Source organism: Rhizorhabdus dicambivorans (assembly GCF_002355275.1).
Lineage (GTDB): Bacteria > Pseudomonadota > Alphaproteobacteria > Sphingomonadales > Sphingomonadaceae > Rhizorhabdus > Rhizorhabdus dicambivorans.
Map to the genome: position 1 here is coordinate 3,972,662 of NZ_CP023449.1, position 57,671 is coordinate 4,030,332.

At 63.4% G+C, this 57,671-nt stretch carries 52 protein-coding genes and 1 tRNA gene (2 of these 53 running past the window's edge); 17 read left to right on the forward strand and 36 right to left on the reverse strand.

All coding sequences use genetic code 11. The features are described from left to right. The 15 genes from CMV14_RS18705 to CMV14_RS18770 all read right to left on the reverse strand — a co-directional run. Positions 1–325 carry the 5' portion of a bi-domain-containing oxidoreductase gene (locus tag CMV14_RS18705; protein ID WP_066969923.1) on the reverse strand. 1,778 nt of this gene lie to the left of the window's left edge, so 325 of the gene's 2,103 nt are visible here — the first part of the coding sequence; its start codon is at positions 323–325; its stop codon lies off the left edge, out of view. A 33-nt stretch (positions 326–358) separates the two neighbouring features. Next, positions 359–1,474, reverse strand: a complete 1,116-nt coding sequence (locus CMV14_RS18710) for a glycosyltransferase (protein WP_066969921.1) — start codon at positions 1,472–1,474, stop codon at positions 359–361. Then, a complete protein-coding gene (locus CMV14_RS18715; protein ID WP_083216176.1) occupies positions 1,471–2,481 on the reverse strand; it encodes a glycosyltransferase family 4 protein in 1,011 nt (336 codons plus the stop codon). The genes CMV14_RS18710 and CMV14_RS18715 overlap by 4 nt, the downstream gene beginning before the upstream one ends. After that, on the reverse strand, positions 2,478–3,917 hold the full coding sequence (locus CMV14_RS18720; protein ID WP_139114820.1) for a hypothetical protein: 1,440 nt from the start codon (positions 3,915–3,917) through the stop codon (positions 2,478–2,480). The genes CMV14_RS18715 and CMV14_RS18720 overlap by 4 nt, the downstream gene beginning before the upstream one ends. A 332-nt stretch (positions 3,918–4,249) precedes the next feature. After that, a complete protein-coding gene (locus CMV14_RS18725) occupies positions 4,250–5,326 on the reverse strand; it encodes a CgeB family protein (RefSeq protein WP_066969915.1) in 1,077 nt (358 codons plus the stop codon). 3 nt (positions 5,327–5,329) lie between these two features. Further along, the gene (locus CMV14_RS18730) at positions 5,330–6,232 is read right to left on the reverse strand and encodes an FkbM family methyltransferase (protein ID WP_066969913.1); all 903 of its coding nucleotides are present in this window, start codon (positions 6,230–6,232) and stop codon (positions 5,330–5,332) included. Between the two features lie 64 nt (positions 6,233–6,296). Next, positions 6,297–7,388 (reverse strand): alpha-1,2-fucosyltransferase, encoded by a 1,092-nt coding sequence (locus tag CMV14_RS27225; protein WP_238147088.1) that lies wholly within the window; start codon positions 7,386–7,388, stop codon positions 6,297–6,299. Then, complete coding sequence (locus tag CMV14_RS26870; RefSeq protein ID WP_192876295.1) at positions 7,306–8,061, reverse strand: lipopolysaccharide biosynthesis protein; 756 nt, start codon at positions 8,059–8,061, stop codon at positions 7,306–7,308. The genes CMV14_RS27225 and CMV14_RS26870 overlap by 83 nt, the downstream gene beginning before the upstream one ends. An 11-nt stretch (positions 8,062–8,072) precedes the next feature. Next, a complete protein-coding gene (locus CMV14_RS18740; RefSeq protein ID WP_153046167.1) occupies positions 8,073–8,615 on the reverse strand; it encodes a hypothetical protein in 543 nt (180 codons plus the stop codon). Beyond that, positions 8,612–9,835 (reverse strand): glycosyltransferase family 4 protein, encoded by a 1,224-nt coding sequence (locus CMV14_RS18745; protein WP_066969907.1) that lies wholly within the window; start codon positions 9,833–9,835, stop codon positions 8,612–8,614. Before CMV14_RS18745 ends, CMV14_RS18740 begins: the two co-directional genes overlap by 4 nt. 84 nt (positions 9,836–9,919) lie before the next feature. Further along, positions 9,920–10,744 (reverse strand): O-fucosyltransferase family protein, encoded by an 825-nt coding sequence (locus CMV14_RS18750; protein ID WP_192876296.1) that lies wholly within the window; start codon positions 10,742–10,744, stop codon positions 9,920–9,922. A gap of 94 nt (positions 10,745–10,838) precedes the next feature. Further along, positions 10,839–12,257, reverse strand: coding sequence for an O-antigen ligase family protein (locus CMV14_RS18755; protein WP_066969904.1), 1,419 nt, complete (start codon positions 12,255–12,257; stop codon positions 10,839–10,841). Then, positions 12,254–12,964, reverse strand: coding sequence for a hypothetical protein (locus tag CMV14_RS18760; protein ID WP_096367788.1), 711 nt, complete (start codon positions 12,962–12,964; stop codon positions 12,254–12,256). The genes CMV14_RS18755 and CMV14_RS18760 overlap by 4 nt, the downstream gene beginning before the upstream one ends. Then, complete coding sequence (locus tag CMV14_RS18765; protein ID WP_083216173.1) at positions 12,948–15,197, reverse strand: polysaccharide biosynthesis tyrosine autokinase; 2,250 nt, start codon at positions 15,195–15,197, stop codon at positions 12,948–12,950. The genes CMV14_RS18760 and CMV14_RS18765 overlap by 17 nt, the downstream gene beginning before the upstream one ends. A 24-nt stretch (positions 15,198–15,221) precedes the next feature. Further along, positions 15,222–15,512 (reverse strand): outer membrane beta-barrel protein, encoded by a 291-nt coding sequence (locus CMV14_RS18770; RefSeq protein WP_096367789.1) that lies wholly within the window; start codon positions 15,510–15,512, stop codon positions 15,222–15,224. 94 nt (positions 15,513–15,606) lie between these two features. Here CMV14_RS18770 and istA point away from each other — a divergent pair, with 94 nt between their 5' ends. The 5 genes from istA to CMV14_RS18795 all read left to right on the forward strand — a co-directional run bounded on the left by istA (position 15,607) and on the right by CMV14_RS18795 (position 23,121). Further along, positions 15,607–17,103 (forward strand): IS21 family transposase, encoded by a 1,497-nt coding sequence (gene istA, locus CMV14_RS18775; RefSeq protein WP_066970373.1) that lies wholly within the window; start codon positions 15,607–15,609, stop codon positions 17,101–17,103. Beyond that, positions 17,100–17,858: an IS21-like element helper ATPase IstB gene (istB, locus tag CMV14_RS18780; RefSeq protein ID WP_066970376.1), complete on the forward strand. Its 759-nt coding sequence runs from the start codon at positions 17,100–17,102 to the stop codon at positions 17,856–17,858. The genes istA and istB overlap by 4 nt, the downstream gene beginning before the upstream one ends. A gap of 204 nt (positions 17,859–18,062) precedes the next feature. Continuing rightward, positions 18,063–20,438, forward strand: a complete 2,376-nt coding sequence (locus CMV14_RS18785; RefSeq protein WP_066961097.1) for a hydrolase — start codon at positions 18,063–18,065, stop codon at positions 20,436–20,438. A 611-nt stretch (positions 20,439–21,049) separates the two neighbouring features. After that, positions 21,050–21,298 carry a terminase family protein gene (locus tag CMV14_RS18790; RefSeq protein ID WP_066961100.1) on the forward strand — a complete coding sequence of 83 codons (249 nt, stop codon included), beginning with the start codon at positions 21,050–21,052 and terminating at the stop codon, positions 21,296–21,298. Between the two features lie 203 nt (positions 21,299–21,501). Continuing rightward, complete coding sequence (locus CMV14_RS18795) at positions 21,502–23,121, forward strand: recombinase family protein (protein ID WP_083215747.1); 1,620 nt, start codon at positions 21,502–21,504, stop codon at positions 23,119–23,121. On the opposite strand, the gene CMV14_RS18800 is transcribed toward CMV14_RS18795, so the two are convergent. From CMV14_RS18800 to CMV14_RS18820, 6 genes are all read right to left on the reverse strand, one after another. After that, positions 23,002–23,559 carry a TspO/MBR family protein gene (locus CMV14_RS18800; protein ID WP_066961107.1) on the reverse strand — a complete coding sequence of 186 codons (558 nt, stop codon included), beginning with the start codon at positions 23,557–23,559 and terminating at the stop codon, positions 23,002–23,004. The genes CMV14_RS18795 and CMV14_RS18800 overlap by 120 nt on opposite strands. After that, entirely contained in the window at positions 23,552–24,310 is a 759-nt protein-coding gene (locus tag CMV14_RS18805) for a TlyA family RNA methyltransferase (protein ID WP_083215748.1), read from the reverse strand. Before CMV14_RS18805 ends, CMV14_RS18800 begins: the two co-directional genes overlap by 8 nt. A gap of 17 nt (positions 24,311–24,327) precedes the next feature. Beyond that, a tRNA-Val gene (locus tag CMV14_RS18810) sits at positions 24,328–24,402 on the reverse strand. 192 nt (positions 24,403–24,594) lie between these two features. Beyond that, positions 24,595–26,097 (reverse strand): phage terminase large subunit, encoded by a 1,503-nt coding sequence (gene terL / locus CMV14_RS18815; RefSeq protein ID WP_083215749.1) that lies wholly within the window; start codon positions 26,095–26,097, stop codon positions 24,595–24,597. Beyond that, positions 26,094–26,666: a DUF5681 domain-containing protein gene (locus tag CMV14_RS27620; RefSeq protein ID WP_408014341.1), complete on the reverse strand. Its 573-nt coding sequence runs from the start codon at positions 26,664–26,666 to the stop codon at positions 26,094–26,096. Before CMV14_RS27620 ends, terL begins: the two co-directional genes overlap by 4 nt. 52 nt (positions 26,667–26,718) lie before the next feature. Beyond that, complete coding sequence (locus CMV14_RS18820) at positions 26,719–28,128, reverse strand: DNA modification methylase (protein WP_083215750.1); 1,410 nt, start codon at positions 28,126–28,128, stop codon at positions 26,719–26,721. A 528-nt stretch (positions 28,129–28,656) separates the two neighbouring features. Between CMV14_RS18820 and CMV14_RS18825 the strand changes: the two genes are divergently transcribed. The 4 genes from CMV14_RS18825 (at position 28,657) to CMV14_RS18840 (ending at position 32,739) form a co-directional block, all read left to right on the forward strand. Continuing rightward, positions 28,657–29,304 carry a hypothetical protein gene (locus tag CMV14_RS18825; RefSeq protein WP_066961119.1) on the forward strand — a complete coding sequence of 216 codons (648 nt, stop codon included), beginning with the start codon at positions 28,657–28,659 and terminating at the stop codon, positions 29,302–29,304. A gap of 101 nt (positions 29,305–29,405) precedes the next feature. Then, positions 29,406–29,660 carry a hypothetical protein gene (locus CMV14_RS18830; RefSeq protein ID WP_066961122.1) on the forward strand — a complete coding sequence of 85 codons (255 nt, stop codon included), beginning with the start codon at positions 29,406–29,408 and terminating at the stop codon, positions 29,658–29,660. A gap of 512 nt (positions 29,661–30,172) precedes the next feature. Further along, positions 30,173–31,363, forward strand: coding sequence for a CoA transferase (locus CMV14_RS18835; RefSeq protein WP_238147089.1), 1,191 nt, complete (start codon positions 30,173–30,175; stop codon positions 31,361–31,363). Beyond that, a complete protein-coding gene (locus CMV14_RS18840; protein WP_066961125.1) occupies positions 31,357–32,739 on the forward strand; it encodes an amidohydrolase family protein in 1,383 nt (460 codons plus the stop codon). Before CMV14_RS18835 ends, CMV14_RS18840 begins: the two co-directional genes overlap by 7 nt. Here the strand turns inward: CMV14_RS18840 and CMV14_RS18845 are convergent. The 3 genes from CMV14_RS18845 to CMV14_RS18855 form a co-directional block, all read right to left on the reverse strand. Then, positions 32,734–33,588 (reverse strand): LLM class F420-dependent oxidoreductase, encoded by an 855-nt coding sequence (locus tag CMV14_RS18845; protein WP_066961129.1) that lies wholly within the window; start codon positions 33,586–33,588, stop codon positions 32,734–32,736. The genes CMV14_RS18840 and CMV14_RS18845 overlap by 6 nt on opposite strands. 31 nt (positions 33,589–33,619) lie before the next feature. After that, entirely contained in the window at positions 33,620–34,801 is a 1,182-nt protein-coding gene (locus tag CMV14_RS18850) for a hypothetical protein (protein WP_066961132.1), read from the reverse strand. Positions 34,802–34,886: 85 nt separating this feature from the next. After that, positions 34,887–35,732 (reverse strand): MaoC/PaaZ C-terminal domain-containing protein, encoded by an 846-nt coding sequence (locus CMV14_RS18855; protein ID WP_066961136.1) that lies wholly within the window; start codon positions 35,730–35,732, stop codon positions 34,887–34,889. Between the two features lie 134 nt (positions 35,733–35,866). Between CMV14_RS18855 and CMV14_RS18860 the strand changes: the two genes are divergently transcribed. The 3 genes from CMV14_RS18860 to CMV14_RS18870 are packed head-to-tail and all read left to right on the forward strand — an operon-like array spanning position 35,867 to position 38,685. Continuing rightward, positions 35,867–36,694 (forward strand): SDR family NAD(P)-dependent oxidoreductase, encoded by an 828-nt coding sequence (locus CMV14_RS18860; RefSeq protein WP_096367867.1) that lies wholly within the window; start codon positions 35,867–35,869, stop codon positions 36,692–36,694. A gap of 13 nt (positions 36,695–36,707) precedes the next feature. Next, the gene (locus CMV14_RS18865; RefSeq protein ID WP_066961515.1) at positions 36,708–37,916 is read left to right on the forward strand and encodes an acetyl-CoA C-acyltransferase; all 1,209 of its coding nucleotides are present in this window, start codon (positions 36,708–36,710) and stop codon (positions 37,914–37,916) included. Then, positions 37,909–38,685: a glucose 1-dehydrogenase gene (locus CMV14_RS18870; protein ID WP_066961139.1), complete on the forward strand. Its 777-nt coding sequence runs from the start codon at positions 37,909–37,911 to the stop codon at positions 38,683–38,685. The genes CMV14_RS18865 and CMV14_RS18870 overlap by 8 nt, the downstream gene beginning before the upstream one ends. Positions 38,686–38,738: 53 nt before the next feature. Here the strand turns inward: CMV14_RS18870 and CMV14_RS18875 are convergent, their stop codons facing one another. From CMV14_RS18875 to CMV14_RS18890, 4 genes are read right to left on the reverse strand one after another with little or no spacing between them, the layout of a single operon-like run. Continuing rightward, a complete protein-coding gene (locus CMV14_RS18875; RefSeq protein ID WP_066961142.1) occupies positions 38,739–39,479 on the reverse strand; it encodes a glucose 1-dehydrogenase in 741 nt (246 codons plus the stop codon). Between the two features lie 11 nt (positions 39,480–39,490). Beyond that, positions 39,491–41,728, reverse strand: a complete 2,238-nt coding sequence (locus CMV14_RS18880) for a TonB-dependent receptor (protein ID WP_066961145.1) — start codon at positions 41,726–41,728, stop codon at positions 39,491–39,493. A 55-nt stretch (positions 41,729–41,783) separates the two neighbouring features. Continuing rightward, a complete protein-coding gene (locus CMV14_RS18885; protein WP_066961517.1) occupies positions 41,784–42,194 on the reverse strand; it encodes a YybH family protein in 411 nt (136 codons plus the stop codon). Positions 42,195–42,216: 22 nt separating this feature from the next. Continuing rightward, positions 42,217–43,458, reverse strand: a complete 1,242-nt coding sequence (locus tag CMV14_RS18890; protein ID WP_066961149.1) for a cytochrome P450 — start codon at positions 43,456–43,458, stop codon at positions 42,217–42,219. Between the two features lie 212 nt (positions 43,459–43,670). On the opposite strand from CMV14_RS18890, the gene CMV14_RS18895 reads away from it, so the two are divergent. Continuing rightward, positions 43,671–44,285 carry a TetR/AcrR family transcriptional regulator gene (locus tag CMV14_RS18895; protein WP_176489049.1) on the forward strand — a complete coding sequence of 205 codons (615 nt, stop codon included), beginning with the start codon at positions 43,671–43,673 and terminating at the stop codon, positions 44,283–44,285. Between the two features lie 64 nt (positions 44,286–44,349). Here CMV14_RS18895 and CMV14_RS18900 read toward each other — a convergent pair whose 3' ends face one another. Further along, complete coding sequence (locus CMV14_RS18900) at positions 44,350–46,587, reverse strand: TonB-dependent receptor (RefSeq protein ID WP_066961153.1); 2,238 nt, start codon at positions 46,585–46,587, stop codon at positions 44,350–44,352. Positions 46,588–46,893: 306 nt separating this feature from the next. On the opposite strand from CMV14_RS18900, the gene CMV14_RS18905 reads away from it, so the two are divergent. Further along, on the forward strand, positions 46,894–48,195 hold the full coding sequence (locus CMV14_RS18905) for a spinster family MFS transporter (RefSeq protein WP_066961156.1): 1,302 nt from the start codon (positions 46,894–46,896) through the stop codon (positions 48,193–48,195). 170 nt (positions 48,196–48,365) lie between these two features. On the opposite strand, the gene CMV14_RS18910 is transcribed toward CMV14_RS18905, so the two are convergent. From CMV14_RS18910 to CMV14_RS18935, 6 genes are all read right to left on the reverse strand, one after another. Continuing rightward, complete coding sequence (locus tag CMV14_RS18910; RefSeq protein WP_176489050.1) at positions 48,366–49,265, reverse strand: TIGR03619 family F420-dependent LLM class oxidoreductase; 900 nt, start codon at positions 49,263–49,265, stop codon at positions 48,366–48,368. Between the two features lie 25 nt (positions 49,266–49,290). Then, a complete protein-coding gene (locus CMV14_RS18915; protein WP_066961159.1) occupies positions 49,291–49,686 on the reverse strand; it encodes a Zn-ribbon domain-containing OB-fold protein in 396 nt (131 codons plus the stop codon). After that, the gene (locus CMV14_RS18920; protein ID WP_238147090.1) at positions 49,683–50,876 is read right to left on the reverse strand and encodes a thiolase C-terminal domain-containing protein; all 1,194 of its coding nucleotides are present in this window, start codon (positions 50,874–50,876) and stop codon (positions 49,683–49,685) included. The genes CMV14_RS18915 and CMV14_RS18920 overlap by 4 nt, the downstream gene beginning before the upstream one ends. 25 nt (positions 50,877–50,901) lie before the next feature. Further along, positions 50,902–52,194 carry an acyl-CoA dehydrogenase family protein gene (locus CMV14_RS18925; protein WP_066961162.1) on the reverse strand — a complete coding sequence of 431 codons (1,293 nt, stop codon included), beginning with the start codon at positions 52,192–52,194 and terminating at the stop codon, positions 50,902–50,904. Between the two features lie 35 nt (positions 52,195–52,229). Then, positions 52,230–53,000, reverse strand: coding sequence for a helix-turn-helix transcriptional regulator (locus CMV14_RS18930; RefSeq protein WP_238147091.1), 771 nt, complete (start codon positions 52,998–53,000; stop codon positions 52,230–52,232). Positions 53,001–53,130: 130 nt separating this feature from the next. Beyond that, positions 53,131–53,910, reverse strand: a complete 780-nt coding sequence (locus tag CMV14_RS18935; RefSeq protein WP_066961167.1) for a helix-turn-helix transcriptional regulator — start codon at positions 53,908–53,910, stop codon at positions 53,131–53,133. Between the two features lie 126 nt (positions 53,911–54,036). On the opposite strand from CMV14_RS18935, the gene CMV14_RS18940 reads away from it, so the two are divergent. After that, the gene (locus tag CMV14_RS18940; RefSeq protein WP_066961524.1) at positions 54,037–55,194 is read left to right on the forward strand and encodes an iron-containing alcohol dehydrogenase; all 1,158 of its coding nucleotides are present in this window, start codon (positions 54,037–54,039) and stop codon (positions 55,192–55,194) included. Here CMV14_RS18940 and CMV14_RS18945 read toward each other — a convergent pair. After that, positions 55,173–55,994: a sugar phosphate isomerase/epimerase family protein gene (locus CMV14_RS18945; protein ID WP_066961170.1), complete on the reverse strand. Its 822-nt coding sequence runs from the start codon at positions 55,992–55,994 to the stop codon at positions 55,173–55,175. The two genes, CMV14_RS18940 and CMV14_RS18945, sit on opposite strands and share 22 nt — an antisense overlap. 189 nt (positions 55,995–56,183) lie before the next feature. Between CMV14_RS18945 and CMV14_RS18950 the strand changes: the two genes are divergently transcribed. Continuing rightward, entirely contained in the window at positions 56,184–57,356 is a 1,173-nt protein-coding gene (locus CMV14_RS18950) for an amidohydrolase family protein (RefSeq protein WP_066961174.1), read from the forward strand. 147 nt (positions 57,357–57,503) lie between these two features. After that, positions 57,504–57,671, forward strand: the start of a protein-coding gene (locus CMV14_RS18955) for a CaiB/BaiF CoA transferase family protein (RefSeq protein WP_066961177.1). Its footprint extends 1,167 nt past the window's final position; 168 of the gene's 1,335 nt are visible here — the first part of the coding sequence; it begins with the start codon at positions 57,504–57,506; its stop codon lies beyond the right edge, outside the window.

Here is a 57,671-nt window from a genome sequence, read left to right on the forward strand (position 1 = left end):
GACCTTCGGCTTGGCTTTCGATCACGCGCCCGACATTGCAGTAGCCGGGAGCCAGCGGCTGATCGAGCTTCGCCCGCACGGCGTCGACAGTCGCCGATATGCCGTCGGTCCTGGCCTTTTCGAGCACCATGCGCACCTTGTCGGGCTGCTGGCGAACCTTGGACAACAGGCTGCCGCGCCCAAATTCGACCATCATGCGCTCGGTGCCTGCCGACACCAGACTGAGCGACGATCGAATCAATAGCTGGCCCGCCCCGGCACCCGGCGCCGGAACGTCAGCGATCGTCGTCGTGCCGTCCCGCAGTGACTGGAGGAGTTGTTTCATGGATGCGTCCTTAGAAATGATCGAGCGAGCGCATCAGGGCAGTTTGATGAAATCCGGCCTGTCTCCCCGGCCGAGAATCCAGTCATAGGCGCGCTCCAGCCGCTCCGCGACGGATGCCCAGGAAAAGTCCTTTTCGATCCAGGCCCGGCCACGCACGCCCATCACACTGCGCTCAGCCACCGAAAGCGACATCGCGGCCGCCAGCGTCGCCGCGAGCGGCTCGGGCCCGGCATCGGTCCACCATCCGCACCCCTCGGACTCTACGTCGGCCCATGGAGCGGCCTTGCTGACGACCACCGGACATTCATGACCTAGCGCTTCGGCCACGACCATCGCGAAATTTTCCGATTTCGACGGCAGTACGAAAAGATCGGCGCGACGATAGAGCGCCGATTTTTCTGCACCGTAGACCGGGCCGATCAGCTTCGCACGCGGTAGTCCGCTGGCCTGATCGGCAAGCGCAGCGACATAGCTCGCCTCGCCGGGGCCCGCGATCATCAGTTCCCAATTGGGATTGTCCGGCGCGACGCGCGACCAGGCTTCCAGCAGCGCCTCGATCCCTTTGACCGGATGAATGCGCGACAGGAACAGGAGAAGCCGCCCGTGGCCATCGGGACGCGGCGGCAGCTGCGGCAGATCGATACCGTTTGCGATCACGGCCACAGGCGCGTCGAAGCCATTGGCGCGAATATCGTCATGCTCGGGATCGGCGGTAGCATGGAGAAGATCAGCCCGGGCAAGAACCTGGCGCTGAAGCGGCCAGACGAGCTGCTTCCTTCCGCGGCTATGCGACAATGCCCAGGCGGACAATGTTCCGTGCGGTGAACAGATCAGCTTCGCGTGCGCGCCCGGCACGATCAGGCCCGGCGCGATGTTCATCAGCATCCACAGGCTGTGGCTGTGGACGATGTCGTCCGTCAATCGTTGCCGGCGCAATGCCTCGAAGTGGCTGGGTGCGACGCCCAACCGCTGCAGCAGGGGAAGCTTCGCATGCAGATCGAGCTTCACACCTTCGACGCGCGCGCCGGAGTGGCAACTCATCGTCACGTCGTGGCCCCGCATCGCCAAGGAGCGGCAAATCGAAGGAACCGTCGCCGACAATCCGGAGGCTTCGCTTGTCGTGTCTGGAACGATGTGCGTTAGCTTCATGCTTCGGCTCTACACAAATTACGATAAACCGAGGCATAGCGCGCGGCGATCTCCGCCGGCGCGAAGCGCGCCGCGTTTTCCAGCCCTCCGGCGCGCAGGCGCTGCCTCTGCTGAGAGTCTCCGATGATGGAGAGCACGGCGGTTCTGATATCATCGATATTTTCCGGATCGACCAGCAGAGCGTGCGCGCCGGCGATCTCCGGCATCGACCAGCGGTTCGACGTGACCACCGGAATTCCGCTCGCCTGCGCTTCAAGGATCGGCATTCCGAAGCCTTCATAGGTCGACGCAAAAAGGAGCATGTCGCTGCCCCGGTATAGCGATGCTACGTCCTCGGGCACCATATCGGCATGCGTCTCATAGTCGATCCGCTGCGCCGAAAGGCACGCGCGCTGGGCGTCGCTAAGATGACCGAGGATTACGAACTTGCACGCAATCCCGGCCAACGCCTCCGCATGTCGCTCCAAATTCTTGTTCGCACTGGTCCCCACCTGCAGAATGCGGGGATATTGAACGTCAAACGCCCGCTCGGTCGGACAAAAATCCGCCCGGACGGGATTGGGTATCACATGAACACGCTCGGGCTGGATCCGTAATTGCCGGTGCAGTTGCGCCTCGGTCGAATGCGAGATGACGACGATCGCATCGGCGCGACGCACGGGCAGCCAGTACCACAGGAACCACAGAAGCGCTCGCTTCAGGCCGCGCAGCCTTTCCATGCTGACGAAATCATGGATCGTCAGAACGGTCCGGCGACGCGAAAGGAAATAGGTGAGATAATGCACATCGCCGGTAACATGATTGATGTCGCCCTGGCGCAATGCGGCACGAAAGGCATCCGCCAGACGCGGCAGAAACCCCCGCGACGGCCGGCGGTTTTCAATCCATTCCACCTCGAAGTCGCGTTCGAAATAGGGGATCAGCGAGCGATAGAGCATCTCGATGCTGAACAGCCCCGACGCCGGCCGACGTAAAAAGAGATGTAGACGGGGCAGGGCTGCGGTCATCGGGAAAGATCAGGGGTTCCAGGCATCACCGCTCGACGCGAGGAATCGGATGTAAGCCGGCTGGCCGCGATCAGGCTGAGGAATAACACGATGATAATGCCGAACGAGCCGACCACGTCGACGCTCATGCGGCCATCCACCCGCGTGCCGAACTGCACGCCGGCAAAAACGACCGGCACGAATATCCAAATTTCTCGACGCATGACAACGAGGGAGAGCTGGGTCAGGAAAGAAATCAGAATGCCATAGAAGGCCATTCCCAGCATGAGGCCCATCCAGCCGTAATTCCAATAGGCCTCGGAGAATACGCCCGAACCGGTGGAGGACGTATCGAACCCGTAGATCAGTTGGGTAAGCTCGATGCCCTGGTTGCTGATGTTGGGCTTATCGCGCCAGATGATCCGCGGGACCAAAACGGTCACTGCCGCGCCATAGGTTTCCCCCGGTACGCCGCCATCATAGGCGTTGATGAGATAGGTCGACACATTGGCATAGGATAGCCGGTTGAGCGTGCGATCCATGCGCGGCGCGGTGTCCACGGCAGCTGCCGGCGCCGGATTGGTGAAGAAGTCCGTCACGAAACCCAGGCGCGTCCCGAGATTGGCTCCGTTGAGGCTACCGTAGATGGTGAGCATCTGGACGCGGCCATAATCTACCAGCGGGATCATGCTGATATAGACCAGGACGAGCGATATCGACCCGATGACCAGCCGACGCAGGCTCATACGGTCGTGGAGGAAGGCAAGCCACACGATCATGCTGGTGAGCAGCAAGTGGGTCTTCGCGAAGGAGCAGAGGCAAATCACGATCTCAAAGGCGACGAGGGAGATCGACAGTGCCGCTTTTCGACCACCGGTGCGCAGCGAATAGAGCAGAAGCAGGAACAGGCCCGCGTAGAAGAGATAGCCGAGATAGCCGAAAACGCCCGGAACGATCGCGGTCTGCGCGCCGACGAGCTGGGGCAGGATCACCAGATAACGGAACAATCCACCCAATATCAGCAGGGCAAGGCAAGTCGACCATAGCCCCTGCCCGCGCGCAGGCGGACGAAGCGACGGCATTCTTTCGAACATGCTCTGGAAACTGCGCGCAAATGCGACCTCCAGACTGAGGACCGAGAGAATGCCGACAAGGATGATGAGGTTGAGCTTGAGAAGCTCGTGATCCGTGAAATCGAACACATATCGAAGATAGGCCTCGACTTCCCAGCCGACGATATAAGGCACGATATTGCCAAACCCAAAATAGACCAGGGTTGCCGCTCTGAACCATAGGGCTGGCGTAAAGATATAGGCGGCATCTTCGCGAACAAGCGTGAACGCACGCCAACCGAGGGCCGCCATGATCGCCAGCGAGATGACGATATTGAACGGCTTCAATATGCCCGCTTCATCCAGCGTGGTCAGATGGACTGCCGTGGCGATGAAGGCAATCACGGCGAGACTTGCTATCTCGATCCGGCTTGCGACGGGGATCACAAGGCGATTCATTGCGGAAACCCACGTGCGTGATGCAGCGGCATATGGCTATCGCGCATCGCAGCCTGCCCCTCACATGTCGTCAATGATGAATATCGAACGGCCAATTGAATGGCGACCTCCCGCGCTGCAATGACTGTCAAATTGGAATCCACGCTTCCTGCAGCGCGCATTGTTATCCCCGCGCCCCGAAGGGGACGATAGCCCGCGACGAAGCCGATCTCAAGCAAGACAGGACCCTCGAGATTCGCCCGTGATCAGAAAAAATGGGCCTGTGCATCATGGCGCCCTCATGCGACAGGAGGGCTCTCGGCCGGCGCCGACGGCAGGCGGATTTCCAGAGCGGCCAGAATCCTGGCGATCTGTGTGGCGGAATCATAACCTGCTTCAACACATCGCCGGCGCCCCGCCATCGCGATCCGGTCGCGCAGATCCTTGTGGTCGAGATAGAAACGGGCCTTGTCGACCAGTTCCTCCTGTGAGGACCAGAACACAGCTTCGCTGTCTTCCTCGAACAGCGCCATATGATCGTCGGTACGTTCCGCCAGCAGGAAAGTACCGCTCGCCGGTATCTCGAAACTGCGCGTCGTGGTCGTTTCCGGAATATGCTTTCCCAGAAGGCCGATGCCGATGGTGGAGGCGGCCAGGGCTGCGGCATATTCGCTCCCCCAGATACCATCGGATCGGATATAGCCGCCGAGCCAGGGATGCCGACGGGCATGACGCTGCCACCCCCCACCATGGATCGCCACGTCGATTCCGGACTTTGCCAGAGCATGCAGGCTGCGGATGTAATGCGGCTGGGTGTGACCGACGAAAATCACTTCCCCTGCCGATTTCGCCGCTTGCGGGCGTGAGGCCAGAGCCGGATCGAAAAAGCGACTATAGCCTTGAAGCACCAGGATGGTTTGCCGGGCGCCGCTCGCCGCATAGCTCGACACTTCGAACGGCTTGGTGGTGGCGCAGATATCGTAGAGCGGTATTCCCTGAAACAGGAACCGCGAGCGCTGCGAAAAGAATTGGGCGTCCGGGGTGAAGTGTATCGCTATCCGCGCGGATGCCCGCTCGCGCAGCTCCGACAGGGTCGAAGGCAGCACCCACACCCCCTTGTCGATCCAGACCGCATCATAGTCGCTGGCGCGCGCCAGTTCGAGCAGCCGGGCGTTGAACGCCCGTATCAGCGGACCGCGCTGCAGCCTTCCCGCCAGTGATTGGACGATCCGATTGGCCGCCGCGACCAGCGGATCGACATTGAAGGCGATGATATCGAACCCGAAGGACGAAAGGACCTCCATCCTGTCCCGGCAGGTTCCGCCATAACGCAGCTGCCCGACATAAAGGATACGCCTGACCGACGGAGCCGGCATCGTTCAGAACTGCTCCCATATGTTCGACGGGCCGAACGCGCCCCGCCGCGTGCGGAACCAGCTCAGCGCCCGATCATGGATCAGCAGATAGTTGCACTGGAAAAAGCGATCCAGTTCGAAGTGCCATTCATCATGAAGCTCAACACAGGAAGGCCGGATGCGCCCCAGGACATAGGGTGTGCCTGCTATCATCTCGAACACGTCGTGCAACGAGCGTCGGGCAAAGAGCCAACGGTGGTTATATTCGAACTGCAGCACATCGATCATGCCCGCCTGGAGCAGCGGAAGCGCGCCTTCGATGACTCGGGCGTCATGCCCCTCCGCATCGATTTTCACCATATGGATATGGGATTTTCCGGCCGCCTCATTCCAGGCAGAAAGCGTCATGAAATCCACCTCTTCAAAACCGATCGCGGCGTCTTCCATCGCCTTGTCGATTTCCAGCGAATTGGTGCCGCCGCTTTCGGACATCCGTGCCATGCGCGCGCGTCCAACCCGATAGGAAAGCGCCGAGCTCGAAACCGTGATGCCGCCGCGCGCTATTTCCGAAGCGAGTGCGGCCTCGAGCCTTTGGCGACTGGACGTGACAGGCTCAAACGCCGTCAGGCAGAGATGCGGGCGCAACGCAGGGCGATCGCGCAGCCGATCGAGGACCGACTGACTCCAGGCGCCATGATTGGCGCCGACATCCAGCAGAACCACCGCTTCACCGTCACGAGAGGCCCGGATCAAATCCGCGATGACGCGGGCTTCCCCGTTGTGGAGGAAACCGTCCTCCGTCTCTTCGCCCCGTGCATGCATGTACAGGATACGCGAGACGCGCCAGACCAGCTTTCGCAACGCCCTCCGAACGCCCGACAGAAAAGGGACGGCCGGGCGGTGTTCATGGGCGGCATCAAGCGTCATTCGGAAAGTCCCGAATCGCTTTTGCAGAGGCTTGGACGGCGGCTCCGGAAATCGCACGGCACGGTTATAACCTTTTCCAACGATGGGGAATAAGCTTTTCCGAAGACCAGCCCATTTCGGGATAATTACGCGGATCAGGCGCGACCACCAGCCTGACAGAATCTCCGGACTCGCCGAGCCAGGCGCCCCACCAGCTGAAGGTGCTGTTGGCAATGATCGCATGACGGCAGTGGCTCATTAGCCGGAGGTCGCGATGCATCGATGACGCAGAGGAGGCGTGGTCGACGACGGTGAACTTCCTGCCGTGCAGTGCGAGCGCTTGCGCCGCTTCCGCCGGCCGGTCCGAAAAGATGAAATAATGTGGAGCGTCTATCCTGGATTCTACATAAGCGAATGCCTTTTCATAATAGCCGAGGTCGAGATTGGTCGCATTGTCGGTTTCGCTGGTCTTGAACCATCTGAAATGCACCGCCACCGATGGGACGCCGGCAATCAATTGCAGAAGCGGCTCGTCCGCCGGTTCGGGCGGTGTCGCGAAAGCATATTCCTGGCGAATAAGGTCTTCGATGTCCTTGAAATAATCCTCGCTGGCCCGGATGCCCTCGATGAAGGTCACGCCCTTCAGCCTGCGGTCGAGGAGCTGGCTTTCGAAGGCACCGGCCTTCTGGATGAGAATATATTTCGCCTTGTCGAACGCGGCTTTCCTGGCGAGGCGCTTCTTGATGTAGCGCCTCAGACGCTCGAACGGAAATAATCGCTCTGACCGGTTAGCCATTCTCGCACTGATGCTGAAAGGCGCCAGCGCATATTTCGAGCCATAGACGACATCGCGCGCAAAACCGCTCCAATCGTCGACGACCAGCTCCGCATCATTTACCGCCGCCAGGCGTCGGGCGACGGCGTAAATGAACATCTGGTTGCCCAGCCCCCCGCTCAGCCTGACGACGAGGGTCGCTTTCTTCGGGCTTCGAATGATCAGGGGCATGTCGTGGGCTTTTCCGAAAATGCTTTTTGCCGGGGCGTTTGATCGCATCGAGTCCGCGCAGCCGCGCCCATGCTTATCGAATGTTCGATCATACACCTCCGGCCTCTCCCACGCCCTTTGACGGCAACGCGCGGAGCAGGAGCCACAAGGCGCCGGACGCAAGACCCACATGGCCCGCGACGCTCGCGATCGAAGCGCCGACGATGCCATGCGCCGGTACGAGAAACAAGGCGACGGAGAGCATCAGGCCCGCACCCAGGAAGCGCGAAAACAGCATCTTGGCGGGAACGCCATGGCTCAGATAGGCCATCTCGAACATCTGCGCGAGCGCCAGAAAGGAATAGCTGAGGCCGACCAGCGCCATCACCACCCTGGCGCCATGGCGATATTCCGCGGCGAGCAATATCCCGGCGATGAAATCCGCGAACAGCCACACGAAGCCGAGCGCTCCGACCCCGAGCAGAATGACCGTCGTAAGCCAGATCCTTACGAGCTTCCGCCACTTCGCCAGATCCCCGACCGTGGCCGCATCGTACAGAACGGGCCGCAGGACCGACGACAACATCCCCGAGGGCATCAGCACGAGCCTGCTCGCGATCGCGGCGACCGCTGCATATTGGCCCACGGCCGCGGCGTCGAGATAGGCCGCGAGCAGATAGCGATCGAACAGCGTCATCACCCAGCCGAGCAATGCGAACAATATATAGGCCCAGGCATAACGCCTTATGCTGTGCAGAACGAGCATCGCTTCGACGCGTGACGGGCGGGCATGCGCCACTACCTTGACCAGCGCATCGCGCCCCCAGAATGAAAAGAGGATCGCGGTGCTGGCGGTGGCGAGCATGTTCGCCGCGATCAGCGAAAGAGGATGCGGCGAAATCCATAGCAGCGCCCCCCCCAGATGATCAGCGCGATGGACTCGCACGTTTCCCAAGCGGTCTGCTGAAACTGCTTCCGCTCGGTATTCAGATAGTTCAGGCCGACCGATCGCAAAGCCGTGAACAGCGCATAGCCGGCGAGGATGAGCGCGAGACCGGCCCCTTCGCTGACGAGCCCTTTCCCCGCTCCGAGCAGCTGCGCGCCGGCTGCACAGAAGGCGAGCACCAGCCCCCCGCCTAGCGCTAGTTGCGTCACGACACGCAGGAAATCGGCGCCTCTGCCGGCGTCCCGCTCGGCAGGATAGAGTCGCAGCTGGGCCTCGGTCACCGGCGCGATGAACAGATGCGTGCCGAGCAGCATGACGCCGAGAACCAGCGTCGCCTCGCCATAGACCTCCGGAGGCGCCAGTTCGGTGAAAAGCCGAATGCCGACGACGCCGGCGAGCCCCGCGAACACCCTGCCCGCAGCCACCACCCCAAGATGGCGGACGGCCCGCAGACGGATGAACCTGGCGATCAAGGGCGCTCGCTCCGGTCCGTTGCGGACAGAGCCCCCGACCAGCAATAATCCAGTGCGCGCCGCAGGCCGGACAGGCTGGTCTGCATGTCATTCTGGTCGAATATACGCAGCGACGCCGCCGCCATCGCTTCGACGCGCTGCCGGTCGCCCGACAGATCGAGCATCAACTGCGACAAGGCATCGATATCGCCACAAGGGTAGACGAGCGCACTCTCCCCCTCCCGCGCGATATCGGTGGGGCCGACCGCCCCCACCTTGTCGCTGACGATCAACGGAAGCCCCACAGCAGCGGCTTCGGAGAGCGCCAGCGGGTGGGGGTCCCGACCCGAAGGATGCACCAGAAGATCGGCCGCGGCGTAATAATATGGCAGCTCGTCGACATTCACGAACCCCGCGAACGACATCGGCAGCTTCTCGTCGCGGGCCTCGTTCGACAGGCGCTCATACTCTTCGCCGTTGCCCGCACAAAGCACGCGCAACGGCACATCGCCTTGTGCCGCCTTTATCCGCCTCAGCGCATCCGACAGATCGGACGTACGCTTCCGCTGCGAAACCTTGCCCACGCACAGCGCGACGAACTCTTCTTCCCCTATGCTATGCCGGCGCCGGATTTCCGATCGATGCGCCGCCTTGTTCGCGCGCACGTCCCGGTACAGCGTCTCATCGATAGTGAAGGGGCTTCGAAAGAGCCGGCGGCGGGATACCCCATAGTGGGAATAATAATCCTCGTTGCAGTCGCCGACGGTTAAGAATGCGCGAAAAGCCTTAAATATTATCGGCAATATCAGCCGCTTTACGGTTTGCGCCAATGCCGACCGATCCGATTTGAGCTCACTATCCGCGATCAAAAGCGCGGGCACGCGATGCATGAGGCACCAGAACAGAGCCTTGACCATCGTCGCCTGGCTATAGCCATAGATCAGCACGGCATCCGGCGCGAATTCCCGAAGCGCCTTCCATGTGTTCGGATTATTAACCTCGAAGAAGCTGGTGCCGTTGATGCCATCTGCACCCGGAAGAAATATCTTCCTATAATCGCTGAGCAGATCCATCTGCCATTTCACGTCCTGCTTCATATCCTTGTCGAAATAGCTGCTCAGACCTATTTTCGATGCGAAAAATACACAGCTGTCCAGATCGGATTGAGACGCCAGGCACCGATAGAATGGCACGAAATGCTGAATGGGATGCGACACGATTATTGCCAGCTTTTTTCGCATTTCGTTCGCCCTTATCGAATATTTTCATTCGCATCGATCACACCACGCTCCATCAACCATCTCCGTAAAGAGCGGCCTCGAAGATCATAGAAAAATATCTTTGTCGGGACGGACAGGCCAATATGGCGAAATGTCGTAAGCCGCATCCCAGATCGCAACGCTCCCGCCCAGGAACACGGCCCATTTCGAGAATGTCGATCGCGAACCAACGATCACCCTGGCACGCGACAGGTTGAGGATCGACGACAGCGCATCGTCGGCGGCATCGACTTCGACATTCTCGATATTCAATTCGCTCGCCAGCCTGGCGGGATCGCCGTCGGTGAACAGAACCACCCTCGGCCTGTCGATCTTCAACAGATCGCGGGCATGGAGAAAGGCCTGCCGATACCAATGAGTGGGTATCTGCATCGACTGCCCGGCCGAGCCCGTCTTGTTCTCCGTGAAATCGCCCCGGCGGATATGCAAGCCGATGTCGATGGGCATCCGATCGCCGGCTTTGTCGATCCTGTTTGTGGAGATCCAATTAGATATGAGGGCTTCGTAGCCCACCAGATCGTGGAAGAATTTCTTCAATCCTGTATAGGTGATCGTCACATCATCCGCGGCGACGGCATCCTCGTCGACCTGCCGCCGGGCCATGCTCTCGATCCATATCCGCCAGTCCGCCATCGAGCGGCCGCGAACTATGCCGCCATAGGTGCGCTTGTCGGGTTCGCGCCGAAGATAGGTTCCGATCTTGATCTGGCGCATCGTCGGATAGACCAGCGTTCCGCCCATCGTCGCCTGACCGATGAGGCTTCGCGCGATCGGGAAAAGAAGATTGCCGAAGTCCGAACCCGGCGATCGGACCACGCCAAAGTCAAGCGCGCTGAGCACCGCTTTGTGCAGAGGCCCTTCTATCGCCATCCTGTCGCCCACCGACAGCCGCTCTCGGACGCTCGAACCGGCCGACATCCTGTATTCGGGCTTTGGAAAGAGGAGCGGAGGCCCCGTTCCCCGCTCACAAAGCCCGACGCGCCTCGGGCGCGCGGCCAGACGCGTCATTGGTCGACCAGCTTTGCGCGACGCCCATCCCGAGCAACGCCGCGTAGAGCGCGGCCACCGCGGGTATCTGGGCACTGAAGTCGACAAGGGCATGGACGCCGACGACGACCGTCGCGGCGACCGCGACAATCGGATAAATCTGCGAGCGCGCACGACGGAAAGCCCCGCTGAGGCATAATCCCGCGCACCAGCCGATCGCCAGCAGCAGCAGCAGCGTCATCGGCACACCGAGTTCGGCCGCGAGTTCGAGATAGCTGTTATGGGCTTGGTAGAACATTGTCGTCCCAGGAAGGCGCAGATCCCGATAGATCAGAAAGGACTGCGCGAAACTCCCATAGCCGCTGCCGGCATAGGGCGCGTCCAGTATCTGGTCGATGACGATCGAATAGAGCGGTCCGCGCTCGGCCTCACCTGTGGTCGCACCGAGACGTTCAAGGGTCACGCCTCCGGAAACCTGGAACAAGAATAGGAGCATGAGCACCGCAACCGCCCAGGCGAAGCGTTGTCTCCGGATGATCTTCACTCCCATCATCAACGCGATCATAACCACGACACCGACAAGCACCGCAGCGACGCCCATGCGCGAATGGGACTGGAGCCATGCCATGGCGATGATCAGCGTGATGACGAAATAGACCAGCGGACGACCGATCAAACATTCGAGGGTACGGGGAAAGGGCCGCTGGCTGCGATCGGAAACTTGCCAAGCTGATCGGAAAGCCGCAATTCCGAGTGCGGCTGCGCACAACAACCCCAAGCCCGCATAGGTCGCGTAATGATTGCGGTTGACGAAGGTCGATGTCACGTCAGCCTGCCCGATCCAACGCGCATACCAGAGCGAATAGGCGTTACCGGCGAAATAGTTGATCAGCCCATAAGCCGCGAGCAGCAGGCCACACCAGCTTACCCATTTGAGCATCATGTCCGCACGGCCCCGATCCCGGCAATATTGCAGGCTCAACCAGAAGATCGACATATAGGCGAGCAGGCGCATCAGGCCTACCAGCGCAGCCTCGGCCGAGAGCGCCATCCTGTCCGTTACCGCACGGCCAAACGCCTCGGAGGTCATCGCCCACACAGGATGTGCGAAACCGGCCGACGGCACCGTCGATAGAAGAACCCAGCCGATAACCGCCACCGCGCAGAGAAGGGGCACCGCCAGCGCCGGGCGCCAGACGAGCCGCCGGTATCCGCAGCCCAGAGAGACTGTCCAGCCGGCGAGAAGCAGCGAGGTGCAGAGCGCCATCACGCTCCACGCCAAGGGACGGTTGCTGCCGAACGGAACGGGGAGAACCGCCAGCATCAGCAGCAGGCCAATCCAGACGGGCGCGAGACGATCGCCGCCGTCGTGTGCGGATAGGGCAACCCTACTCATCGAGCGCCTGGCTTCTGCTCGGATTTCTCGATCGAACGGACATATAGAAGATCCTTCATATATGCCTGATAAAGCACGAAATCATTTGCGAGCACACGTTGCGTTATTCCTTCAGCGGCGCCTCGATTGGCGAACCGCGCCAACGCCCCGGGCTCACTTCGGGCAGCGATGCGGATCTGCTCGGCCATGACGGCGTCGAGATCGGATTGGGGGTAGCGCTGCTTGAGTTGCAGCATGATCCTAAGCCTGGGCACCGTCAGTCGAGGCACAACACGCCCGAGCAACAACGATGTCTCCAACGAAGCTCGGGCACGCGGCAGGTCCCCGGCCGCAAGCTGGAGCGCGCTGCGGCGCGCCCAATTCCACGGCGACGCCGGCGTATTGAGCAGCGCCCGGTCCACCATTGCTGCCATGGATGCGCCATGCAGCGCCTGGCGCTGTTCACGAGGGGACAGGTCGGTAGCCGCTAACGCGGCATCACTGAGATACCGGCCGGGCTCGAAGATTTCGCCTGCGCGGAAAGAGACCTCGGCTGCCCTAAAGCGATCCGCTTGCGATACCGTCTCGCCCCGCCGCAGTGCCTCGATCACCGATGTCGCGGGCATGGCGACCCACGCCGCCCGCACCGACTCAAAAGCTATCCATCCACAGAGCAGAGCAACGCAAAGCCCCAAAGAAATGGCGGCAAGCTTAACCTTCAGAGCCATAGTTGTAGGAACCATAGCGATGATAATAATAACCGTAGTCGCCATAACCATAGGTCGCATAGCGCTGCATATCGACCTGCGTGAGCACGGTTCCCGCCAGCGGCACCTGAAGCCGTTTGAACTGGGTCAGCACGTTGCGGATCACCGGCACCGGGGTCTCTCCCCAACGAACCGCCAGCACGATCTTGTCGACAAGCTTGGCGACGATCTGCGCATCTGCAAGCGGCGCGAACGGCGGCGTATCGATAATGATCAGGTCATAAGTCTGGCGCAGGCGTTCAATGAACTGAGCCATATTCCGTGAGCGCAGAAGATCCATCGGACTAGGTGAACGGCGCCCTGCAGTAAGAATTTCCACCCGCGTCCGGGGATCGCGCTGCACGACATCTTCCAGTCGCACCGCACCGCTTACGACTTCGGCAAGACCAGCGCTGTTCTCGAGGCCGAATACCTTGTGGACGCGAGGGCGCCTCAGATCGGCGTCGACGAGCAATACCCGACCATAGCCGTCGAGCGCTGATCGCGCGAGCGTGCTGGACAGGAAGGTCTTTCCTTCGCTGGGAAGCGACGAGGTGATCATCACGACACGCGGCGGCTTATCCACATCGATCAGCGAGATGGCATTCCGAAGCGTTCGCAAACTTTCCGCCGTCTGGGACAGCGGGCGATCCAGGACGACATCCTCGGGCGTGGCGGATACATGTTCTTCCGTCGGAACGAGCGACAACACCACATTGTCGGACATTTTTTCCAACGCATCCGGGCTACGAATAGCGTTTTCGAGCCGCTCCAGAAGCAGAATAAGGCTGATACCCAGGATAATCGACACGAGCATGCCCGCCGCGATTGTCGACATCTTCTTAGGATAGGCTGCCGAAAGCGGAAGATTGGCCTGCGAGACGATGCGCGCGTCCGGAGTCTGGATACCGACCTGCTCGCGCGTTTCCTTCGCGCGGTTCAGGAAGGATTCGTAGAGCGTCTTCGCCGCGTCGGCCTGCCGCTCGAGCTCGCGAAGCCTGACTTCCGCCATGCTCGACGCGCCGGTACGGCCGCGAGCGGAAGCAAGGCTGCCCGCGAGCGCCGATTCACGAGCAGAAGCTACCGCGAGCTCGTTCGCGGTCGACTGGCCGATCTTGCGAACCTCGACACCGATCTTTTCGCGAAGATCGCGAAGCTCGGCATTCGCGTTGATGATCTTGGGATGCTGCGGCGCGTAGGTCGTCTTGAGTTCCGAAAGCTTGCGCAGGACCTCGGCTTCCTGCTGGCGCAGGTTCTGGATCAGCGGAGATTCGAGCGTGCCGGACGACGCATCGAGACCAGCGCCGCTTTCGGTGAGCCTACGGATCTGGCCCAGCTGGGCCGCTTTCTCCGCACGCGCCACACGCGCCAGAATCAGGGCGGAATTTATTTCGCTCAGTTGCTGGCTATCGACCGATCCACCACTTCCGCCCACCAGGCCGGTGGCGGCGCGATAGGATGCGGCCGCTTGATCGGCGGCGACAGCGGAGCTCTTCAGCTCCGCGACGCGCGATTCAAGCCAGGAGCTTGCCCTACGAGTCGCGTCATATTTGGTTTCAATCTGATCTGAAATAAACAGCTCGGCGAGGGTATTCGCGAGTACCGCCGCTTTTGCAGGATCGACCGACGTCGCCGTTATCGTCAAGACATAGGAGCGCGGACGAATCTTGATCTCCATCGCTCCGCTCACCGCATTGATCAGCCGCGATCTTTCCCGGGCGTCCTCAAGCTTCGAGCGCTTCGGCTGATTGATCACCAGCGAAACTTCGCTCCCGGGTGAGGCGAACCAGCTAGCAGGTCGCAGGATATCAAAGGAAGGCCTGGCCGCTTCCTGCGCAGCCTTGGCCGGGCCCGAAAATTCGGGATCCCGGTCCAGGTTGAGCTTGTCGATCAGCTTACTCATCAACGTCGGCGAGCGCAGAATGGCGGCCTGGGTCTCCATTGCGGAGACATCTGCCGTTACATCGCTCATCACCTGTGTGGCATCGACGATCTGCGTTTTCTGGGTGTTGATCGCGACGGACGACGTTGCGGAAAAACGCGGCGTCAACTGGAAGACGACGAGTGCTGTCAGCAGCGTGACCGTGATCACCGACGCCGCCAGAACCTTCCATCTACGGTAAAGAACCGCAAGCCACGCACGAACGTCCAGACCTGCGTCATCGCCAGTTACCACTGGCGTGACGACGGTCGGCTTAGCGATAACAGAATCCACCCAACTCTCCTTAAGGACGCTCGCTTAAAGCGTAACCTTCAGGAACGCAGCGGCCTTGTTCCGCGTGTAGTCTGCGGTTGGCGCGTTCGAGGTGCGCTTCGAATAATCCCATGCGGCACCGAAAGAGATTTGGCGGCTGAGCAAGTAGCTTACGCCCAGATTGGCCGTGACGATGTCGTCGTCGCGCGAGATCGGGAGGGGCACGGGCGCGGCCAGCGGCGTGACGAGATACTTGTTCTTGTCGTAACGCAGACCCGCACGGAGCTGGACGAAGCGGGTCAGGTCATTGAGAGCGGCGGTGCAAAAGTCGGCCACGGTAGCGGCGGAATAAACCAGCCGCGGGCGGAGTAAAATCCGGCCACCTATTTCCTTTCTGCAATGACGGCAGGAGGGACAGGGGATCTACACCGTGGAACTATATCTGAAGGTTCGCCTGGCTGTCTCCGAAGGGATGACGCAGCGCCAGGCAGCAAAGCATTTCAACATATCTCGCGACAGCGTCGCCAAGATGGTGTCGTATTCGATACCGCCCGGCTATCAGCGGCGATCACCGATCCGGCGGCCGAAGCTGGATGCGTTCGTTTCGACGATCGAGCATTGGCTCGACGAGGATATGAAGGTGCCGCGCAAGCAGCGGCATACTGCCAAGCGGGTGTTCGACCGGCTGCGCGACGAATGCGGGTTCACCGGCGGCTACACGATCATCAAGGACTACATGCGCGAGCGGGATCAGCGCCGCCGGGAGGTGTTCGTGCCGCTGTCGCATCCTCCCGGCCATGCGCAGGCCGACTTTGGCGAGGCGACTGTGGTGATCGGCGGCGTCGAGCAGAAGGCGCGCTTCTTCGTGCTCGATCTTCCGCATAGCGACGGCTGCTACGTGCGGGCCTATCCGGCGGCGGTGGCCGAGGCCTGGGTCGACGGCCACATCCATGCGTTTGCCTTCTTCGGAGGCGTGCCGCAGTCGATCGTATACGACAACGACCGTTGCCTTGTGGCGAAGATCCTGCCCGACGGCACGCGCAAGCGGGCAGCGCTGTTCAGCGGTTTTTTGTCCCACTACCTGATCCGCGATCGCTATGGCCGTCCGGGAAAGGGTAATGACAAGGGGAATGTGGAGGGTCTTGTCGGATATGCCCGGCGCAACTTTATGGTGCCGATCCCGCAGTTTGCGACATGGGATGCGTTCAACGATTTTCTGGAGGAGCAGTGCCGAAAGCGCCAGCGCGATAAGCTACGCGGCGAGAACGAGACGATCGGCGAACGGCTGCAGCGCGATCTTGCCGCCATGCGTCCCTTGCCGGCGTCGCCGTTTGATGCCTGCGACCAGACCAGCGCTGTTGTGACAGCCCAATCGCTGGTGCGCTACAAAACGAACGACTATTCCGTGCCGGTTGCCTACGGTCATCAAGACGTCTGGGTCCGGGGCTATGTCGATCAGGTGGTGATCGGTTGCCGTGGTGAGATCATCGCCCGCCATCCCCGGAGCTGGGAACGGGAAGACATCGTCTTCGACCCCGTCCATTACCTGCCGCTGATCGAGCAGAAGATCAATGCGCTGGATCAGGCAGCTCCATTGCAGGGCTGGGATCTGCCGGACGAGTTCGCCACGCTGCGCCGTTTGATGGAAGGCCGCATGGCAAAGCATGGCCGGCGGGAATACGTCCAGGTTCTCCGTCTGCTGGAAAGCTTCGAGCTTGCCGACCTGCATGCGGCGGTAAGGCAGGCCCTTCAGCTCGGCGCGATCGGCTTCGATGCGGTCAAGCATCTGATCCTGTGCCGCGTAGAACGCCGACCGCCGCGATTGGACCTGTCGATCTATCCGTACCTTCCGAGGGCGACGGTCGAGAAGACCTCGGCGAAGGCGTATATGCGCCTCCTGTCGTCTGATGCGGGAGAGGCGGCATGAGCACCGAAGCACCTGACATCCTGCTCGCCCACTATCTCAAGACCCTCAAGCTGCCGACCTTCCAGCGCGAGCACCAAAAGCTGGCCCGACTCTGCGCAACCGAGGACGTCGATCACGTCGGCTACCTCTTCCGGCTTGCCGAGCGGGAGATGATCGAGCGCGATCGCCGCAAGGTCGAACGGCGGATCAAGGCGGCCAAATTCCCGGTCGTCAAAAGCCTCGACAGCTTCGACTTTGCCGCCATCCCCAAGCTCAACAAGATACAGGTGCTGGAACTGGCCAGATGTGAATGGATCGAGCGCCGCGAGAACGTCATCGCTCTCGGTCCCAGCGGCACGGGCAAGACGCATGTCGCGCTCGGCCTCGGCCTGGTCGCCTGCCAGAAAGGCTTATCCGTCGGCTTCACCACGGCGGCGGCCCTGGTCAGCGAGATGATGGAGGCTCGAGACGAGCGGCGTCTGCTCCGCTTCCAGAAGCAGATGGCCGCCTACAAGCTGCTGATCATCGACGAACTGGGCTTCGTGCCGCTCTCCAAGACCGGTGCGGAATTGCTGTTCGAGCTGATCTCCCAGCGTTACGAGCGCGGTGCCACCCTGATCACCAGCAATCTGCCTTTCGATGAATGGACCGAAACCTTGGGATCAGAACGACTGACCGGCGCACTGCTCGATCGCATCACCCACCACGTCAACATTCTCGAAATGAACGGCGACAGCTATCGTCTCGCCCAAAGCCGCGCCCGAAAGGCTGGCTGAAACCTTTCAAAAAAATCGCCGCGCCCGGCTGAGACCCCGCTCGGGCTACGCCCTCACGGCGGTCTCAGCCGGGCGCAAGGGTGGCCGACTTTTGCTCCGCCCGGTGGCCGGAAATTGCTCCGCCGTTGACATGCCAAATCTATGGTTAACGCGATCTTAGGACCCATCGGCGATAGCGGGGCAAACCCGCGAGATGGAAGACCGATGAAGACCAGCGTCACGGCCCGGAAAATTCCAAACCTGCTCGATCAGGCGCCCGCCGATGTAGCGGTGCTGTCGCTCGACTGTTTTGACACATTGTTGTGGCGCAACGCGCAGGCGCCTTCGGACGTGTTCGCCGAACTGGGGATCGAAGGCGGTTCGATCGAGCCGCGTTTCATTGCCGAGCGCGACGCGCGCAAGGCCGAAGCCTTCCGGTCCGGGCGGCGCGAGGTGAGTATCGAGGCGATCCATGCCCGGCTGCTGCCCGGCGCGGACGAAGCGGCCATCGCGGCATCGGTGTGCCGCGAGCTGGAGCTGGAGGCGCGGCACTGCTTCGGCTTCGGCCCGGTGATTGCGCTGATCGAGGCGGCGAAGGCGAAGGGGCTGACGGTGATCATCGTCAGCGACAGCTATCTGAACGCCGACCAGCTCCGTACCCTGATCGCGCGCGCAGCGGGCGAACCGGTGGCGGCGATGATCGACCGGGTGTTCACATCATCCGAGCATGGCATGAGCAAGAGCGAGGGGCTGTTCGGCCCCGTGCTGGCCGCGCTGGGCGTAGCGCCCAGCAAGGTAATGCACCTGGGCGACAACCAGGTGGCGGACCAGGAGGCGCCGGCGGCCCTGGGCATCCATGGCGTGCATTTCGAGCAGTTCGACAGCGAAGCCGAAACCCGGTTGCGGCATGAGGCGATGGCGGCGGTGGTGCTGGACTCCGCGACCCGCCAGACCGTGCCGGCGACGCAGCCGCACCGGCCGCTGCTGTCGCTACGCGACGAGCAGGACCCGGCCTTCGTGCTGGGCCATGACGTGATCGGGCCGATTTTCCACGGCTTCGCCGAATGGGTGAAGGCCGAGGTGGAGGCGCTGGCGGCGCGCTGTGGCCGGCCGGTGAAGACATTGTTTCTGATGCGCGACGGCTATCTGCCGATGAAGCTGTTCGAGACGCTGGGCAATGCGATCCCGGCGGGCGAGGTGGCGATCAGCCGGCTGACCGCAGGGCGGGCGAGCCTGATCGACGAGGCCGCGATCGGCCAGCTGGTGGAGCGCGAGGCGGGCAAGCAGCGTTTCGACGTGCTGGCCGGCATGCTGCTGCTGGAGCCGCACGAGGCGCGCAAGCTGGGTGCGCCGACGGGCGACGTCGCCGAACTGGAGAAGATCGTATGCGACGGCGAGGCGGCGCAGAAGGTGATCCGCCGATCCGCGCGTTATGCCGAGCGGCTGATCGCGCATGTGCGGCGCGCGGGCGTGAACGATGGCGACATGGTGACGGTGGTGGACCTGGGCTATCACGGAACGGTGCAGGACCGGATCGTGCCGCTGCTGAAGGCGCGTATGGATGTCGAGGTGGCCGGCCGCTATCTGCTGCTGCGCGAGAATGCGCCGACGGGGCTGGACAAGAAGGGCTGGTTCGACAAGCGCCATTATGGACGCGAGGCGCTGACCGCCCTCGGCTCCTCGATCGCGGTGATCGAGCAGATCTGCACCCAGGCCAAGGGTTCGGTGGTGGATTATCACCCGAACGGCAAGCCGATCCACGAGAAGCCGGGCGAGAAGGGATCGCAGAGCGCGACGCGGGACCGCATCCAGGCCGGCGCGATCGCCTATGGCGTGGCGGCGACGGCGCTGGGGCGGACGGCGATATCCGACGACGCCGATTGCCGGCGCCGGGCGGCGGCGGCGGCGATGGCGCGCTTCATGTACCTGCCATCTTCGGAGGAAGTGGCGGTGATTGGCGACTTCACCCATGATGCCAATCTGGGATCGTCCAGCCATTTGAAGCTGCTGGACGGATCGAGCTCCACCCGCGGGCTGAGGCGGCGGGGGCTGCATTATGTGCAGAGCACGGCGCGGATGTTCCTGCCCGGCGAATTGCAGGACCAGGGGCTGGCCCTGAACCTGGCGCTGTTCGGGATCGTGCGCGGCGCGCTGGACGTGCGCGAGAGCGATTTCCAGGCGGGTGGAACCAAGCTGCCCGTTATCCTGGCCAATGCGCGCGAGGATTGCATGGTGGAGATGGACGCCTATCCCACCCATGACGGCTATCACCGGCTGACCATACCGGCGCGCCGCGACCTGACCATCGCCGTGCTGCTGGGTGGGCTGTATGAGGCGGTGCAGATCGAGGACATCAGCTTCCAGCCGATGGACGCGCCGAGCGCCGAGCGCGGCGGGCCGAGCGAGCGGCCCGATATCGACGCGCCCTATGTGCAGGAGGGCATGGAGCCGATCGCGGGCGACCTGTTCCGCTGCAGTGAGGGCGCTGCATTGCTGGTGCCGGCGCTGCCTTCGCTGGGCGAAGGGGATTACAAGCTGTGCATCGCCTTCCGCCCCGTGGTGGTGCGCGCGACGGCAAACGAGGCGCGCAAGGCGGCGTAACTCGCGGCCTTATCTCCAAGTTCTGCGCAGCTTGCCTTTGAGGCTGTCAGTACGCAGGCAGCTGGTATCTGGGTGAGCGGTACTCCGCGATTGAAGGCACGATCATCCTTCCCGAGGTACAGCTCTAAGCGGCATTAACTATGCTTGCCATCGTCACGGCTTTGCTGAGAGCGACTCGCCGCGCTTACGCCGATCTGGGATCTGTTATTCGGCACCTATCATCATCCCCGGCCCGGAGAATTCCCGCCTACCGGCGTCGATGGCGAGACTCCTGTCCATTCGCTCTGGGAGGCGCACATATTCCCGTTTCGGGAATGGGCGCGGATGCTGAAAATCAGGCGCGATGGAGAGCCCTTGCCCCTTTCTCCGCGAGAGACCCTCAGCCAGGGTACGCTCCCTATTCCGGTCTCTCGGGATTGAAAGGTGGCCCCTTGGCCTGCCCCCCCCCGAAAGCACCTGCATCGGTACCCCTTAGAACCCGTGATCCGGTTGCATCGGCTTACCGCCCCCAAGCCATTGTTCTACCGCGATTTCCGAGCCGGCAGATCGTTCCATCTACCAAGAAATTGCTCCCGCCGGATTGCCGCTTCCCGGACCAGTGAGGACTATCGATGACCCGTCACGGCACCCGCATGACAATCGACGATGCCGAGCACTATACCCGCGAGCAGCGCGCGGCGATCGGCGCTTCCTATCCGGCGCATGAACGCGAGGTGCGGGCCGAGTGGATTCCGATGCTGGGATCGAGCCGGGTGTTTCCGGTCGACGAGGACGCGATCAAGATGCCGGCTTTCGAGATCCGGACGGGCTGCGTCCAACCGCAGCGCCGGGGTTGGCGTAAAACCGGGACGCCAGCGTGATCTATCACCGGCTGACCATATCTGCGCGCCGCGACCTGACTATCGCGGTATTGCTAGCCGGCTGTATGCGGCGGTGCAGATCGAGGATGTCGGCTTCCAGCCGACAGACACGCCGGACCCGGAGCGCGGCGGCCCGATATCGACGCGCCCTATCTCTGCCCTCGCCATATGACGACTCCGCCCCGCGCTGATAAAAGGTGTTGATGAAATCAGTCAGCGAGCCGATCAGGGCCGCACAATATGTGCGGATGTCCCGAGAGAAGCAGGTCTATTCGCCAGTCAATCAGAAGGCGGCCATCGCTGCCTATGCGGCGGCACATAATTTTGAGATCGTCAAAACCTATGCCGATGAAGGCCGCAGCGGCCTCCGACTGAAAGGACGAATAGCCCTCCAGGAAATGCTCCGGGACGTGCTTTCGGGGGAAGCCGGCTTTCAGGCCATATTGGTGTTCGACGTGAGCAGGTGGGGCCGCTTCCAGGACACCGATGAAAGCGCCCATTATGAGTTCCTGTGTCGTAGCGCAGGTGTGAGAGTCCATTATTGCGCCGAGATGTTTGCTAATGACGGGAGCTTGACCAGCACCGTCATGAAGAATGTTCGGCGCGCCATGGCCGGTGAGTTCAGCCGCGATCTGTCGGCCAAAGTATGGGCTGCTCAATGTCGCTTGGTGATGCTTGGCTATAAGATGGGCGGGAAAGCGGCCTTCGGCCTCGATCGCCTGCTTGTCGATCAGCACGGCACGCCGAAACAGATTCTCGCCCCTGGAGAGCATAAAAGTATCGCGACCGATCGAGTGATCTTGGTGCCAGGCAAGGCCAAGGAGGTGGCGACGGTAAGACGCATTTTCCGTCTCGCGGCCAAGGGCGCCACAAATCCGGAAATCGCCAAAACGCTCAACGACAATAGGATAGCCGGCCCGGGAGGGCGGCCCTGGTCAAAACATATGGTTCGTCAGGTTCTCATCGCCGAGCGCTACGTCGGGACCAACGTGTATAATCGCAGTTCGACCAAGCTTGGTACCACAAAGGTCTACAACCCGCGCAAGGAATGGATACGTCGCGAAGAGGCGTTCGAACCCATCGTTTCGGCTCGCATCTTCAATGCCGCCCAGCGAATAAAGCGATCGGCACGAAACGAATATAGCGATGAGCAGCTTCTCGCGCATCTTCGACGGGTTCTAGCCGAGCACGGACGCCTGTCCAGTGCGCTGCTCGACGCCGCAGCACCGCCCGCCTCCAAAACCTTCACCAATCGATTTGGCAGCCTCAAAAATGCCTATTCACGAATCGACTATGATGTCCGAGATCGAGCCGATCCGGTCAGCCATTCAGCGGTGGCCTTCGCTAAAGAAGCTATCGAAGCCGTAACATCCATCGGCGGTCGCGCATCGCTGTCTCCCGAGGGCAAATTGTTGAGAGTGGACTACGGCATCATCGTCGCTCCGCGCGTGGCCAATTTGCGGGATGGAAAAGACCATCGTTACTGGAGGGTGAAGCTTCCACCAGCCGATGATGTCGACATGGTGCTAGCCTCGCTTCAGCGCAACGGGCAACGTGAGCATCTTTATCTATTTCCCGCCAGCCGGTTCGGTCGATCACGGAAGATCGACGTCCGCGAGGGCCGTAATCTTATGGAAAATTATCGGCTGTGGAGCATGGAGTTCCTTTATGAGATGATCCTTCGAACGGCGGCCAGCCCTATCTCACTGAACCACGAGACGCGTTCCGCCTTGCTGCTCCAGGACAAAAATGCCGTTAGGATTGAGTTCATGGATCTGCCAGTTGAGCACCGACGCGAAGATAAGCCAGGCGAGATAGGGTAGCATGAGTGCGCCTGCGATCGGGCGTATCTTCCAGAACACTGCCGCGGTCACGGCAGCCCAAGCAAGTACCGCTAGGATCAGGCCGAAAGCCAGCATGATTCGATGCATCCCGAAGAATACCGGCGACCAAGCCAGATTCATAACCAGCTGAACCATGAACAGCGTGATCGCTACGCCGCGTCCCTTCGCTTCCCGTGCATCAAGAACAAACGCCAGCGCAGCGCCCATCAATACATATAGGACTGACCAGGCCATGCCAAACACCCAGCCCGGCGGCGTGATGGCCGGCTTTGCCAGCAGGTCGAACCATTGATTGCCATAGCCCGAGTTGGACAGCCGACCCGACGCGATACCGAGAACGAGGATGATCGGGATCGTAATCGAAGCCCAACGGATATAGCTCCCCTTCATCCTCAAGCGGAACACCTCATCACGCATCCCTGGCTCCACTCCGCCGCTTGATGGCGCCGATCAGGAACTCGACATTACCTTCAGGCCCGGTGATTGGACTCTGTGTGATACCTTGACTTTCCCAGCCCTGGGTTTCGATCCAGCTTTCCGCCTCAGCGCAGACGCGCGCATGGACGGAAGAGTCACGGACTACGCCCCCCTTCCCTACCTCGTCCCGCCCCGCCTCGAACTGCGGCTTTATCAAGGCGAGGAGTTTAGCATCAGGCTTTGCGAGACGGAGGGCTGCAACGAGCACCTTGGCCAACGAGATGAAGCTGGCATCGCAAACGATCAAATCGACAGACTCAGGAATCTCGGCCGACGTGAGATGACGCGCATTGGTCTGTTCCAGCACGACGACCCGCGGATCGCTGCGCAGCTTCCACGCCAGCTGGTTGGTACCCGAGTCCACCGCGTAAACCCGCTTAGCACCATTGGTCAGCATCACGTCGGTAAATCCGCCGGTCGAGGAGCCTACGTCGACTGCAACCGCGTCAGCGATATTCCAACCGAAATGCTCGAGCCCATGCGCCAGCTTAATTCCACCACGCGACACCCAGGGATGATCCCGCCCGCGTACCTCCAGGGGTGCATCGATCTTCAGAGTCTGGCCCGCTTTGTCGATCTTGCGCTGACCTGAAAAGATCAGGCCGGCAAGAATCAGAGCCTGCGCCTTGCTGCGGCTCTCGACCAGCCCTCGGTCGACCAGCATCTGATCGGCTCGAATCCCCGCCGCCACGGTTTCCTCACTATAGCTGGTGGGCAGTGAGGGGATCGAACCCCCGACCCTCTCGGTGTAAACGAGACGCTCTACCGCTGAGCTAACTGCCCGGTGCCCAGCGCTTTACAATATGCCGTCCGCTACGCAAGAGGGAGACGACTCTATAGGCATTTAACGCCACCTCGACCGTTGCTTTGAATTTGGTTGAGCGCCGAGATGGGGCAACCACGTCGATCCCAGGCAATTTCGGCGCACCGCCTCTCGGCGCCCGCATGTCGAAAGGGGTTAGGCTTTACCTTCGGTCAATAACTCCGCCTTCGCAGTGACGAGCGGATAATAGGGTCGGTCCTCCGGCCATCAGGCCCGTAGGTGGCTCGTACCCAGCTAGGACGGTCGTAGACGAACTCGAGAAACTGGACCATTGCATCAACCTGATCGTCATGGCGGCCATCAGGAAAGGCCAGCAGCTCGCGTCGAAAATCGGCGAGCCAAGGCGCCGCTTCCGGTAGAAGATAATCACCCGTCTCCAGCTGCGCCGACCTGCTCGCTAAGCGATCCTGTTTAGACCCCCTAGGCGTTTCGGAGACAATCTTGCCCGGAAGCATCTCTCGCCTCATATCCTGCGCGAGCGAGAGGCCGATTGATACCCCTTCGATCAGGAGAGCATCAGCCCTCCACTGTCTATGCCACTCCAACACCCGTTCGCGAAGTCGCGGATATTCGAGCTTGGCTCGAATGAGATCCAGCAGATACCATTTTCCATCTCGATAACCCCATGTCTGTCCCACCGAATAATCGGAATGGATGCGCTCGGTTATCGCCGGATCCCAACTCTGGACGATCTTCAAATAGTAGGAGCGGTTTTTGACCCGGGAATATTGCCCGAACCACGCCCATTTGATGAGCGAGCCATCGGACGCAATCGGATCCTGCTGATATTGGGCTGCATAAAAGCGATTGCCCATTAGCAGGCGCTGATGGTCTAGATAGGATTGGGGAAAACGTATCGGATCTAGCAAATCGCCCTTACGGCGATACCATTCCCGACCTCCGCTCAGCGGTATGACCTCATCGAACTCGGCCATCGCGGGTAGATTGAGGTGGTAAAAGCCACCAACATCCAGCAGGAAACCAACGAGGTCCTCCTCATGAAGCCGCTGCTGGATGACGATAACCCGACCATCGGCTGGATTATCGAAGCGCGACGGCAGCGAGTTGCGATAGAAAGTAATAGCCTTTTCTCGCCCGGCAAAGGTGAGCGCTTCGTCCGCCTTACTTAGATCGTCGACAATAAGAATATCTGCGCCGAAGCCAGTTGCCGCGCCGCCCTGCGAAACAGCTCTGAACTCCCCTCCCGCTGTTGTCCCGAACACATCTGCGCGGTTCATGCCGCGCTTTATCCTTGTCCGGGGAAAAATCCGCCTAAACCGATCGCTTGCGATGATGGCCTTGGCATTGGCGACCTGTGGCCCCGATAGTTCGATGCCGTAACTCGCCAGCATAATCTTGAGACTGGGGTCCTGCCCGAACATCCAGCTGCCGAAGGAAGCGGCCGTTATCTCCGATTTACCATGACGCGGGGGCACGGTGATGATGAGGCGCTTGATGCGGCCTTCGGCCAACTCTTGAAGCACATAGCAGATCGCCTCGATATAGGGCGCCATCACCGGTGGCTGACCTCCATGAAGGACCGGAAAGCCCAAATTTTTATGATAGTAAAGCAGCGACCGCCGATTAAGCTCATCCGCTATGGCTCGAACTACCCTCGGCGATATGACGGGAGGAATATGGGAGGGGATCTTCATGCTGCGTCTCCCTCTGCAACAGAGGCGCCTGGAATTGCCCGACCTTTAATATTCGGGGCCTCTCCCAACTGCGCGAGTAGGCTCGAGAGCATCGCCTCCTCGTTTGCCGACAGCGGCGGCTCGCTAACGTCGACATCTGGCGCAGGATCGGGGACGACCCTCTGCCAAATCGCGACTACCGCAGCGATAGCTTTGAGATCCCCTTTAGCGACCAACTCGCGCAATTTATAATAAGCGAGCGCCACTGTATTCATACGCTTCGGCCCGGCAGGTGTTTGGACGGTTAACACTTCGCCGAAAATTTCGAGAGCAATTGTAGTGCTGTTGCGTGTGCCAGATTTTCTACCGGCTGGATTACCGGACTGCCCCTTCTTCCAGCGCGTGTGCACGGGTGGTTTGCCACGGCCGACTTTATATTGAGCCGCGATCGACCTATCGGCATGCTCTGTATGGACTACCGGCTCAGCAGCCCGCTGCGGCTTATCATCAGAGGCTGGTGGAAGAGACTCCCGCACCGGAGAGGATGGAACGACGGGCGTGGCGACCCTAGCGATACGACGAAAACCCATGAGATACCTCACAAGGAAAGAAAAATGGCAGCGGGCCAAAGCCCGCTACCATTCAGATCGCGCGCGAGCGCGGCCGTGGACTGATGATCGCCTTAGGCGATATCTCAGCAGAGGCGGGTTGCAGGCGCCCGAGCTCTAGCTCCCTGAATGTCTGACCGGTAGCCGCCAACACCGCATCTTGGTCGGTCATCGCTTGCCACCGCCGAATCGCTACATCGACATAAAGCGGATCAAGCTCCATGCCGCGACACAGACGGCCCGTCCGCTCCGCAGCAATCAAAGTCGTGCCCGACCCCAGGAAGCAATCGAGTACGATTTCGCCCTTGTCGGTGACATCCAAGATACATTCGGCAACCAGCGGTACCGGTTTGCAGGTGCTATGCAGAGCCAACTGATCGTCGCGACCCTTGCCGAACCGGCTCATTCCGGGAAAGTCAAATATGTTGGAACGGTTGCGGCCGTTAGCGCCCAGCCTCACATTGTTACGGTGTGGTGCCTTCCCCTTCTTCACGATGAAGATCAGTTCGTGCTGTGACCTTAAGAAGGATCCCATCGCGCCCGAAAGCTTGTTCCAGATCGCTAGATTCACATGGGCCAGACCATTGGCACGGATCCCCGACTGGATTTCCCACATGTGCCGATGGTCCATGCATAGATAAAGCAAGGACCCATCCTCGCAAAAATCAGCGAGATTCCGAATGTAGCTGGTCTGGAACTCGATGAAGCCGTCCTCATCGAACTCACCAACGCCTTGAACGAAATCGCGATGGGTCTTCTTACCTAAACCGCTGACATTTCCTGCAATTTTTACATTATATGGGCTATCGGTAAACACCATTTGGGCACGTTCATTGCCCATCAGGATTTCAAAGCTTTCCCGTTCGAGGGAAGATCCACAAAAAATCCGCTGTCCACCAAGCAGCCACAAATCGCCGAGGCGAGCAACGTCGGGACCTCCAGGAATTTCAGGCTCCTGCTTCCCCACCGCCGCCTTCCCGAAAACGATGCCATCGATTTGGGCTAGCGAGAAACCCGATTCTGCTACTGAGACAGGCAACTCGACTTTGAGCAATTCGCCAAACTCGACACTTAGCTGTTCGAGATCCCACTCCCCCTGCGTTTGAAGCTGGTTAAGGTTGAGCCTCAGCAGCCTGACTTCCTCAGGACTCAAATGCTCCAGGCGCACCACAGGGATCTCGGCGATACCAAGCCGTTTGGCCGCTTCCGCCACCTTCTCGCCATCGACAACGACATCATTGGCGTCGATGAGCAATGGGCTCACGCAGCCGAACGTTCCCAGTGACCGCATTATATCAGCGACCAGTCGCTCGTCCGCCTTTCTCAATCGACGATGATATGTCTTGAGGTCAACGGGCGATCGATATTCGATCTGGAGACGTAGGTTGGCCCATGAAGCCGGGCTGTTCTGCGATACTTCGTTCGTCGGTCGAATACTCTTCATAACAACACACTCCGATGGCCCGAAGGCCGACTACGAGGTGCAGTTGCAATGAGGCACGTCGAAACAGCCCCATCGCAACCACGATGAGTACCTTCTCGACCCGAACATCCTAAAGCTGTTGGATTGGGCGGACAACAATGATTTTTGCGAATTCACTGCTCAAGGGAGTTCGCCATGGCGATTTTCCCTGCAAAGCCAAATAATTTCCCTGCTACTGAAACTAGGGAAATGAGAGAAAAAGCAACATAAATTCAGAGTTTTAATAAATAAAATTCCACGTCCCATCCCTGTTGGAAACTCGTTTTCCCTGCAGAAACGCCGTTGGCAGGGAAAAGCCCACCGTCTTCCTCCTTAGGGTCAGGCAAGTCCTCCAGTGGGAGCCCGTTATGCGGCGGCCGCGGAAGACCCCCTCGATCGTTCCTCGATGCGCTGCTTCCTATCAGCCAAGGTTCGGGATGATGTTCACGTCATCGGCCCGTCATTATAGCTTGTCCGCGACGCTGCCCGACGAGGGAGGACGACAATACCATGATTTCAGCGATCGGCCTGGGCCTGCGCGCGCAGAAGGGTGGTGCTGCAGTAGTTGCTATGGGAGTGCGTGCGGGGGCGCCCAAACTCATCCTCTCCACCCTGCTCCCGACCCACAGGGAAGGCGACCGTCTGTCGCTCGAGCCCTACCGGGTCGCGTACGAGACGGCGCAGGCCCCGCATCCTGGCGCGGTCGCCGATCCCGCAACTGCCGTCGCCGAAGGGCGCAGACGGCAGGACATGCTGGCCGAGGCCGGACTGCGAAATATCCTGCACGCACTGGAGCGAGCCGAAGGCACTCTCGTCCGGGCGGGCCTATTGGTCAACCGGGCGGGATGGGTCACCGACCTCCTCGACTATAGCCTGTCCTGGCCGGAGCATGTGCCCGTGGCCGAAGCGCTGGCGGTACGGGAAGCCTTGCGATCCGGGCTCTCCCGATGCGGGATCGGCACGGTGGAGCTGGACGAGAAGTCGCTGGCCGATCGCGCCGCGCAGGCGCTCGCGCTCTCCCCGGTCGAAATCGACGCACAGTTGAAGGCCTTTGGCGCAACCGCGGGGAAGCCATGGCGGAAGGAGCAGAAGCTGGCCTGCCTAGCCGCGTGGCTCCTGGCGGTGGATGCCCCGATTACAGGCTCCTCTGCTTCCTAGCCGTCCCGGCCTCCCCGCCGGCAGCCCCTCCCAGGGAACGATTCGCATCGACGGGCGTCCTTTGCCCGAGCGGGGAATATTTGTTGCTTAGCAGACAACCCGTGTCGTTCAAAACCACCGCCACCGCTATCGGCGTGACGATTGCTCTCGGTGGGCTGGCTCAGCCCGCAGCCGCAGTCGACATGTGGCCATCCACGCCGACAACCACCAACGCCCGCGTCAGCACGATGATGAACCGTCTCGACCGGTTCGAACAGCGCCGCGATGCGATCGAATCGTCCCGCTACTATGTGATGCGCCAGAAGGACGACGTAAAAGTCGCGCTTAGCGCCGATCGCAGGGGCCTTTCGCGCTAGAGTTCTGGTTTGGGCCGGATCAGCCGACGGAGAAGCGGTCGAGGCTCGACATCCACACGGCAAAGGGGGCGGCGTCCTGGTGGCGACCGCCTCCCTTTTTATGTGATTGTCCAAACATAGGACGTAGGACAATGCCGTGCCTCAAATCGTCCACCCGGCGGAACCGGGCTACGAGGCCGAATAAATCCCGATTTGAACCAGCGCCCGGTTCGTGCGGGATTGCGCGTTAACCATAATTACCCCACAGTTCGAATCACTGGAGTCACATCCTCAAGGGCAGAGGAATGGCGACGCGATCGGGGCTCATACAAAGGCTGCAATGCCTGCTCGGCCATCACAAGCGGTCGCGCGGACGGATTCAGGAATCCGCCACGACCGTCACGAGCGTTTGCCGCCATTGCGGCGTCAAGATGATCCGGGTCGACGGCAAATGGGAAAAGGCCAAATAGGCCCATAAATCTGGCCATGCCCGAAAGCGGCTTTCCACGGCGGCAGCAGGCCAATAAGCCGGGATGATGGAAGCGCGCGACGATATCGCCTTGCCGCTGCATCACTGGGCGGAAACCGAGTTGCGCCGGTTGGCGTGCGCAACCGGCTCGGCCGCGATTGAAGCGCTCGATGGGGCGACCCTGCTGGGCGAACGCGCGGCACTCAATGGATTGCGCATTCCCGGCACGGTCTCGGCGGGCGGTGGCTGCCGGCTCGTCACCGCGCTCGACGGCTGGATCGCTTTCAATCTCGCTCGTCCCGACGACCGCGAACTGCTCCCGGCGCTGTTTGGCGACGGGACGCTCGATCCGAACGACGACGGGGCCATCGAGCGCGCCGTGGCAGAACGACGCCGCTCCGAGTTGCTGCCCCTCGGGCGCGAGCTAGGGCTGGCCATGGCGGCGCTGGACGAAAGCCGCCCCGGGCCTGCCGCCTTGGTGATGACCGATGGTCGCCCGCGCGCAACCCCGCTTCCAGCCTCGCCGCTGGTGATAGACTTGTCCGCGCTCTGGGCGGGTCCGCTCGCGGGCCATCTGCTCGGCCTGGCCGGGGCGACCGTCGTGAAGGTCGAGAGCCCGCGTCGGCCCGATGCGATGCGCGACGGCGACCCCGGCCTGTTCGCCCGCCTCAACCAGGGCAAGGCGAATGTGGCGATAGACCTGCATGGCCGCGGTGGCCGGGCGGCACTGCTGGGTCTGATCGACCGCGCCGACATCGTCATCGAAGCAGCCCGCCCGCGCGCGCTGGCCCAGCTCGGCATCGACGCGGAGCGGATCGTGGGGCAGCGCCAGGGCCTCGTCTGGCTCACCATCACCGCGCACGGCGTCGCCGGGGACGCGGCCAACTGGGTCGGATTTGGCGACGATGCCGGCGTGGCGGGCGGGCTGAGTGCCGCGCTCCTCGCCGCATCGGGCAGGATCGGCTTCGTCGGGGACGCCATCGCCGATCCGCTGACCGGCATCGCTGCCGCCCGGATTGGCTGGGAACGCTGGGCCTCGGGCACGGGTGCGCGGATAGCGCTGTCGATGCGCGACGTCGTGGCCGAGGCGCTGCGGTCGGAACGGGCGCGCGACGCGGATGCGCTCGATGCGAACCTGCGGCAATGGGCGGCGGCGGCGGGCCGCCCCTTCCCCGTCCCGCGGATGCGGGCGACTGGCCCGGTACAGCCGCTTGGCGCCGACACCGGCGCCTGGCTGGGAAGCGCGCCATGTTGATCCGGAACGCCAGCCTGCTGGATGGCAGCCCAGCCGATGTGCGGATCGCCCATGGCCGCATCGCCGCGATCGGCAGGCTCGACCGTGCAGGGGAAGAAGCGTTGCTGGACGCGGAGGGCGGCCTGCTGATCCCCGGCCTGCACGATCATCATATCCACCTGCCCGCGCTGGCCGCGAAACGCGCCTCGATCCTGTGCGGCCCGCCGGAGGTGGAGGATGAGCCGGCCCTGCGCGAGCGGCTGAGACAGCCGGGCACCGGCTGGCTGCGCGGCATCGGCTATCATGAGTCGATCGCCGGAATGCTGGACGCCCGCACGCTCGACGACATGCTGCCCGATCGCCCGGTGCGCATCCAGCACCGCTCGGGCCGGATGTGGTTCCTCAACTCCTCCGCGCTCGATATCCTGCTGGGCGCATCCACCCCGCCGCCGGGCCTCGAACAGGTCGACGGCCGCTATACCGGCCGCCTGTTCGATGCCGACCGCTGGCTGCGCGAGGCGCTGGGCGGCACCCCGCCGCCGCTCGCCGACACCAGCGCCTTGCTCGCCTCCTACGGTATTACCGGCGTCACCGAGATGTCGCCGGCCAACGACGCGACGGCCGCCGCCTGGTTCGCCACGGAACAGGCCGAAGGCAGGCTCCGCCAGCGCTGCCTGCTCTCCGGAACGCTGGCATTGGCCGATGCTCGGTTCACGGCGATGCTGCGGCCCGGCTGCGCCAAGCTTCATCTGCACGAACATGATCTGCCGCCGCTCGACGAGGCGACCGCCTTCATCGCCACCGCGCATGACAACGGATGGCCGGTCGCAGTCCATTGCACCACCGAGACCGAGCTGGCCTATACGCTTGCCGCCTTCGATGCCGCGGGATCGCGGCAAGGCGACCGCATCGAACATGCCTCGATCGCGCCCGATCCACTGGTAGCGGAGATGGTCAGGCTGGAACTGCGCGTCGTCACCCAGCCGAACTTCGTCGCCGAGCGCGGCGACCGCTATCTGGCGGATGTCGAGCCCGAGCTTGTCCCCGTTCTCTACAGGCTGCGGTCGCTGGCGAGCACGGGACTGGTGCTGGCCGGAGGCAGCGACGCGCCGTTCGGCGAGCCCGATCCCTGGGCGGCGATGCGCGCGGCCGTCTCCCGCCGGACCTACAAGGGTCGGATCGTCGGTGCGGAGGAAGCCCTTAGTCCCGAGGAGGCGCTGGCCTTGTTCCTCGCCGATCCTGCGGACCTGTCACGCCAGCGCCGGATCGCGCCCGGCGCCGATGCCGATCTCTGCCTGCTCGACCGCCCCTGGTCGCTGGCGCGCACGCGGCTACAGGCGCGCGACGTGCGCGCGACGCTGATCGACGGCGCTGTCGCCTGGGGGAGCGATCTATAGCAGCGCCGCCGCCAGCTGACGCCACTCCTCGCGCGGCAGATCCTTGGATGCGAAGGCATCGCCCCGGATCACCTGCAGGCAGACATGATCGGCACCCGCATCGAGATGCGCCTGCACCCCCGCGCGGATCCGCTCCATCCCGCCCCACAGGAAGAGCGCATCGACCAGCCGGTCGCTGCCCTTCACATCCTCTTCGTCATAGCCAAGCCGCAGCCAGCTGTTCACATAGTTGGGCAGGCGCCGATAGCGTTCCAGCGCGGCGCGACCGATGGCGCGGGCCTTGTCCGGGTCGGTTTCGAGGATGACGCCCTGCTCGGGCGCCAGCAGCGCACCGGGCCCCAGCCGCTCGCGGGCGATCCTGCTGTGCGCAGGCGTCGTCAGATAGGGATGCGCGCCCGCCGCCCGGTCGCGCGCAAGATCCAGCATCTTGGGGCCCAATGCCGCGAGGCAGCGGCGTTCCGGCCCCATGCCGGCGGCGTCGAGCCCGTCGAGATAGGCGGCCATCGTCGCCACCGGCTTGGCATAGCCCTCTATCAGCGGGCCATGGCTGATCCCGAGGCCCAGCATCGTGCGGGCCTGCCGCTCGGCCGATTGCCCCGCCCACCAGGCAGCGACATCTGCCGCCGGCTGTTTCCAGATATTGATGATACCCGTGGCGATCACCGCCCGGCTGGTGGCATTGAGCAGCCGGCCGACATCGTGCAGCACGCCATCGTCTATGCCGCCCGGCATCCAGATCGCGCCATAGCCGAGCGCGTCCAGCTCGGCCGCGGCCTCAGCCGTCTCGCCCGGGTCGCCCAGGCGCAGCTCGATCGTCCAGATTCCGATCCGACCCAGATTGCCTCCCATCCTCACTCTCCTCCTTTATCTGGCGGCGAGGTTAACAGCCCGGAGGGGCAGGCGCGACCTCCGATCGGGCCGAAGCGGCCCGCGCCGTCGCCATGGCCAGCAACAGGACGAGGATCGAGATCGCCATGAATGCGACCGCAACCCAGGCGACGGCCGTCACGCCATGATGGCTGATGAACGCCGAGGCGATCACGGGAGTGAGCGACAGCCCCAGCATCTGTGCGCTGCCGATCAGCAGCACCGCGCGCAACGAAGGATCGAGCCGGATCAGCAGCGGCAGCTGGAAGGCAGGCACGCCCATCCAGCACAAGGCATAAATGCCCATCGCCACGTTCAGCACCATATCGGCACGCAGCAGGAAGATCGTCAGGACGCAGCCGATGCACACCAACGCCGCGCCGATGCAGACCGGCAGCGGCCGCAGCCGTTCCGCCAGGATCGACGAGAGCACGCCCCCCGCTATCTGACAACCGATCGCGGCGGAAATCGCGACGTGCGATGCCGCATCGCCATGGCCGAGCGCCCGGAACAGCGGCAAGGCATAGACCCACAGCGCCATGATCCCGCCGAGCAGACAGCCCACCGAAGCCAGTGCAAGCAGCCCCGCCGCCGGAGGCAAGCCGCCCCGCTGCGCCTGTTCCCCTCCATAGCCCGTGGCGATGCGCGGCATGGCGAACAGCAACAGGCCCAGATCGATCGCCGCTAACGTGCCATAGCCGCCAAGCGGGCCCAGCCGGGGCACCAGCACCGAGGATAGCAGCATCGACAACAGCAGCGCGCCGGTGGCCTGGACGCTGATATAGATGGCGAACAGCCGCCCGGGCGTCGCCGAACGGCTCACCAGACCGACGAATATCCAGAACAGGAATCCCGTCCCCATCCCGTTGACGAAGCGGCACGCCAGCACCGCACCCCCGTGCATCGCCGGGGTCAGCAGGTTGGCCGCGAGCATCGCGACCAGCGCCACCGCGGCCCGGCGCCGCAGCGCCACCGGCTCCAGCCGCAGGGCGGCCACGGTGGTGGCTAGCGCCATGCCGGTCAACTCGGCGGTCGCGCCCTGGCCGATCTGCGTCACCGACAGCCGGCCCGCGTCAAGCATCGAGCCGAGCAGGATAGGCTGCAGCGCGTTGATGCAGCCGATCCCCGCCCCGATCGCCACCGTGGCAGCGACCATGCTGCGGGCGACACCCTCCGTCCCCGTCTTGCCCGTCATCCGACCGCCGCTCCCCTGCCATTGCGGCGCCAGCTTGGAGTGCGGGGGAACGCGGACAACTGGCCTATGTGCTGGTCGGCGCGGATCAGTTCCAGCGCACCAGCCCGTTGCTCAGCACGAGTTGATCGCGTTCGGCGGCACGGACGCGGAAAGCCGCCTGACCATCGCCTTCGCGCCACATTTCGGTGACGAGCGTGTCGCCCGCGAAAACCGGCGCCGAGAAGCGCGCGTCGAAACGGCGCAGCCGCCCGGGATCGCCATCGCACAGCGCACCGATCGCGGCGCGAGCGGCGATCCCATAGCTACACAGCCCATGCAGGATCGGTCGCTCGAAACCCGCCTTGCGCGCGAAATCGGGATCGATGTGCAGCGGGTTGAAGTCTCCCGACAGGCGATAGATCGCCGCTAGGTCCGGCCGCGTTTCGATCGCGGCCGAAAGATCGGGCGCCCCGTCGGGCATCGGATGCGGCAGTTCGGCGGTTCCGCTCGATTCTCCAAAGCCGCCATCGCCGCGCGCGATGATGGTAGCGCGCACCACGGCCACCGTCTCGCCATTCTCCGGATCGGTCAGCGTCCGCGAATAGATGATCGTCGCGCCCTTGCCCTCGCCCCGGTCGATCACCGCATCGACCTTCATATGACCGACGAGCCGGCCGGTGGCCGGCAGCGGACGATAGAGCTCGAGGCCCTGGGCGCCATGCAGGATCTTGCTCCAGTCGACCCCGGTGCGAGGATCCTGCAACCAGAAACCTTCATTGGCGATCATCACCGCCATGGTGGGAACGGCCTGCAACCGCTTCTCATAGACATAGTCCAGATCGCTTCCCTCGGGCCGGATGCCGAGGCCGAGCGCATAGAGAATGGTGCGCGACGCATCATAGTCTTCCACGATCGGGCCAGCCGTCCAGTTCCTGACCACATCGACGTCCATCAGATCCTCCCTTTCGATCCAGCGTCATCGTGCGGCGGTCAGCAGTCATCCACTAGCAAAGCGACTAGTTTGCCCCCGCTCTCCCCCACCATAGAGCCGCTCCAATAGGCATCGGCCCGATGATGGAGGAATCTTTGTCCAGCTTGGATGGTAAGGTCGCGATCGTTTCCGGCTCCGGCCGTGGGATCGGGCGGGCGATGGCGCTCAAGCTCGCCTCGGAAGGGGCCGCCGTCGTGATCAACGATATCGACGAGGCACCCGCAGCCGAGGCGAAGGCCGCGATCGAGGCGATCGGCGGCCGTGCGACGACGGTGGTGGGGGACGTCACCGCCGCCGACTTCGGCGACCGCTTCGTCGGCGCGGCACTGAACGAATTCGGCCGGCTCGATATCGTCATCAACAATGCCGGCTATGCGCTCGACAACCTTATGCAGAAGGCCGACAGCGACCAGTTCGAAGCCATGCTCGACGTCCACGCGGCGGCGCCGTTCCGCATTCTCAAGGCCGCCTTCCCGCACTTCCGCGAGCAGGCCCGCATCGAAGCCGAGAACGGCCAGGAGATATTCCGCAAGGTCGTCAACATCTCGTCGATCGTGGCGCTGGCAGGCAATCCCGGCCAGGTGTCCTATTCGGCCGGCAAGGCCGCGATCATCGGCATGACCCGGACGCTTGCCAAGGAATGGGGCCGCTACAAGGTCAACGTCAACGCGATCGCCTATGGCGTGATCCAGACCCGGATCGTCCAGCCGGTGGCGGGCGACAAGCCGGCGGTGAAGATCGGCGACCGCGAGATCGCGATGGGCATTCCGGAGAAGCTTCACCAGGCCATCAGCGCGCAGATCCCGATCGGGCGCTGGGGCACGCCGGAAGAGGCGGCCAATGCCGCCTATCTGTTCTGCACCCCCGAATCCAACTTCATCAGCGGCCAGGTAATCACGGTCGCCGGCGGCGCCACGGGCTGAGAAGGACCATATGATGACCGACGTCGCCATTGTCTCCACCGCACGCACCGGCATGGCCAAATCGGTGCGGGGCAGTTTCAACGCCACCCACCCCATCCGCCTCGCCGGCCACGCGATCAGCCATGCTGTCGAGCGCGCGAAGCTCGATCCCGCCGAGGTCGAGGACGTGCTGCTCGGCACCAGCCATCCCGAAGGGGCGACCGGCTTCAACATCGGCCGCAACGCCGCGATCGCGGCGGGCTGCCCCGCGTCGACCAGCGGCGCCACCGTCAACCGCTACTGCGCTTCGGGCCTCCAGGCGATCGCCATGGCGGCTGGCCGCATCCGCGGTGAAGGCGTGCCGGTTATGGTCGCCGGTGGCGTCGAATCGATCTCGCTGGTCGAACGGGGCGGCAGCTTCAACCTGGGACACGCCACCGAGGCCGGCCTACTCCAGACCAAGCCCGCCCTCTGGATGCCGATGATCGAGACTGCGGAGATCGTCGCCGACCGCTATGGCGTCAGCCGCGAGGCTCAGGACGCGTTCGCCCTGCTGAGCCAGCAGCGCACCGCCGCCGCTCAGGCCGCCGGCCGCTTCGACGCCGAGATCGTGCCGCTGACCACCATCTGGAAGAAGGCCGACAAGGCCAGCGGCACCACCGTCGACGTGGAAGTGACGGTGACTTCCGACGAATGCAACCGCGCGGATACTACCCTGGAATCGCTCCAGGCCCTCGCCCCGGTCTACAAGAACGGAGCGATCGTGAAGGATGGCCGCTTCGTTACCGCCGGCAATGCCAGCCAGCAGTCCGACGGCGCCAGCGCCTGCGTGATGATGAGCGGGGCCGAAGCCGATCGACGCGGAATATCCCCGCTCGGATGGTTCCGCGGCTTCGCCACCGCGGGCTGCGAGCCGGAGGAGATGGGCATCGGCCCCGTCTTCGCCGTTCCCCGCCTGCTCGAACGCCATGGCCTGACGGTCGGCGATATCGGGTTGTGGGAGCTCAACGAGGCCTTCGCATCGCAGGCGGTCTATTGCCGCGACAAGCTCGGCCTCGATCCCGACAAGGTCAATGTCGATGGCGGCGCCATCGCCGTCGGCCACCCCTATGGCATGACCGGCGCGCGTTGCGTGGGCCACGCCTTGATCGAGGGCAGGCGCCGTGGCATCCGCTGGGCGGTCGTCACCATGTGCATCGGAGCGGGTATGGGCGCCGCCGGCCTTCTCGAAATCAATGGCTGAACAGGGCCGCCTGGCCGGCAAGACCGCGCTGGTAACCGGCGCAGGATCCGGCATCGGCCGGGCGATCGCCTCGCGCTTCGCCGCGCAGGGCGCCACCATATTGTTCACCGACATCGATGGCGACAGGGCGGCGCAGGCCGCAAGCGCAGCCGGCGGCCATGCGATGCGCCTCGACGTTACCGACGAGGCGGGCTGGGCCGCCGCCGCCGAGCAGGCCGAAGCCGTGCTGGGCGGGCTCCATATCCTCGTCAACAATGCCGGTATATGCGAGCCGGGTTCGGTCGAGGACACCGATCTCGCCAGCTGGCGCAAGACCCATGCGATCAATCTCGACGGCGTGTTCCTCGGCTGCCGCACGCTGCTGCCGCTTATGACGCGGACGACGGAGAGGGACGGCCATGGTGGCGCCATCCTGAATATCTCATCGGTTTCGGCGATGGTCGCGGCCGGCAATTTCGCCAGCTATAATTCATCCAAGGCGGCGGTACGACACCTCAGCAAGTCCGTCGCGCTCCATTGCGCGCGCAAGGGCTATGCGGTGCGCTGCAATTCGATCCACCCGACCTTCATCGACACGCCGCTGATCGATGGCCTTGGCGCGGGCGCCGACCATGGCGCGATGATCGCCAAGCTCGCCCGGCAGGTGCCAATGGGACGGGTCGGCGATACCGACGATGTCGCCTGGGCGGCCGTCTATCTCTGCTCCGACGAGGCGAAGTTCGTGACCGGCGCCGAGCTGGTGATCGACGGGGGCCTCTCGGCGCAATAAAAAATCGCCGCCCCCGCAGGGGCGGGGACGGCGCAGGGGGGATATTGATCGGTTCAGGTGGCCGAGCAGATCGACAGGCCGCCATCGACCACAAAGTCGCAACCCGTGGTGTAGGAAGAGGCATCCGAGGCCAGGAAGACCACGGTCTGGGCGACCTCGTCAGGCGAACCCTTGCGCTTGATCGGCTGGTCGACCGGGTCATCCATGCCGACGGTCATAGCCGTATCGATCATGCCGGGATGGACGGCGTTGACGCGGATATTGTCGTCGCCCACCTCCAGCGCGACGCATTTCGTCATGCCGCGCACCGCCCATTTGCAGGCGGTGTAGAGCGACAGCGAGCGCACCCCGCGCATCGCCGCGCAGCTTGCGATGTTGACGATGCTGCCGCCGCCCGCGCGGCGCATTGCCGGAATGATCGCCTTGATGCCCTGGAACACGCCCAGCACATCGACGTCGATCATCCGCCGCGCCTCGTCCTCCGGGCAATGTTCCAGATCGCCCCAGATCGCGATGCCGGCGTTGTTCACCAGCACCGAGACCGGACCGAAGGCCTCTTCCGCCGCCGTGATGGCCCCGGCCCATTGCTCGGCCGAGGTGACATCGAAGGCATGGGACCGGGCGTTGGCGCCGATCGCGGCGGCCACCGCCTCGGCTCCACCGGCGTTGATGTCGGTGACAAGCACCTTCGCCCCCGCCCCGGCCAGCGCCCGGGCAAAGGCCGCGCCCATGCCCTGCGCCGCGCCGGTGACGATCGCCACCTTGCCTGCCAGTACGCCTTCGCTTGCCGTCATCGTCCTTCCTTTCAGAACTTGTAACCGAGGCTGACGCCGATCTCGCGCGGCGGGGCATAGGCGCCCGCGTCGCCCTCGTTCGAGATGGTGGTGGCGACGACATAGGCCTTGTTGGTGAGGTTGCGGCCATAGATGCCGAACCGCCAGCGGCTGTCCTCCGGCGTGTAGCCGATCTGGCTGTTGAGGGTCGCGTAGCCGTGGGTCTTGACCCGGCCGGTCAGCTCCCACTTATAGGAGGAGGAATAATAGAGCGTCGCGTTGCCGTCGACCTTTCCGCCCAGCATCTCGCGGTTGTAGTTGAGCGTCAGGTTACCGCTGAACTTCGGCGTCTTGAGCAGACGGTCTCCGCTCGCGTCATATTGCACCTGCTGGAGGCCGGCAGCCGTCAGCGGGAAATCGAATGCGACGCCGTTCGGGTAGGCACCATATTTGGCATGCGGCAGCCAGGAGCCGGCCGCGCGGATCGTCAGGCTGTCGCTGAGCCGCAGTGACCCGTCGATGTCGAAGCCGTAGATCTTCGCCTTCGACGCATTGCCGAGCACGGTGCCCAGGCCCAGGTAGAACTGAACCTGCAGGTCCTTATAGTCATAGTAGAAGGCCGACACGCTCAGGCTGGCATTGGGCGAGCCATATTTGACGCCGATTTCGTAGGAGGTGAGCGTCTCGGGCTGGGCCACGTCGTTGCTGAGGTTGACCGACTCCAGCACCCCGCTCTTGAAGCCCTTGCTGTAGGTCGCATAGACGTTGGTGCGGCTGTCGATGTCGTAGCGGACCGAGATGCGCGGGGTCCATGCGTCCCAGCTCGGGCCGCCGCCGAAGTCGAACGGGGCCGAACCGAGCAGCGATCCGACGCCGCGCTTGCGCTCCCACGAATAGCGCAGGCCGCCGGTGACATGCAGCGCTTCGCTCGCATCCCAGGTCAGCTCACCGAACGCCGCCAGCGCCTTGGTCTTGACCTGCGACGCCGTGAAGAAGGGGGCTCCCGGCTGCGGCTTGCCGCCGACCAGCGGATTGTTCACCTCGCTGTCGAGGTGAGAATTGTCGCGATAGTAGAAGAGGCCGCCGACGAAGCGGACGTCACCGATCTGTTCGGAGGCGAAGTTCAGTTCCTGCTGGAAGGTCCTGCTCGGCCCATAATAGACGACATAGGGGGTGATGCAGGCGAACGCCGCGACGCAGCTCGGCGCATGGGTGCCGTCGATATCGGATACGACCAGGCCGTTGACATAGCTGTAGCCGGTCAACGACGTCAGCGTGCCGATGCCGCCGATGTCGAACTCGCTCTTGAGCGAGGCGCCACGGCTCTTGGTCTTGGAGATGCCTTCGCTGTCCTTGAGCTCGCCGACGACGTGCCACGGATGCTGGCTGTAGGTGACGTCGGGGAAAAAGCTGGAGATGGTGACGCCGTTCAGCGAGCGCATCGTGTTGCCGGCATGATCGTTGCGGCGGCCGGCATAGGCTGACAGCAGGAAACGGATGTCGGAGCTCGGTTCGAAGCGGAGCTTGGCCCGCACGATATAGGCATCGACATTGCCGGCGCGCTTGCCGGTCAGGTCGTTGGTCAGATAGCCGGCGGTGTTCTCGTAGAAGCCGGCAATGCTGGCGGCGAGCGTGTCCGTGATCGGACCGCTGACATAGCCCTTGGCGGTCAGGTGGTTCGACGTCTTGACGTTGTTGCCGACATAGAGCCCTTCGGTGACGGTGAACTCACCCTCCGGCTTGAAGCTGGGCGACTTGGTGGTGACAGAGATGGCACCCCCGGTCGCGTTACGGCCGAACAATGTGCCCTGCGGACCCTTCAGCACCTCGATCCGCTCGACGTCGGGCAGGTCGAAGATATTGCCCTGCTGGTTGGGCTGATAGAGCCCATCCAGATAGATGGCGATCGGCGAATCCGCGCCCGCCGCTGTCAGCGTGGTGCTGACGCCGCGCAGGTTGGGCTGGGCGAACGGGCCCTGGGCGGTGAAGTTCAGCCCGGGCACGACCTGGTTGAGGTCGCGCATGTTGGAGATGCCCGACCTGGCGAGTTCCGCGCCGGTCTGGGCGACGATGGTGATCGGCACCTTGCGGACCGATTCCGAGCGGCGCTGCGCGGTGACGACGATGTCGCCGATCGCCTCGCCCTCGCCCGCCGCAGCTTCGGGGTGCGCCGCCGGAGCGGGGGCCTCCTGGGCCGCTGCCGCCGTCGCCAGCATCGCCGCGCCGACCATCAGCGCCGCGCGGATGCCGAATTGCCGATAAACCTTCATGCTTTTACCTTTCCCTGAAACGGCGCGCCTTCCCGAACGGCCGGATTGTGTTTCGTCATTCGCTGAACAGCATCGTCCAGATGCGCTCGGTGAACAGCCAGCGGCCGTCGATGCGGTCGAGCCGATCGTCGTAGCGGCCCAGCGCCTTGCGGATGCTTCCGCTGTGATCTTTCAGCGTCTCCGTGGTGTAGGTGCGAGCCACGGCCTGATCGCCGTCGATCGCGACGTGCTGCGGAACGCAGAGCAGGAAGACGAAGGGGAACAGCGCCTGCGCGTCCTCGAACGCCTTGCGGATCGCATCCTTGCCCAGCACTTCCTCCAGGCCCGGCATGTCCGGAACGCCCCAGCGGCAGTCGTCGGCCCAAAGCGCCATCACCGCGCCGCTGTCGCGCCGCATCACCGCGTCCGAATAGCTTTCTATGCAGCAGCGGACCTCGAGCTGATCGCGGATCCATCGATCGGTCATCGCCGGTTCCTCCGGATAGAGCTCACGCGACATCCCATTCGAGCTGTAGCGCCGTGATTACCCGGCTGCCGAAATTGGGCACGTAGCTGATCGCCTGGTCGGGTTTCAGCCGCAGGCTGGGAATGCGCCGCGAAAGGTGCGCCAGCGCGGCGTTGAGTTCCATCCGCGCGAGCGGCGCGCCGGCGCAGAAATGCTTGCCGGTGTTGAAGGTCATGTGCGGCACAGCCTCGCCCCGGAACGGGCAGAACTGTTCGGAATCGCCATATTTGCCGGCATCGTGATTGGCCGAACCGAGCATCATGACGACCTTGTCGCCCTTGCGGATCGTCTGCCCGCCGATCTCGCTATCCTCGGTGCAGTAGCGGAACCAGGCGAGCAGCGGCGCATCGAAGCGCAGGCTTTCCTCGACGAAATCGCTCACCCGATCCGGATTGGCGAGCAGCGCATTCCAGCGCTCGCGCTTCTCCAGCAGGTGATAGATGGTGTTGGTGAGGGCGAGCTTCGTGGTCTCATGTCCGGCACCGACGAAGCTGTGGGTGAACATGATCACGAGCTCGTCCTCGGTCAGGTTCGCCCGCCCGCTCGACAGTTCGGCGAGGATGTCGCTCAGCAGGTCGTCCTTGGGATTTTCGCGGCGGGCGACGATCTTGGCGCGGATATAGTCCTGGAAAGCGACGGCGTTCTTGGCGGCGGAGACCTGCTCCTCTTCGGTCAGCGCGGCGAGCAGCAGCCGGAAGGTGTCGTCGATCCAGACCGGGAAATGGCTCATATCGTCCTCGGCCTCGTTGAAGCCGATCAGGTTGAGCGTGGTCAGCATCGCCAGCGGATAGGCGAACTCCGAGACATATTCGCACGAGCCGCGCGCGATGAATCCATCGATCAGCCGCTCCACCAGGCCGTCGACGATGGGCTGCATCTCGCGCAGCCGCTTGGGGTTGATCACCCCCATGATCGCGCGGCGGAAACGGGCATGGTCGGGGCCGTCGCCGGACTGGACGTGCCGGGTCTTGTTCCAGTCCACGCCGGTGCCGAGGATGCGCGCCGCCTCGGGGCAATAGGCACCGCCCTGCGCGGCCTGGAGTGCATTCTCGACGGTGAAGGCCCCGCTGCGCGCGATCTTCACGACATCGTCATAGCGGGTGACGATCCAGCCCTGATGCTTCTCGGACCAGAAGATGGGCGCCTTATCGCGCGCCTCGGCCAGAAAACCGTAGACCTCCTCGAACGACGCACCCGCCGGTTCGAACTCGTTGATGTGGTCCACGCCTCACTCTCCCGTCGGTAGAATATTGGTCGATCCGCCAATTTTGCGGAGAGGTCTTGGTCGATCCACCAAGAAAAATTTGATATTGGCACTTCTGATAGGTCGATCGGTGAAGACACCATGCCAAAAGGGCCCACATGGAAGAGGGGAACGAACAGGGGAGCACGGTTTCGCGCGGTCGCAGGGGCTCCGCCAAAGGCGAGCAGACGCGCATGCGCATCCTCGACGCCGCCGAGGAGCTTTTCTCGGTGCGCGGATATTATGGTGTGTCGTTACGCGACATCACCGTTCATGCCCGGGTCGAGAATGCCCTCGCCAGCTATCATTTCGGCACGAAGGACAAATTGTTCGTCGCGGTGATCGAGCGCCGCGCGGCCGAACATCGCGCCGACATGCTCGCCGCTTTCGAACAGGTGATCGCCGAGGCCGCCCCGGGGCAGCCGAGCAATGAAGCGCTGGTCAGGGCCTATGGCCGTCCGCCGATGGAGAAGATCGGCCGCGGCAAGGACTGGGCCGCCTATATCCGGCTGATCGTGTCACTGCAGAATCTGGATCGGCGGGACCGGGTGAGCATCCTCACCAGCCCCTTCTACGACGACGTGATCAAATATGTCATCGACATCTTCCTGCGCGCCAACCCCGGGGTGCCGCGCCGCCGCGTGCTGATGGGCCTCTATTTCCTGCACGGCGCGTTCATCCACATCCTCTCGCAGGTCCGTGCGCTCGAACGCGTGATGGAAGAGCAGGACGAGCCTCTGCAGGGTGCCGACGATGTGCTGGACGAACTGGCCGGCTTCTTCGCGGCGAGGATGCGAGCCACGAACTGACCGCTCGAAAAAGAGATCGCCCCGGTGCGAAGACCGGGGCGATGGTCACGCCGGGCGGGACGCGTCAGAATTTGTAGCTGAAAGTGCCGCCGAACATCCTGGGTGGCGTTACCGACACACGGTCTACCTCCCGGGCACCGGCTGCATAGTCGGCCGGGGTCAGCGCATAGAAGAAATAATTGCCCGATGCCGTGGCCGACCATTTGTTCAGCAGATTGCGCACGAACAGCTGGACCTTCCACGGCTGGCCATCGGGCTGATAGGTCGCCGACGCGTTGACGAAATGCTTCTGCGCGGTCAGCGGCACCACGATCTGCTGCGCGTTGACGGCATCGAGCTGATATTTGGTCGCATATTTATCCGACACGCGCAGGCCGAGCTCACCCCCGCCGATCGGCAGGTTGAGTTCCGCGAAGACGGTCACGTCATGGGTCGGAACGTTGGGCAATGTGTTGCCGGTGCAGTTCGCGCCCCCCGAAGTGCAATTCGGGAAACTGATGTAGCGGGCATGGGTGTAGGCATAGTTGGCGCCCAGCGAGAGAAGCGGCGAAACCTTGCCGAGCAGTTCCAGCTCGACACCCTTGACCCGCGCCTTGCCGGCATTGGAGTCCTGGAACACGCCGCCGACGAGCGAGCGAACCTGGAGATCCTTGGTATCAGCCTGGTAGAGCGCGACATTGGCACGCAGCCGGCGGTCAAACCAGCTGGTCTTGGCGCCCAGTTCATAGCTGGTGCTGCGTTCCGGCTTCAGCGGCGTCAGCGCGCGCTGGACATTGGTGGCCGCGATCGAGAAGCCACCGCCCTTGTAGCCGCGCGAGACGCTGCCATAGAGCAGCACGTCACGATTGGGCTTGAACTCGACGATCGCGCGCGGCGTGAAGCCGCTGAAATTCTTGCCCCAGTTGACGAAATAGGCGGCGCCATAGGCGAAGCTGAAACCCTGATGATCGGTATAGCCGCGCTTCCTGTCGGTGGTATAGCGGGCGCCGGCCGTGATCGCGAGCTGATCCGACAGGTTGAACTTCATCTCGGCATAGGGCGCGAAGCTGGTCGTCTTGGCGAGGCCCGCCGCCAGCGCCCGCTGGAACACCCCGCCGGTTATCACCGACAGATAGGACTGGGTGAAGGTACCGTTCTGGTTCAGTTCGATCAGCTTGTAGATGCTGTCACGCGAATAATAGGCGCCAAGGATATATTCGAGCGTCCGTCCCTTCTCCGACGTCAGCCGCAGTTCCTGGCTGAACGCCCATTCGTCGTTGACGTCCTTGCGCGGGAACTGGAGCGGCAGCGGGGTCGCGTCGATATCCTCGCCCCATTGCTGCTTGAGCGAGCGGTAGGATGTGATCGCGGTGACGGTGCCGAGAGCCGTCGTCCAGTCGAGATGGCCGACGATCGAGAAGACGTGACGCCGCACATAGCCGTCATAATCGGCGTAGCTATCGTGGACATCGGGCGCAAACTGGTTCTGCTGCGCCACAAAGAAACCGGGGCCGAACAGGCGGCCATGGCTGCCGGCGTTGTTCTGGCGCAGATAGGATGCCTTGAGGTTGATCTCCAGATCGTCGCGCGGCTGGAAGCGCAGCGATCCGCGCAGGCTGTAGCTTTTCAGGTCGTTGAGCTTGTTCCCGGTGAAGACATTCTTCGTATAGCCATCGACATGGTGGAAGCTGAACGCGGTGCGCGCCGCGACCTTGTCTGACAGCGGCAGGTTGAAGAAACCGTTGGCCTCGAATCCGGGACGGCTGAGCAGGCTGGCATTGATCTCGCCGGAAGCGGCATCGAATTCGGGCCGGCGGGTGGTGATCTGGAGCGCGCCGCCGACCACGTTGCGGCCGAAGGTGGTGCCCTGGGGCCCGCGCAGCACGGCAATCTGGGCGACATCGTAGAAATCGGCATCGAACGAGGCCGTGGTGCCGTAATAAATGTCATCGATGAACACCGCGACCGGCAGGTCGAGCCCCGGCGCGTCGTTGGTCTGGCTCTGTCCGCGAATCTGGATCGCGGTGGTGCTCGCGCCCTTGAACGGGATGAAGGACAGGCCAGGCACTGCCTGGACGACGTCCGCGAAATTCTGGATGCGGTTGCGCTGCACGTCTTCGCCCGACAGCGCCGTGACCGCGATCGGGACACGCTGCAGCGATTCCGCGCGGCGGGTGGCGGTGACGACGATGTCGGTCAGCCCGGTTTCGCCATTCTCGGCCCCTTGGCCCGGCGCGGCCGCCGGCTGTGCCGACACGGGTGCTGCAAAGGCGATCGTGGCAGCCCCCAGCCACAGGCTTGTCTTCCAGCAGAGCTTCTTCATGATCCTCATCTCTCAGATTATCGTTATGTTGCAGGGATATGGGTCGATTGGCGCAGCCGACCGCGGTCTGCTCGCGCGGTAAAGCGCGGCAGCTTCTCATGATGCTGGCCAGTCCGATCGGGTGTGGCCTGACTATGCCCCTGGCACGGCCCGCCTAGCAACGCCGGAATCGCTCACTTATCCAAAGTGCCAAGATCGTTCTTTCAATGTTCTACTCGTCACCTAGCCAAAGCACCACCTGCCCTTCCTGCCTGCGAGTGTGCATAAGGAGGCCGGGCCGCGCCCGTACGAGGATCAGGAGAGCAGATGTCCACCAGCGTGATCGAGCCGGACTCCGCCGCGAAGCGGCGCGAGCAGCGCTATGCCGGCTATGTGCTCGTCCTGCTCTTCCTCGTGTCGGTGTTCAGCTATGTCGACCGGACGATCATCACCGTCCTGCAGGTCCATCTCAAACGCGACCTGGCGCTCTCCGACACGCAGCTGGGTGTTCTGACCGGCGCGTCCTTCGCGCTGCTCTACACGATCGGAGCGCTTCCGCTCGCGCGGCTGGCTGACCGGACGATCCGGCGCAACCTCCTCACCGTCTCACTCTTCGTCTGGAGCCTGATGACCGCGCTGAGCGGCTTCGCCCAGAATTTCATGTCGCTGATCGCGCTCCGCATGGGCGTCGCGATCGGCGAAGCCGGCTGCGCGCCGACCACCCATTCGCTGATCGCCGACTATTTCACTCCGCGCCGTCGTGCCACCGCAGAGGCGATCTGGGCGCTGTCGATCCCGATCGGCACGATGCTGGGGCTGGCGGTCGGCGGCTGGCTGGCCGAGACGGTCGGCTGGCGCCACACCTTCATGATCCTGGGCGTGGCGGGGATCGTCGCCTCCCCCTTCGTCTTCCTCACGCTCAGGGAGCCACGCCGGGGCCAGCATGACGGCCCGGACAGCGATCTCACCATACCGGACCTCAGGACCTCGGCCGCGATATTGTGGAACAAGCGCACCTATCGCTACATGGTGTTCGCGATCGGCTTCCACACCATCGTCTATTATGCCTTCATGAGCTGGTCCGCGCCCTTCTACGTCCGGCTGCACGGCATGTCGCTGGGGGACGTCGCGTTCCGGCTGGCGCTCCTCACCGGCATCGGCGGCGTGATCGGCACCTTCCTGGGCGGCTTCTGCGCCGATCAGTTCGGACGGCGGGATCCGCGCTGGTACATGTGGACCCCGATGGTCGCCTGCCTGCTGACACCGCCCTTCGCGATCGCGCAGTTCCTGACCGGCGACACCGAACTGTCCTGGCTGCTGGCGATCGTCCCGTCGGTCATGGTCAACGCCTATGTCGCGCCGATCAACGCCACCACCCAATCCCTGATGCAGCCGGCGATGCGGGCGCTCGCCTCCTCGATCACGGTGTTCAGCGCCGGCCTGTTCGGCATGGCCGTGGGGCCGGTGCTGGTCGGCGCGCTCAGCGACATGTTCGCGGCGCGGATGGGTGACGAGGGGCTTCGCTACGCTATCACCCTGCCGATGGCGATAGACTTCATCGCCGCAGCCTTCTTCTTCATCTCGGCGCGCCACGCGCCTCGGGAGATGGCGCTGAACGACCGGGGCTAGAGCCTCGTCGTTTAGCGCACCAGACGATCAAGGCCCGACGTCGCCCCGGCGGAGGCCCGGGCCGCAACCGGCTCTTGCCGCCACCTCGCAGCCCAGTCGCAACGGGCACAAAAGAAAAAGGGGCCCGGATCGACAGACCCGGCCCCTCCTCTAACTCGATCGATGCGCGATCAGCGCGGCGTGATGCCCATCTCCGCCGCGAAGGCCGCCAGCTTCGCTTCCTTCTCGGCGATGCTCAGCGGTCCTCCCTTCGGCCAGAGGTGCGGTCCCCACAGCACGATATGGTCGAACCCTTCGGCCAGGAAGCTGCCGACCGTCTCGACGTCCGGGGATTCGGGGCGGAGGATATAGGAGAGCGGCTCATTCTTGCCGAGCGCGCGCCGTTCGGCCTCGATGGTGTCGCGCAGCCGCAGCGCCTCTTCCAGCGAGATCATCGCCGAGTTCATCCACATGTCCGCCACGCGGGCGACGCGGCGCAGCGCCGGACCGGTATTCCCGCCGATCACCAGCGGGATCGGGGTCGGATCCTTCGTCACCTGCTGGCTGCATTCGAACTGAAAATGCTTGCCGCTATGTTCGAAATAGCCGCCGGCCCAAGCCTTCTGCATGATGTCGATCGCCTCATCGAGGCGCGAGCCGCGCTCGTTGAAGGGCACGCCGAGGATATCAAACTCCTCCTTCAGCCAGCCCGCGCCGGTGCCCAGCCGGAAGCGGCCGCCCGAGACATGCCAGGCGGTGACGGTGGCGCGTGCCAGCAGCAGCGGGTGCATCAACGGCACGATGACGATGGCGGTGCCGATCTTGAGGTGCTGGGTGGCGCCCGCCACAGCGCACAGGAAGGCGATGGGATCATAAAGGGTGACGTGCGGGCCGAGGATGTCGTCCTCGGTCACCTCGCTCCGTTCGGTATGCCCCGGATGGGCGCTCTGGAACGATGACGGGTTCACATAATGCTCGCCCATCCACAGCCCTTCGAAGCCGAGGCGGTCGGCCGCTTTCGCCAGCGCGAGCAACTGGTCAGGCGGATAGTCGTAGGTCTGGATGCCGAACTTGGTCTTGGCCGTGGCCATGTCTCTCTCCCGGGAATTAAAGCTGTCAGGCCGACGCGGGCCGCCATTGCGGCAGCGTGACGTCATCGGCGACCTGTTCGAACCAGACCTCCATCGGCTGGCCGATCTCCAGCGCGGCGTCGCCATCGATCCGGCCGATCAGGCGCACGTCCTGATTGTCGTCCAGGGTGACCACCACCAGCACATAGGGGGCCGGATAGTCAGGATGGATCTGGTGGGTGACGGTGGTGAAGCTGTACAGTCTGCCCTTGCCCGATGCCTCCTGCCAGGCACTGCGCGGTTCGCGGCAATGGCTGCAGAAAGGCGCCGGCGGATGGCTGCCACGCCCGCAATGCTCGCACGCAGCATAGACCAGCCGGTTCTCGCGCGCCGCGGCGAAGAAGGGGCCGGTATCGCGATCTTCGGTAAATGGCAGGATCATGCGTTCCTCCCCAGCACCACGGCCGACCCGAACGGATAGAGACCGCTGGTGACGAGGCCGGCCTGGGCCCCCTCGACCTGATTGTCGGCCTCCCCGCGCAGCTGGCGAACGGCTTCGTAGAAATGGTTCAGGCCGTGCATATAGCCCTCGGACATATTTCCCCCGGCGGTGTTGATGGGTATCGAACCGCCCCGCGCGATCGCGCCGGAGGCGGCGAAGGGGCCGCCTTCGCCCGCCCTGCAGAAGCCGAAGGCTTCGAGCTGAAGCAGAACGCTGATCGTGAAGCAGTCGTAGAGCTGGGCGAAATCCATATCCTGCGGGCCGAGACCCGCGCGGCGCCACAGTTCCTCGGCCGCCTGCCGCCCGCCGATGTCGGTGACGTCGCCGCGCGACAGTGCCGGGAACATCATGCCCGCCCTAGTGTCGGACGGCTGGCCGCCGGCCACCGCCCGGATCGTAACCGGCGGCTTGGCCAGATCGCGGGCGCGCTCGGTGGTCGTCACCACGACGGCGCAGGCACCATCGCTCTCCAGGCAGAAGTCGAACAGGCGCAGGGGCAGCGAGATCGGACGGGACGCCAGATAGGCCTCCATCGTCAGCGGCTTGTCGTGCATCTGCGCATGGGGCGTGCGATTGGCGGCCTCGCGACAGGCGATTGCGATCGCGCCGAGATGCTCCTGCTTCGTGCCATATTCGTGCATGTGGCGCTGCGCCATCATCGCGAAATGCTGGCCGGGGGTGAGCAGGCCGTAAGGCTGGTACAGCTCGTCATAGCTGCCGAAGCCACCCGCCCGCGCCCGAGGGCCGCTGGGCGATCCGAAACGGTCCTCCGACCGACCGTTGAGCGAGCGATAGACGACCACCGCCTTCGCCTGGCCCGACAGCACGGCCGCAACCGCGAGCCCGATCATCATCGACGGCGCCGTTCCGCCGGGGCCGGTCTCGCCCCAGAAGTGCAGCCGCCGGAGGCCGAGCCCGGCCGCGACCGACACCGGCATCGTCCGGTCCATGTCGCAGCGGACGATGCCGTCGATATCATCGGGGCTCAGCCCGGCATCAGCAATCGCCGCGCGCGCGGCCTCCGTCGCGAGCGCCAATGTGCTGCGTCCCGAATCCTTGGAATATTCGGTCTTGCCGATGCCAACGATCGCGCATTTGTCGCGCGCCGCCAGGGCGAGGTCTTCCATCATCCTGCAATCATCCTTCCGGTCGGCCTCAGGCGGCGATGTCCTGCTCGACCCAGTCGGCATATTTCTTGAGCGCGGCTTCGCGCTGATAGGGAATATAGCCGGTGGGGAAGAGATCGTCGGTGCCCTTGTGCTCGCGCAGGGTCAGCTTGGCGACGGTGAGCTTGTGTATCTCGGTGGGGCCGTCGGCCAGGCCGGTATGGTAGCTGTCCATCACCTGATCGATGAACGGCATGTCTGGCGTCAGGCCCAGCGAACCATGGATCTGCAAGGCGCGCGAGGCGACGTCGTGCATCACCTTGGGCATCAGCACCTTCACCGCCGCGATGTCGCGCAGCACCTTCTTATAGTCGTTATACTCGTCGATCTTCCACGCGGTCTGGAGGAGCAGCAGCCGGAACTGCTCGATCTCCATCCAGCTGTCGCCGATTTTCTCCTGCACCAGCTGCTTCTCGGACAGCAGGCCGCCCTGGGTGAAGCGGCTCAGCGCCCGCTCGCACATCATGTCGAGTGCCTTCTTGCACTGCGCCAGGGTCCGCATCGCATGGTGGATGCGGCCGCCGCCGAGCCGCGTCTGCGCGACGGTGAAGCCGCCGCCCCGCTCGCCGAGCAGATGGTCCCTGGGCACGCGCACGTCGGTGTAGCGGAGATAGGCGTGGCTCGGCCAGGCGCTGTTGCCGTGCGGCATGTTCTTGACGATTTCCAGCCCCGGCGTGTCGGCGGGGACGATGAACGCCGACAACCGATTGTGGCGTGCGGCGTCCGGATCGGTCACCGCCATGGTGATCAGGAAGCTCGCGACATGGGCATGGCTGGAGAACCATTTCTCGCCGTTGATCACCCATTCGTCGCCGACCAGCTCGGCCTTGCAGGTGAACTGGGTCGGGTCCGATCCGCCACGCGGCTCGGTCATCGAGAAACAGGAGACGATATCGTTGTCGAGCAGCGGCTGCAGATATTTCGCCTTCTGCGCCTCGGTCCCGAATTTGGCCAATATCTCGCCATTACCGGTATCTGGCGCCTGGATACCGAACACGGTCGGCCCAAACGCCGATCGGCCGAGTATCTCGTTCATCAGCGCCAGCTTGAGCTGGCCATAGCCCTGGCCGCCATGGTCGGGCTCGAGATGACAGGCCCACAGCTGCTGCTCGCGCACCTTGGCCTGCAGCGGCTTCACGATCGCGTTGCGGCGCGCATTATGGACGTCGTAGGGGCTGAAGTCGCAGATATGGTCGAGCGGTTCGACCTCCTCGCGGACGAAGCGCTCGATCCAGTCGAGCTTCGCCTGGAATATGGGATCGGTCGAAAAGCCCCAGCTCATGTCGTTTCCTTCTTCATTCTTTCGGGGAAGCGGCGTCAGGCGCTCATCGCTATGTAGCCGAGCTGCGCCGCCCGGAAGACCGTGTGGTTCCGGTTGGCCGCGTTGAGCTTCAGTGCCGCATTGTGGATGTGGAAGCGGACGGTCGCGCGGCTGCGCGACATGATCATCCCGATCTCGACGTCGGTCTTGCCCAGTGCCGCCCATTTCAGGCACTCGACCTCACGCCGGCTGAGCGAGTCCGTCGTCGAGAGGCTGAGGCTGTCGCCGGTCACGCGATTATAGCCGGTGATGAACGGCCGGACGATCGCCGCCAGCGTGTCGGCATGCGTGGCGAACTCGGCGGCCAGGTCGGTCTGGCGCGGATCGCGCGGAATGAAGGCGACCGCGCCGATCCCGCCGAACGGCATATGGACCGGCACGACCAGCGCGGCGTGAACCAGGCTGCGCCGCTCGAAACTGCCAAGGTCGATGCGGTCGAGCAGCCGGTTGGGCGCCATGGTGCGGAATCCTTCGGAATTGCACCAGAAGGGCTCGCTTTCATAACGGCATGCGACATGCAGCGGGGAATCGAGCGTACGCCGCAGCACGCCGCTCCAGATGTCGCCGCCCACCTCCCAGCCGAACACTGCCGATGCCAGCGGCCGCCCCTCCGCATCGCGCATCGGCTCGCAACGGGTCATGCTCGGCAGCGCGGCGACGCGCCAGTCGGCCATCCCATCGGCGATCGCCCGCAACGCCTCGGCGGCGGGCGCGATATCGGCGGCGCGGCGGATTCTTACCCGATCGAGATGAGTCAAATCCAGCATCCGCCCCGTCTCCCACATGCATCGCCTGTTGGCACGAAGGCTATGAGCCCATACCCAGTTCAGCAAGATCATAATCAGGAATTAGCCGGGACCGCGAAAGCTGTCCCTTGTGACAGGGCGGAGGCGGCCATCAGTTTTCGGTGAAGTTTGTGCCGATATAACCGAGCCGCGCCGCCTTGAAGATGGTCTGGCTGCGGTTGACCGTATCGAGCTTGATCGCGGCGTTCTGGATATGGAAGCGGACCGTTGCGCGGCTGCGCGACAGCATGGCACCGATCTCGTGATCGGTCTTGCCGATCGCCGCAAGCCGCAGGCACTCCACCTCGCGTTCGCTCAAGGTCGCATCGACCGGCAGGCTCTTGGGCGGGCCCATGGTGCGAACATAGCCGGCAATGAAGGTGCGCGCGATAACGCCCAGTACATCGCCATAGGCTTCATATTCGCGGGACAGGTCGGTCCGTTCCATCGAGCGCGGCTGGAAGCTCGCCGCGCCGATCTGGCCGAACGGCAGATGCACCGGCACGACGATCGCTGACGGGGTGAGGCCCCGCCGCTGGAAATCGGTCAGGTCGACCGAGTCGAGCAGCGGATTGGGTATCTGGGTCCGGATGCCGTCGGCATTGATCCAGAAGGGCTCGCTTTCATAACGGCAGGCCAGCGCCAGCGGCGAATGGAGCGCGTGACGGGGATTGCGCCACCAGCGATCGAGCTCATGCCCGGTCCAGCCGAAAACGCTGGTCGCCAGCACATGGCCGTCGGCGTCGAGCATCTGTTGTCTGACCGCAATATTATGCGCCATCGCCACCCTGAGATCGACGAGATCGCGCACCATTTCCTGCACCCGCAGCGCAGCGGGCCGGACATCCGCCGGGGAACCAATGCGGATCGCGTCCAGATTGATATCGTGCATGGCGCCATGATCCACCCTTGGCGGCCCGATACGAACTGGAGGATGTGCTAGTATGGCGATCCTGGTTTTGCAGAGGCACGGCTTTAGCGGCTATCGTCCGCCCGCCACCGCATGGAAGGAATGAATATGCCCGCGATAAACCTGCCCCGCATCATCAGGGTAGGCGGCGGCGCGCTGGCGGAATTGCCCGAAGCGCTGCACCAGTGCCAGCTCGCCCGGCCTTTCATCGTCACCGATCCCTTCATGCGCGACAGCGGCATGCTCGACCGGTTGCTCGGCGTCCTGGCGCAGGCGGGAATCGAACCGCGCTGCTTCACCGAGACCGAGCCCGACCCCACCGTCGCACTGATCGACCGCGCGCTCGCCGCGCTGCACGAGGGCGAGCATGATTGCGTTATCGGCTTCGGCGGCGGCAGCCCGATCGACACCGCCAAGGCGATCGCCTGGCGGGCGGTCCATCCCATCCCCTATGCGGAGATGAAGGCCCCCACCCAGAATGACCGGCCAGGCCTGACGATCGTCGCCGTCCCGACCACGGCGGGGACGGGATCCGAAGCGACCCGCTTCACCATCGTCACCGATGAGGAAAGCGACGAGAAGATGCTGTGCATCGGCCTGGGCTTCCTGCCGACCATCGCGATCGTCGACCACGAACTGACCCATGGCAAACCGCGCCGGCTGACCGCCGACACCGGCATCGATTCGCTGACCCATGCGATCGAGGCCTATGTTTCGCGCCGCGCCAACCCCTTTTCCGACGCAATGGCGCTGTCGGCAATGCGGCTGATCGCGCCGAATATCCGCCGCGTCTGCGCCGATCCGGGCGATTGTGAAGCGCGCGCCGCCATGATGGAGGGCGCGCTGCACGCCGGCATCGCCTTCTCCAACGCCTCGGTGGGGCTGGTCCATGGCATGAGCCGGCCGATCGGCGCCTTCTTCCACGTGCCCCACGGACTGTCGAACGCGATGCTGCTGCCCGCCGTCACCGCCTTCTCCGCGCCCGCCGCGCTGCCGCGCTACACCGACTGCGCGCGCGCCATGGGCCTCGCCGATGCCGAGGAAGGCGACCAGTCGGCCGTGGCGAAGCTGGTCGAGGAACTCGCCGCGCTCAACGCCGACCTCGATGTGCCGACCCCGGCGGCCTATGGCATCGATCCCGCACGCTGGAACGAACGCATCCCGCTGATGGCAAGCCAGGCGATCGCCTCCGGCTCCCCCGCCAATAATCCGCGCATCGCCGACGCCACCGAGATCGAGGCGATCTACGCGTCGCTCTGGAGGTGAGCCGCCCTGGCGAGAATCCTCTCCGCCGCCTCGCGCGCCCGGCGGGCATAGGCCACCGCGCCCTCCGCCGCGAGCCGGGCGTGGTTCGGGGCCTCGATGCTGATCGGCACCTCGGGCCGTAGTGCCGCCAGCGCGCCGATGACGTCGCCGCCGCCCTCGCCCGGCAGCAGGCGATGCTGCAGCGTTTCGCGGATGCGATCACCTTTGGCCTGGGGAGCTTGGGCGGGAGCGTCGCAGAGCTGCACCTGACGGACCAGCGCCCGATGGCGGACCATCGCGGCCCGATCGCCGCCGCCGCGCAGGTGGTGGATGATGTCGAACATGATCCCAGCATTGCCGGCGCCGCTGCGGGCGACCAGATCAGCCGCCTCATCGATCGTCCGGATCGCGGTGAAGGGCACGAACTCGACGTCGACGATAAGGCCGAATTCAGCGGCGAACTCGCAGAGTGCGGCGAACCTGTCGACCGCGCGGGCCGGATCGGAGTCGGTGACGACCGCGCAAAGATGGCGCGCGCCGAAGCCCGCGCCGATCTCCAGCCCGGCCCCGAGCGCCGCGATGTCGGTGGCACCGTCGAGCCCCACCCATTCAAGCTCACTGATCACCAGCCCTTCGCCATCGAGGATGCGTCGCACGTCGGCGATGGTGGTGGGCGATCGCACCAGCGCCGGTGCGTCGAGCGCTCCCTGACCCTCGATCACCCGTAGCCCGGCATGGCGGAATCCGACCTGCGCCGCGACCCGCAGGAATTCGGCGGGGCCGATTCCGGTCAGCGTTTCCGGCGCGAGCGCGAACTGCATTCCAGCCTCCTTGCCGTGTACAGAAGGCCATGCGCCGAGCCGTTTTTCGCCCTGACCTATTGAATAGGTCAGGTGAGGCGCGGCACGGCCTCGATTGTAATTCCTGATGATAATCTACATAAACCACTCAACCTGGCGCGGCCGATTCGACCGCCGCGACCAGCCACGCGAGCGGATGAGGATTTCGCCATGAACATGATGACCAACAATTATCGGATCATCGACGTCGATACCCATGTCGTCGAACCCTATGACCTGTGGACGTCCCGGGTTTCGAGCAAATATGGCGATGCCGTTCCCCATGTCCGCAACGTCGATGGCACCGATTACTGGTTCTTTGGCGACAAGCGGGCCGGTGGCGCCGGATCGCCCGCGATGGCCGGCTGGCATGAGCATCCTCCCTTTCACCCGCGTACCCTGAGCGAAGCGCACCGCTATACCTGGGACCAGACCGAACGCCTGAAGGTCATGGACGACTACGGCATCCAGGCGCAGGTGCTGTTCCCCAACGTCATCTTCTTCGAGGCCGGCACGCTGGTGAAGCTGGAGAGCCAGCAGCTGATGCTCGATTCCGTCAAGGCCTATAACGACTGGCAGACCGACTATGCCAGCGTCGCGCCCGACCGCTTCCTGCCGCAGGCGATCCTGCCCTTCTGGGATCTCGACGAGACGCTGAAGGAGCTGGAGCGCTGCAAGAAGATGGGCCATCGCGGCCTCGTCTTCACCTCGGAACCGCATTGCTTCGCCCAGCCCAAGCTGACCAACAAGCATTGGGACAAGCTGTGGGCCGCCGCCCAGGAAATGGGCATGCCGGTCAACTTCCACATCGGATCGGGCGACCATGAGGTCAACAAGGTGATGGACGCGTCGACCCCGGTCCATGCCGACTATGCCTCGATGGGCGTGCTGTTCTTCATGGGCAACGCCGCCGCGATCACCCAGATCATCTGCGGCGGCATCTGCCAGCGCTTCCCGAACCTCAATTTCGTCTCGGTCGAAAGCGGCGTGGGCTGGCTGCCCTTCGCGATCGCTTCACTCGACTGGCAGTGGATCAACTGCGGCGTGCCCCAGGAGCATGGCGACGTCTATGACCTGCTGCCGAGCGAATATTTCAAGCGCCAGATCTACGGCAGCTTCTGGTTCGAGCAGAACCCGCTGGTGAAGTTCGCGATCGACCAGCTCGGCCCGGATAACATCCTGTACGAGACCGATTTCCCGCATCCGACCAGCATGAGCCCCGGGCCGGCGACCTCGGCGCAGCGTCCGCCCGAATATCTGGAGGACGTTTTCAAGGGCGTGCCCCAGGACCAGGTTCAGAAGATCCTGCACGACAACGCGGCGCGCATCTACCACCTCGACTGATGCACGCGCTGGGAATTGGGCGACTGGCCAATGTCACAGTGATCCGGTCGCCGCGTTTCCCATAAGGCTCCGCTCGGCGGCACCCCGGCCCCCCTGGGGTGTCGCCAACCGGTCGAAAGGGCCCGGCGACGGGCAGGAGTAAGGTGAATGACGAGTGTTGCTGAACAGCGGGCCGCGGTGACGGCGGCTGCGGCGGCTGATCCGGCCCGCCACCCCCGGCCGTCGCGCCCACCGCTCGAAGGCATAAGGATCGCGGATTTCTGCTGGATGGGGGTCGGCGCTGTCGCTACCCGCCTGCTCGCCGATTTCGGCGCG

Excerpts from the sequence above, each read along its gene's own strand:
- CMV14_RS18850 (WP_066961132.1), bottom strand. The coding sequence starts at position 34,801 with ATGACGGGCAAGACGGGGACGGAGGGTGTCGCCCGCAGCATGGTCGCT.
- CMV14_RS18820 (WP_083215750.1), bottom strand. The coding sequence starts at position 28,128 with ATGAAGAGTATTCGACCGACGAACGAAGTATCGCAGAACAGCCCGGCT.
- CMV14_RS18905 (WP_066961156.1), top strand. The coding sequence starts at position 46,894 with ATGTCCACCAGCGTGATCGAGCCGGACTCCGCCGCGAAGCGGCGCGAG.
- CMV14_RS18950 (WP_066961174.1), top strand. The coding sequence starts at position 56,184 with ATGAACATGATGACCAACAATTATCGGATCATCGACGTCGATACCCAT.
- CMV14_RS18885 (WP_066961517.1), bottom strand. The coding sequence starts at position 42,194 with ATGACCGATCGATGGATCCGCGATCAGCTCGAGGTCCGCTGCTGCATA.
- CMV14_RS27620 (WP_408014341.1), bottom strand. The coding sequence starts at position 26,666 with ATGGGTTTTCGTCGTATCGCTAGGGTCGCCACGCCCGTCGTTCCATCC.
- CMV14_RS18920 (WP_238147090.1), bottom strand. The coding sequence starts at position 50,876 with ATGATGGAAGACCTCGCCCTGGCGGCGCGCGACAAATGCGCGATCGTT.
- CMV14_RS18865 (WP_066961515.1), top strand. The coding sequence starts at position 36,708 with ATGACCGACGTCGCCATTGTCTCCACCGCACGCACCGGCATGGCCAAA.
- CMV14_RS18730 (WP_066969913.1), bottom strand. The coding sequence starts at position 6,232 with ATGACGCTTGATGCCGCCCATGAACACCGCCCGGCCGTCCCTTTTCTG.
- CMV14_RS18880 (WP_066961145.1), bottom strand. The coding sequence starts at position 41,728 with ATGAAGGTTTATCGGCAATTCGGCATCCGCGCGGCGCTGATGGTCGGC.
- CMV14_RS18930 (WP_238147091.1), bottom strand. The coding sequence starts at position 53,000 with ATGCTGGATTTGACTCATCTCGATCGGGTAAGAATCCGCCGCGCCGCC.
- CMV14_RS18800 (WP_066961107.1), bottom strand. The coding sequence starts at position 23,559 with ATGCGTGATGAGGTGTTCCGCTTGAGGATGAAGGGGAGCTATATCCGT.
- CMV14_RS18875 (WP_066961142.1), bottom strand. The coding sequence starts at position 39,479 with ATGACGGCAAGCGAAGGCGTACTGGCAGGCAAGGTGGCGATCGTCACC.
- CMV14_RS18795 (WP_083215747.1), top strand. The coding sequence starts at position 21,502 with ATGAAATCAGTCAGCGAGCCGATCAGGGCCGCACAATATGTGCGGATG.
- CMV14_RS18790 (WP_066961100.1), top strand. The coding sequence starts at position 21,050 with ATGACCCGTCACGGCACCCGCATGACAATCGACGATGCCGAGCACTAT.
- CMV14_RS18940 (WP_066961524.1), top strand. The coding sequence starts at position 54,037 with ATGCCCGCGATAAACCTGCCCCGCATCATCAGGGTAGGCGGCGGCGCG.
- CMV14_RS18785 (WP_066961097.1), top strand. The coding sequence starts at position 18,063 with ATGAAGACCAGCGTCACGGCCCGGAAAATTCCAAACCTGCTCGATCAG.
- CMV14_RS18855 (WP_066961136.1), bottom strand. The coding sequence starts at position 35,732 with ATGGACGTCGATGTGGTCAGGAACTGGACGGCTGGCCCGATCGTGGAA.
- CMV14_RS18755 (WP_066969904.1), bottom strand. The coding sequence starts at position 12,257 with ATGAGTAGGGTTGCCCTATCCGCACACGACGGCGGCGATCGTCTCGCG.
- CMV14_RS18725 (WP_066969915.1), bottom strand. The coding sequence starts at position 5,326 with ATGCCGGCTCCGTCGGTCAGGCGTATCCTTTATGTCGGGCAGCTGCGT.
- terL (WP_083215749.1), bottom strand. The coding sequence starts at position 26,097 with ATGAAGATCCCCTCCCATATTCCTCCCGTCATATCGCCGAGGGTAGTT.
- CMV14_RS18825 (WP_066961119.1), top strand. The coding sequence starts at position 28,657 with ATGATTTCAGCGATCGGCCTGGGCCTGCGCGCGCAGAAGGGTGGTGCT.
- CMV14_RS18900 (WP_066961153.1), bottom strand. The coding sequence starts at position 46,587 with ATGAAGAAGCTCTGCTGGAAGACAAGCCTGTGGCTGGGGGCTGCCACG.
- CMV14_RS18870 (WP_066961139.1), top strand. The coding sequence starts at position 37,909 with ATGGCTGAACAGGGCCGCCTGGCCGGCAAGACCGCGCTGGTAACCGGC.
- CMV14_RS26870 (WP_192876295.1), bottom strand. The coding sequence starts at position 8,061 with ATGCTCGCCACCGCCAGCACCGCGATCCTCTTTTCATTCTGGGGGCGC.
- CMV14_RS18910 (WP_176489050.1), bottom strand. The coding sequence starts at position 49,265 with ATGGCCACGGCCAAGACCAAGTTCGGCATCCAGACCTACGACTATCCG.
- CMV14_RS18750 (WP_192876296.1), bottom strand. The coding sequence starts at position 10,744 with ATGGCGATAGAAGGGCCTCTGCACAAAGCGGTGCTCAGCGCGCTTGAC.
- CMV14_RS18835 (WP_238147089.1), top strand. The coding sequence starts at position 30,173 with ATGATGGAAGCGCGCGACGATATCGCCTTGCCGCTGCATCACTGGGCG.
- CMV14_RS18915 (WP_066961159.1), bottom strand. The coding sequence starts at position 49,686 with ATGATCCTGCCATTTACCGAAGATCGCGATACCGGCCCCTTCTTCGCC.
- istB (WP_066970376.1), top strand. The coding sequence starts at position 17,100 with ATGAGCACCGAAGCACCTGACATCCTGCTCGCCCACTATCTCAAGACC.
- CMV14_RS18745 (WP_066969907.1), bottom strand. The coding sequence starts at position 9,835 with ATGCGAAAAAAGCTGGCAATAATCGTGTCGCATCCCATTCAGCATTTC.
- CMV14_RS18845 (WP_066961129.1), bottom strand. The coding sequence starts at position 33,588 with ATGGGAGGCAATCTGGGTCGGATCGGAATCTGGACGATCGAGCTGCGC.
- CMV14_RS18945 (WP_066961170.1), bottom strand. The coding sequence starts at position 55,994 with ATGCAGTTCGCGCTCGCGCCGGAAACGCTGACCGGAATCGGCCCCGCC.
- CMV14_RS18710 (WP_066969921.1), bottom strand. The coding sequence starts at position 1,474 with ATGAAGCTAACGCACATCGTTCCAGACACGACAAGCGAAGCCTCCGGA.
- CMV14_RS27225 (WP_238147088.1), bottom strand. The coding sequence starts at position 7,388 with ATGTGGGTCTTGCGTCCGGCGCCTTGTGGCTCCTGCTCCGCGCGTTGC.
- CMV14_RS18925 (WP_066961162.1), bottom strand. The coding sequence starts at position 52,194 with ATGAGCTGGGGCTTTTCGACCGATCCCATATTCCAGGCGAAGCTCGAC.
- CMV14_RS18895 (WP_176489049.1), top strand. The coding sequence starts at position 43,671 with ATGCGCATCCTCGACGCCGCCGAGGAGCTTTTCTCGGTGCGCGGATAT.
- CMV14_RS18760 (WP_096367788.1), bottom strand. The coding sequence starts at position 12,964 with ATGGCTCTGAAGGTTAAGCTTGCCGCCATTTCTTTGGGGCTTTGCGTT.
- CMV14_RS18715 (WP_083216176.1), bottom strand. The coding sequence starts at position 2,481 with ATGACCGCAGCCCTGCCCCGTCTACATCTCTTTTTACGTCGGCCGGCG.
- CMV14_RS18935 (WP_066961167.1), bottom strand. The coding sequence starts at position 53,910 with ATGCACGATATCAATCTGGACGCGATCCGCATTGGTTCCCCGGCGGAT.
- CMV14_RS18840 (WP_066961125.1), top strand. The coding sequence starts at position 31,357 with ATGTTGATCCGGAACGCCAGCCTGCTGGATGGCAGCCCAGCCGATGTG.